The following is a 42,098-nucleotide window of genomic DNA, read 5'->3' on the forward strand; positions in this document are numbered from 1 at the left end:
ACTCCTGGAACGTCTGCTCCATGAGCGGGTCGAGGCCGGAGGTGGGCTCGTCCAGGACGAGCAGCTCCGCGTCGGACGCCAGCGCGGCGATCAGTGACACTTTCTGTCGATTGCCCTTGGAGTAGTCGCGCGTGCGCTTGGTGGGGTCCAGGCGGAAGCGGTCGATCAGTCCGTCGCGCCTGTCGGGGTCGAGTCCTCCGAGCGCCCGGCCCAGCAGGTCGATGCACTGGCCGCCCGTCAGCCGCGGCCACAGGGTCACCTCACCGGGGACGTAGGCCAGCCGGGCGTGCAGCTGGACCGCGTCTCGCCACGGGTCGCCGCCGAACACCGTCACCCGGCCGGAGTCGGCGCGCATGAGCCCGAGCAGGATCCGGATCGTGGTGGATTTTCCCGACCCGTTGGGGCCGAGGAACCCGTGGACCTCCCCCCGGCGCACGTCCAGGTCGAGCTCGTCCAGGGCCCGGGCCCGGCCGAAGGTCTTGACCAGGCTCTCGACCCGCACCACGCTCTCGTCTTCTGAACGCATGACCAGCTCCTTCGTCCGATTACCCTGATCATCCCAGGGATCCGCGTCACAATGTGGGCATGCGCTCTCCCATGTCCGGCCACCGTGCCTTCTCCCCGTCGATCGCGGATCGCGTCACCAAATCGGTCATGACCGCTGCGGGGTTCCTGCCCGGCCGGCTGCTCCGAGTAGTGGGTGGGACCCCGAGGCGGCTGGACGGCCAGGTTCTCGACCCGCACTTCCAGGCCGGGCTCCGGGTCATCTCGATGACGTCCGAGGGTGAATACGAGGACCTCACCGTCGACAGGGCACGTTCGGCTGTCGAGCGGTCGGCGTTCACGGTCTCGGGCAAGAAGATCGACCTCGCCGTCGTCTCCGACATCGTCCTCCCGCTCGGCGGCACCGGTCCGGACCGGGCCGACCTGCCCGCTCGCCTCTACTCGCCGGTCGAGGGGGACGAGCCGCTGCCGGTGCTGGTGTACTTCCACGGCGGCGGCTGGGTGCTCGGCAGCGTCGACTCGCACGACGCGACCTGCCGCTACATCGCACGGGCGGGCCGACTCAAGGTGATCAGCGTCGACTACCGGCTGGCACCGGAGTTCCGGTTCCCCACCGCCTCCGAGGACGCCCTCGCCGCGTTCCGGTACGTCCGCGACCACGCCGACGAATTCGGCGTGGACCCGACGCGCATCGCGGTGGGCGGTGACAGCGCCGGCGGCAACCTGGCGGCGGTGGTGTGCCAGCAGACGCGCGACGCCGGGGAGAAGATGCCGGACTTCCAACTGCTGTTCGTCCCCGCCACCAACATGTCCGCGCGGACCCGCTCGTACGAGCTGTTCGGCGACGGCTTCTTCCTCACCCGGGCCAACATGGACTGGTACGAGGAGACCTACATCCGGTCCGACGAGGACCGGTTCGACCCCCGCGCCTCCCCCCTGCTGGCGGAGGACTTCTCGGGACTGCCGCCCGCCCACGTGGCCACGGGCGGGTTCGACCCGCTGCGCGACGAGGGCGAGGCGTACGCCCGGAAGATGGCCGACGCCGGTGTCCCGGTCTCGCTGCGCCGCCACGATTCGCTGGTCCACCCGTTCGTCAACGCCGTCGGGGCCACCCCGCTCGCGCGCTCGGCACTGTCCGAGGCGGTGGGCGCGATGCGGATGGGGCTGGCGTACTGACCCTGGAGCGCGTGTTACCTTGTGATCGCCAGCGAGACCGATCGGTCGCGGGAATCCGGTGTGACTCCGGAACTGACGCGCAGCGGTGAGGGTGATGGCGGGGCACGATGCCACTGGGCCGCACGGTCTGGGAAGGCGCTCCGTCCAGGTGATCCCGAGTCCGAATACCGGCTGGCCCTCGCGGTGACAACCGCCAGGTCATCATCGGGCTTCGCGTTCCAGGCCCGCGACCTCGGAGCACACCCATGCGTTCTTCCGCCTTGTTCACCCTCGCCGGCGTCACCCTTCTCACCCTGGCCTCCTGCACCGCCCACGACCCGGCCGCGATCGCCGGCCCGCGCACCGATCCGATCGAGAACTGCGGGGAGCAGGTGCAGGTCGAGGCCCCGCCCGAGCGGGTCGTCTCACTCAACCAGGGCTCCACCGAGATCCTGTACGCCCTCGGCCTCGGCGACCGGATGGTCGGCACCGCCACCTGGACCGACCCGGTCCTGCCCGAGTTCGCCGAGGTGAACAGGTCAGTCCCCCGCCTGGCCGACAACGCGCCGTCGATGGAGGCCGTCCTCGACGTGGAGCCGGACTTCGTCACCGCCTCCTTCGGCAGCACCCTCGGGGAGGGCGGGGTCGCCGCCCGCGAGCAGTTCCACGAACTCGGCGTGGGCACGTACCTCTCCCCCACCGACTGTGTGGGCAAGGTCGCCGACTCCGGGGACGGCGTCCGGGAGACCCCGCTGACCCCGGACCTGCTCTACCGCGAGATCACCGAGCTCGCCCGGATCTTCGACGTGGAGCAGGCCGGTGACGAGCTGGTGGCGGACCTGCAGCGCCGGCTCGACGAGGCCGCCGAGAGCGTCGATGCCCGCGGGATCTCCGCGATGTACTGGTTCGCCAACTCCGAGTCCCCGTACCTGGCCGGCTGCTGCGGTGCCCCCGGCCTCATCTCGACCACCCTGGGCCTGGAGAACGCCTTCGACGACACCACCCAGGAGTGGCCGCAGATCAGCTGGGAGGTCGTGGCCGAGCGCGACCCGGACGTGATCGTCGTGGGCGACCTGACCCGCAAGAGCCAGACCGCCGAGACCGCGGAGGCCAAGATCGCCTACCTCGAGTCCAACCCCGTCACCCGGGAGATGGCCGCGGTCCGCGAGAAGCGATTCATCGACATCACCGGCGCCGAGATGAACCCGTCGCTGCGCACGATCTACGGGGTGGAGACCGTCGCGGCGGGGCTCACCGAGCTTGGACTCACCACGCCGGGTCTCGCCGAGCCGGACCCGGCGAACTGACCCGATGACCCTCGCACCCGAGAGGACCCCCGCCACGGTGGGCCCGGCGTCACCGCACCGGCGGCCGCCACTGCGGCGACCGTCCGCACTGGTCACCCTGTGGCTCGGCGGCCTGGGGCTGCTGGCGGTGTCGGCAGCGCTCGTCATCACCATCGGCCCGTCCGGACTCACCGCCGCCGACGTCGTCCAGTCCGCGCTGGCCCGCCTCACCGGAGCCGACTCCGGGCTCACGCGGATCCAGGAGGGGATCATCTGGAACCTGCGGCTGCCGCGCACCCTCATGGCCGCGCTGGCCGGGGCGGGGCTCGCACTGTGCGGCGTCATCCTGCAGTCGCTGCTTCGCAACCCGCTGGCAGACCCGTACATCCTCGGCATCTCCTCCGGGGCCTCGACCGGGGCGGTCCTCGTGGTGGTGCTCGGGGTCGGGGCGGGCGCGGTCGGGCTCACCACGGGGGCGTTCGTCGGGGCGCTCGCCGCGTTCGGCTTCGTCCTGGTCCTGGCCTTCGCGTCCGGCGGGACGCCCGACCGGGTGGTGCTGGCGGGGGTCGCGGCCACCCAGTTGTTCTCCGCGGTGACCTCGTTCGTCGTCTACATCGCCGCCGACGCCGAGCAGACCCGCGGCGTGCTGTTCTGGCTGCTCGGCTCGCTGGCCTCCGTCCGCTGGTCGGACGTGGCGGTGTGCGGCGTCGTGGTCCTGCTCGGGCTGGTGGCGTGCCTGCTGCACACCTCCAGCCTCGACGCGTTCACCTTCGGCCAGGACGCCGCGGCCGCCCTCGGCGTCAACGTGGCGCGCACCCGGCTGGTGCTCATGGTGGTGACGGCGCTCGTCACGGCCGTCATCGTGAGCACCTGCGGGGCGATCGGCTTCGTGGGCCTAGTGCTGCCACACGCCGCCCGTGCCCTGGTCGGCGGCCGGCACCGGGTCCTCGTCCCGACCGCGGCGCTGATGGGGGCCGTGTTCGTGGTGTGGATCGACGCGGTCTCCCGCACCGTGATCGCGCCCCAGGAGTTGCCGATCGGGGTGGCGACCGCGCTCATCGGCGTCCCGGCCTTCGTCGGGCTCCTCCTGCGACGGGGACGGGGCCGATGACCCCGGCCACAGGCGCCCCGTCGACGCTCGAGGCGCGCAGCGTCTCGTGGTCCGTGCGCGGCCGGACCATCCTCGACGACGTCAGCGTGGCCCCGGCCCACGGCACGATGGTCGGGGTGCTGGGGCCGAACGGATCCGGCAAGTCGACGCTCCTGCGCATCCTGACGGGCCTACTCCGCCCCGACACCGGATCGGTGCACCTCGACGGCACGGACATCCGATCACTCCCCCGCAAACGCCTGTCCCGGCGCCTGGCGCTGGTGGCGCAGGAGGCGACCACCGACCAGAACCCCACGGTCCGGGAGGTCATCGAACTCGGCCGCATCCCGCATCGCCCGGCCTGGTCGGGCCCCGCTCCCGGGGACGACGGGGTGGTGCGGCGCGCGGCGGCCACGACCGGCCTCGGCGACCGCCTGGACCAGCGGTACGCGACGCTGTCCGGCGGCGAGCGGCAGCGGGTGCAGATCGCGCGGGCCCTGGCCCAGGAGCCCGGGGTGCTGGTCCTCGACGAACCGACCAACCACCTCGACATCCGCCACCAGCTCGACCTGCTGGCCCTCGTCCGCGCCACGGACACCACGGTGATCGCGGCCCTGCACGATCTCACCCTGGCGGCCACGTTCTGCGACCATCTCATCGTGTTATCCGGTGGGCGACTGGTGATCGGCGGCGCGCCCCACGAGGTGCTCACCGCCGATCTGATCCGGGAGGTGTACGGAGTGGAGGCCGAGGTGACCCACGACGGGCGGGGGGCGCATGTCCGCTATCTCGCGCGCTGACGGGACCGCACTCGCGACCCGCGCGGCAGGCATCGCGGCCGGGTTCGCTCTCGACCGCCTCGTCGGCGACCCGGGGCGGTTCCACCCCGTCGCGGGCTTCGGCCGGGTGGCGCTCGCCGTGGAGTCGCGACTCCTCCGGCCCGGCCGGACGCCCAATACGCAGCGGGCGGCGGGCCTGCTGTTCACCGGCCTCCTCGTGGGGGGCACCGCCGCTGCGGTGACGGGCGTCGGACGTCTCGCCGGACGGAACCGCGTCGCGGCAGTGGCGTGGGACGCCGCCGTGGTGTGGTCGTGCCTGGGCGGGTCGTCGCTGCTCGCGGTCGCGCGGCGGCAGGGTGACCTGCTCGCCCGGGGCGACCACGCGGGTTCCCGGGACCTGTTGCCGTGGTTGTGCGGTCGCGATCCGGCCGCGCTCGGCCCGGAGGATCTCGCGCGGGCGGTCGTCGAGTCGGTCGCGGAGAACACCTCCGATGCGGCGGTGGCGACGCTGTTCTGGGCCGCGGTGGCGGGTTCGCCCGGTGCCGCCGTCCACCGCGCGGCCAACACGCTGGACGCGATGGTGGGTCACCGTTCGGATCGGTACCGCCACTTCGGCACCGCCGCGGCGCGGTTCGACGACGTGCTGGGGTTCCTGCCGGCCCGGGTGGCCGGCGCGCTCGGGGTGGTCTGTGCCCCGACCGTGGGCGGGAGTCCCGCCGGGGCCCTGCGGGTGTGGCTCCGTGATGCGCGGGCGCACCCGAGCCCGAACGCCGGGGTCGTCGAGGCCGTGTGCGCGGGCGCACTCGGGGTCCGGCTTGGCGGGCCCACGCCCTACCCCTACGGCGTGGAGGACCGAGCGGTCCTCGGTGACGGCCGGTCGGTCCGGGACGACGACATCCGCCGCGCGATCCTCCTGCACGACCGCGTCCAGGTGGGCACCGCTGCCCTGGCCGTGCTGGGTGTGGTCGTGCGTCGCGCCGTCCTCGGGCGGCGCCGGGCCACGAAGCGCGCGTGGTCGGCTCCGCCGAGCCGGGGTACCTGCAAAGCACGCGGACGCGGTGTGCCTATCCTGAGGGCGTACTGCTGACATCCGGAACGAGCAGGGGAAGACCGGTGGGAATCCGGCGCTGACCCGCAACGGTGTGTGGCCACTTTCGTGACCGCGAGCCCGATTACCTGCCCGGATGTTCGCGACTCCGAGTACATCGCCGTGGTCTGCGATCCGGGGTCCTGTCAGGTGACGTGGTGTCGTCGTCGACTCCTACCCTCCTGCGGGTCTCACGTGTCGTCGACCGCACGACACGATCCGAGGACTGATCATGTTCCGTCGCCACACCAGAATCACGCTCGCCACCCTCCTCGTCGCGGGGGTCGCACTCACCGGCTGCTCCCGCGGCGAGGCGCAGGAGGCCGCGGGCTCAACCGAACCCTTCGCCGACCCGGTGACCATCACCAACTGCGACCGCGAGGCCACCTACGACGCCCCACCCCAGCGCATCGTCTCGATGAACGACCACGTCACCGAGACCCTCATCCAGATGGGGGCCGGCGACCGGATCGTGGGAATGGGATACGGCGAGCAGGACGACGTCCTGCCGGAGGTCGCCGATCAGTTCCACACCATCCCCTCGCTGGCCGAGGAGTACCCGACCTGGGAGCAGATCGTGGACCTCGAGCCCGACCTCGTGGTGGCCGGGATGCGCAGCGCCTTCGACGACAAGGAGGGCCGCAGCCGCGACGCCCTCGAGGCCGCGGGGATCAACACCTTCCTGTTCTCGGAGTACTGCGGAGAGGGCTTCGGTGACCTGTCGATGCTCGAGACCGACTTCTCCCAGCTCGGCCGGATCCTCGACGTCGAGCAGGGGGCCCGGGACCTGACGGACCGGATCACCGGCGAGATGAGGGAGGTCCGAGAGACGCTCGATGCGTCGGGTGTCACCGGCACCCCCACGTTCTTCTACGACGGTGGCGAATCAGAACCGACGACGATCGGCGGCGTGGGCATCGGACAACTGATCGGCGAGTACGCGGGCGCGGACAACATCTTCTCCGAGGGCGACCGCCCCTATCTCACGTCCACATGGGAGCTCCTGGGCGAGCGTCAGCCCGAGGCGATCGTGGTACTCGACTACGGCGCCACCAGCGCGGAGGACAAGATCGCCTACCTGCGCGCGCAGCCCATCATGTCCACGACGCCGGCGATCCGGGAGGATCGCATCGTGGTGGTCCCGCTGTCCGACTTCTTCGAGAGCTCGCGGATGACGACCTCCACCGAGACCATCGCCCGTGAGCTGCACCCGCACGCGTTCGGGCAGTGACATGACGACCGTCGCCGAGAACACCGGCGGGCGCGTTGACCGCGCCGGCACGGGCGTCGATCCCCGCCACGGCTCCGGGCGCATCACGGATGCCCCGCCCACCGGGCGGCGGCCGCTGTGGCTCATCTGCCTGCCGCTCGTGGCGGTGCTGGCGATGACGATCGCGGCCGGGGTCTCACTGGGTTCGGTCTCGATCCCGATCGGGGACGTGTGGGCGATCGTCGCGCACCGCCTCGCCCCGGGCGCGTTCGATCCGTGGTGGACCGACGCCCGCGAGGCGATCGTCCTGGAGTCGCGACTGCCCCGGGCGCTCATGGCGGCGGCCGTGGGCGCGTCGCTGGCCGTGGCGGGTGGCGTCGCCCAGGCGGTCACCCGCAACCCGCTCGCCGACCCGTACCTGCTCGGGGTCTCCTCGGGCGCGGGCTTCGGCGTCGTGGTGCTGACGGTCCTCGGCGTGGGCGCCGGGATGTGGGGCGTGTTCACCCTGCCGATCGCGGCGTTCCTCGGCGCGCTGCTCCCGCTGGCCGGCGTCGTCCTGGTGGCCCGCCGCGCCCACGACACCACGGCCATCGTGCTGGTCGGCGCGGCCATGACCATGGTCTTCGGCGCGCTCAACACGTTCACGCTGCTGGTCCTCGGCGACGACCATCAGCTGGGCACGGTCATGCGCTGGCTGGCCGGCGGGTTCGGTGACGCCGGGTGGACGATGCTGTGGGCGCCGGTGATGATCCTCGCCGTTGCCGGCACGGTGGTGATGCTGTGCAGCCGTCACCTCGACCTGCTTCTCACCGGTGACGACGGCGCCACCGCGATGGGCGTCAACGTCCCGCGCTTCCGGGTGCTCATGCTGCTGCTCGTCTCGTTGCTCACCGCGGGCGCGGTGGCGGTCTCCGGGACGATCGGCTTCATCGGCCTGCTCATCCCCCACCTCGCGGGGTTCTTCACGGGCCGCACCGCGGCGCGCCTGCTTCCCGCGGCGGCGCTGCTCGGCGCGGTCGCATTGGTGCTGGCCGACCTCGCCGCCCGCGCGGTGAGCGAGGGCACCGAGCTGCCGGTGGGCGTGGTGACGGGCGTCGTGGGCGGCCCGGTGTTCCTGCTGATGTTGTGGCACCGCTACGGGAAGGCGTCCCGATGAGCAGCCTCACCGCGCGCGATGTCTCCGCCCACCTCGGCGGTCGGCGGATCCTCCACGGCGTGGACCTCACGGTGGCACCCGGCCGGGTCACCGCACTCATCGGCCCGAACGGCAGCGGCAAGACGACGCTGTTGCGCACCTGCTACCGCGCTCTGCCGGTGTCGGCGGGGATGGTCTCGGTGGACGGAGAGGACGTCTCCGCGCTGCGTCGCCGCACGCTGGCCCGCGCGGTGGGGGCCAGTACGCAGGAACCGGTCTCGTTGGGCGGCATCACGGTCCGCGAGTCGGTGCGCCTGGGCCGGACGGTCACCCGGGGACTTCTCGAGCCCTTCGGCACCGACGACTCGACCGTTGTGGAGCAAGTGCTCGCCCGGGTCGGGTTGACCGGGCTGGCCGAGCGGGACGTTCTGGCCCTGTCGGGCGGCGAGCGGCAACGCGTGTCGATCGCGCGCACCCTCGCCCAGCGGCCCGAGGTGCTCCTGTTGGACGAGCCGACCAATCACCTCGACCTGCACCAGCAGTTGTCGGTTCTCCTCCTGCTCCGCGAGTTGGCGGCCGACGGGCTGGCGGTGCTGCTCACGATCCACGATCTGCGGATGGCCATCGAGTACTGCGACGTCATCGCGGTCCTGCACCGCGGTCACCTCGTCGCGACCGGTGCGCCGGAGGAGGTCCTGGACGCGGCGGTGCTGCGGGAGGTGTTCGGGGTGCGTGGCGAGGTGCGGGCGGGGCCGGACGGCCGCCGCACGCTCGACGTGGCGGGGCTCGCCGATGACTAGAAACGGCGACGACGACGAGCTCCGCGCCCCCGAGACCGTGACAGCCGCGTACTCGGGCGTCTCGGACCTCCTCGGCGACTTCGTCCGCACCATCGAACACGGCCCGGAGGTCCTGCCCGGATCGGTGCTGACGGACCCGCGGTGGCTGGCCCGGCGGGTGGAGGACACCGGCCGGCGCTGGAACCATGGCGATCCGCGGGTGAATGGCACGTTGTGGTGGTACTCGGCCAGTTCGACGCTGGTGGCCGCGCCGCTGGCCATGTTGCTCGCGATCGGCCGCGCGCCCGATCCCCGACCGCAGCGGCTCTCCGTCTCGCTGCAGCCGAACGGCTATCTTCACTCGGCGCTGTCGGAACACCTCCTGCCGTCGACCGCCGCCTACGCCGACGCGCTGCTGGAGGCCCACGGTGAGGTGATCGCCGCCCTCGCGGAGGTCTCGGGCGCGGCACCGCGGGCGCTGTGGGCGATCGCGACCGACTCCATCGCGAACCGCGCGCTCGAGGCGGGCCGCGCGCTCGAGGCGGGCCGCGCGGCGGGCGACCCGGATCGCGGCGTCGAGCTCGCGCACGCCGTGTGCCGCCCGCCGTTGCTGCCGGCTCGGTACATCGATGTGGAGGGCCCCGAGCGGACGCGCCGGTTCGTCCGCCGCAGCTCCTGCTGCCTCATCTATCTGGCCACCGACGGCAGCACGTGCGCGAGCTGCCCGCGCCGTGCCCCGGAGGACCGCCGAGTCGAGCTCGTCCGTCGGACGTAGCCCGGCCCCTGTGCTCGCGGTGAAGAAGACGTCAGCAGAATTGTTACGGTGCCCGCCGTCGGCACCCGTGGCATCACGGGTGACATCACCACGTCGGAGCTCTATGACTCTCTCTACTTCTCACTCCGTTCTTCGGTCCGTTATTGCCCTGGGCACGGCGATGTCGCTTGTCTTCGCCGGCTCCACCGCGGTTGCGGTGCCGTCCGGCTCGGCGGGCGGTCAGTCATCGTCAACCCAGGTCGTGGAAGAGCAGGTTCCGGTGCCGACCACGGCTCAACTGGATTTTCTCTCGGATCAGCTCGGGCCTGCGGCCGGGGAGATCGAGCGCGCCCAGCAGGGTGACACCTCCGAGGGCGAAGTCCGGTCGGTCGCGCTACCGATCGCCGCCGCCGCGGTCGCCGCGGCGGCGTGGTGCGCCAGTGGCGCGCTGGGGAGCGTGCCGACCTCCGTGCTCGACGACCTCACGAACGGTGGCGCAGGCACCGACTATGCGCGCAACGCGATCATCGGGTGTCTCGCGGGTAACGTCGGTTCGTGGGCGTGGAAGGTGCTGCCCGGATGGGCGAAGGAGAAGGCGGTCGCCGCTGTCGCCGCCTTCATCATCAGGTACGTCCGCTGAGTCGAGAGAGGTACGGGTGGCCACCACAGTGCTGGCCGGGTTGTTTCTGCTCGGCGCGATCACGTCGGCTCTGGCGGCCTACACCGGTTTCAAAGGTTGGGTGACCGATCCCCGTCGCGGCTACCGCGTACCCGACCGGGTTCGGCGGGACCCCGACGCGTCCCGCCGCGCCAACTCGCTGGTGGCCACCTGGTGTCTCCTTGCCGCAGGCCTGGCTCTGGCTCCCGCTGTCGCGGTGGTTCCGCTGCTCGCCTCGAGTTTCCGCGTGGAGGTCTCCACGGGCTTCCTCGCCGCGACGGCCGCCTACGGGCTGATCGTGGCGATGATCGCCCGGTACCCGTTCGAGCGGATCAAGCGCATGTGACGTGGCTGCCGGATCCGGTCAGCCGCCGAACACCGGGCTATCCGGCCAACCCGGCGACCGCACCGATCACGGTGATCGCGGGAGGCTCGACCTCCGCCTCGGTCGCCTGCTGCGCGATCGTCGCTAGCGTCCCGCGCAGGACCCGCTGCGCCGGGGTCGATCCGTTCTCGATCATGACCGCGGGAGTATCCGCTGCAAGCCCTTCGGCGAGAAGCTCAGCGGCGATGGCGGCGAGGTTCGTCACCGCCATGAGCAGCACGAGGGTGGTTCCGGATCGGGCGAGCGCCCCATAGTCGAGGGTCGACTGCGGGTCGCCCGGCGGGACATGGCCGGAGATCACCGACACGCCCTGCGAGAGTCCGCGGTGGGTGGCCGGGACGCCGGCGAGGGCCGGAACCGACAGCGCCGAGGTGACGCCCGGGATCACGGTGACGGGCACCCCGGCCGCGGTGCACGCGAGGTGCTCCTCGGCGCCGCGGCCGAACAGGAAGCTGTCGCCGCCCTTGAGTCGGACGACGGTCCGCCCGCGCCGCGCGTGCTCCACGAGGATCCGGTTGATCTCCTCCTGCGGGGTCGCCGGACCGAAGGGCACCTTGCCCACGTCGATCACCTCGATGCCCGGGTCGAGCTCGTCGAGGATCGACACCGGTCCCAGGCGGTCGGTCACCACCACGTCGGCGGTGCGGACGGCGTCGAGGCCGGCCACGGTCATCAGCCCCGGGTCCCCCGGCCCGCCGCCGACCAGAACCACCCGGCCCGCGCTCTCCTTCTCAGCCGTCATCGGGCCGTCGTCCCTTCTCCGCGTCGCAGTAGATACACGTCCATCACCCAGCCGTGCTCGTCGCGCAGTCGCTCGCGGTGCGCGCGCAGCTCCTCCAGCACGTCGCCGACCCGGCCCGCAACGAGCGTCTCGCCGGCGTCGCCGAGGTTGCCTCCCCACCAGATCTGCCAGTCGGCCAGGTCATCGAGCGGCAGGTCGCCGTTGAGCATCACCACCACGTTGTCCGCGCCGGCAGCCACGACCTCGCGCAGTCTGCGGCCGGTGGTCACGGTGACCGTGCCGCCGATCTCGTGCAGGACCAGCCGGTGGCGAGCGGCCAGAACCTGGAGCGCGGAGATCCCGGGCACGACCTCCACCTCCAGGTCCAGCGCACCGCGCTCGGCGATCCGGTCGAGGATCCTCAGCGTTGAGTCGTAGAACGCCGGGTCGCCCCACACGGGGATCGCCACATCGCCGGGCCGGGTGGCCACGACGCGTTCCCAGGCCAGGGAGCGGGCCTCGTGCCAGTCCGTCACGACGCCGCGGTACCCGGCGTCGGAGGAGGTCGACGACGACGAGCGGTCCCTCTCCGGATCGGGCACACCCACCAGCTCGACGCCCGGCGCGTGGCGGGCGAGCACCTGCGCGCGGAGATCGATCAACGGGTCGGCCGGGCCTTTCACGGCCGCGAGGGCGTAGTCGCTGGCGCGCAGGGCCCGGGCGGCCTCGACCGTGATCTGGTCGAGCCCGCCCGAGCCGATGCCCACGACCCGCACCCGCCTGCGGCCGGTGGGGAACTCAGTCACCGTGGGACTCCTCGAGATCGCCCTCGACGTCGAGGTAGACCTGCCGCATCCGGTCCATGATGTCCGCGTCGGGCTCGGCCCACATCCCGCGGTCGGCGGCCTCGGAGAGCCGCTCGATCATCCCGCGCAGCGCCCACGGGTTGGACCGGCGCAGGAACTCCTGGTTTGTCTCGTCCAGGACGTACTCGCGGGCGAGCGAGTCGTACATCCAGTCGTGGACCACGCCGGCGGTCGCGTCGAACCCGAAGAGGTAGTCCACCGTGGCCGCCAGCTCGAACGCCCCCTTGTAGCCGTGACGTTGCATGGCCGCGATCCACCGCGGGTTCACCACGCGGGCCCGGAACACCCGCGTGGTCTCCTCCGCCAGCGACCGGGTGCGGACGGCGTCGGGCGTGGTCGAGTCGCCCACATAGGCGCGCGGCTCGGCGCCGGTGAGCGCGCGGACGGTGGCGATCATCCCGCCGTGGTACTGGAAGTAGTCGTCCGAGTCGGCGATGTCGTGCTCGCGGGTGTCGATGTTCTTGGCCGCCACCGCGATGCGCCGGTAGTTGGTGCGCATGTCGTCGGCCGCGGGGACTCCGTCGAGGTCGCGGCCGTAGGCGTACCCGCCCCAGCGGGTGTAGACCTCGGCCAGGTCTCCGTCGTCGCGCCAGTTGCCCGCCTCGATGGTCTGCAGGATCCCGGCGCCGTACGAGCCGGGTGGGGAGCCGAAGATGCGGGTGGTGGCCCGGCGGTGGTCGGAGTGCTCGGTCAGATCGGCCCGCGTGTGGGCGGCGACGAAGTTGTGTTCGTCGGGCTCGTCCAGCTCGGCGACCATCCGCACGGCGTCGTCGAGCATCCCGATGACATGCGGGAACGCATCGCGGAAGAAGCCCGAGATGCGCACGGTCACGTCGACGCGCGGGCGGCCCAGCTCCTCGGACGGGACCACCTCCAGACCCGTGACCCGGCGGGAGGCCTCATCCCACTCGGGGCGGACGCCCAGCAGGGCCAGGACCTCGGCGATGTCGTCGCCCGAGGTGCGCATGGCCGAGGTGCCCCAGATCGACAGCCCCACCGAGCTCGGGTACTCCCCGGTCTCGGCGACGTGCCGGTCCAGCAGCGAGTCCGCCATGGCCTGACCGGTCTCCCACGCCAGCCGCGACGGGACGGCGCGCGGGTCCACCGTGTAGAAGTTCCGGCCCGTGGGCAGCACATTGACCAGGCCCCGAAGGGGGGATCCCGAGGGCCCGGCCGGGATGAACCCGCCGTCCAGGGCGTGCATGACGGCGTCCAGCTCGTCGACAGTGGCGGCCAGGCGCGGCACCACCTCACGGGCGGCGAACTCGAGCACCTGCGCGACCTCGTCGTCGTCGTTGTCGTCATCGCCCTCGGACGCGCCGTCACCCGCCCCACCCGCGGTGAGGCCCGCGGCGGCGAGGACGTCGGGCACCGCGGCGACGTCCCACTCCCGCGCGTCCATCCCCTCGACCAGCGCCTTGGCCAGCGCCTCGACCCGGTCGACCTCCTCGGTCGGCGCGCCCTCGGCCAGCCCGAGTGCGCGGCGCAGGCCCGGAACCGCCCCGGACTCGCCGCCCCACACCTGCGAGGCCCGCAGGATCGCCAGCACCAGGTTGACGCGCGCCTCGCCCGCGGGCGCCTGCCCCAGGACGTGCAGGCCGTCGCGGATCTGGACGTCCTTGATCTCGCACAGCCAGCCGTCGACGTGGAGGAGGAAGTCGTCGAACTCCTCGTCGTCGGGCCGCTGCTCGAGGCCCAGGTCCTCGTGCATGTGCGCGGACTGCATGAGCGTCCAGATCTGCGCGCGGATGGCCGGGAGCTTGGCCGGGTCCATCGACGCGATGTTCCCGTACTCATCGAGCAGCTGCTCGAGGCGGGCGATGTCTCCGTACGACTCCGCGCGGGCCATCGGCGGGACCAGGTGGTCGACGATCGTCGCGTGCGCGCGGCGCTTGGCCTGGGCCCCCTCGCCGGGGTCGTTGACGAGGAAGGGGTAGATCAGCGGCAGGTCGGCGATCGCCGCGTCGGTGGCACAGTCCGCCGAGAGCGCGGCGTTCTTGCCCGGCAGCCACTCCAGCGAGCCGTGCTTGCCGATGTGCACCAGCGCATGCGCCCCGAAGCCGCGGGCGAGCCAGCGGTAGGCGGCCAGGTAGTGGTGGGAGGGCGCGAGCTCGGGGTCGTGATAGATAGCGACCGGGTTCTCGCCGAATCCGCGGGGCGGCTGGATGAGCAGGACGACGTTCCCTGCCTGGATGGTGGCCAGCACGATCTCGCCGGCGTCGTTGACGAACAGCTTCCCCGGCGCTGGCCCCCACGCCTCGACCATCTCCGCGCGCAGCGCCTCGGGCAGGTCCGCGGTCCAGCGCAGGTAGTCGTCGGTGGAGATCCGCACGTGACTGTCGGTGAGCTGGGCGCTGGTGAGCCACTCCTCGTCCTGCCCGCCCGCGGCGATGAGCGCGTGGATGAGTGCGTCGCCGGCGGCGGTGTCGTCGGCGAAACCGCCCTCCGCGACGGTGCCATCCGCCCCCGGCTCGGTGAGGTCGAGGCCCGGTCGATCGAGAAAGCGCGCGATGGGGCCGTCGTCCGGGCCCAGGTCGTAGCCCTCGTCGCGCATCCGGCGCAGCAGGCGGATGGTCGAGACCGGGGTGTCCAGACCGACGGCGTTGCCGATGCGGGAGTGCTTGGTCGGATAGGCCGAGAGGACCAGCGCGACCTTGCGGTCGGCGGGCGCCACATGGCGCAGCCGCGCGTGGGCCACGGCGATCCCGGCGACGCGAGCGCACCGCTCCGGATCGGCCACGTAGCGGGGTAGGCCGTCGGCGTCGATCTCCTTGAACGAGAACGGCGCAGTGATGATCCGGCCGTCGAACTCGGGGATCGCGATCTGGTTGGCGGAGTCCAGCGGGTTGACGCCGTCGTCTGAGGCAGCCCAGTCCTCGCGGCTCCACGTCAGACACAGGCCCTGCAGGACGGGAATGTCCAGCGCGGCGATGCGCTCGACGTCCCACGTCTCGTCCTCGCCGCCCGCACTCACCGCGCCGGGCGTGGTGCCGCCGGCAGCGAGAACCGTCACGACCAGCGCATCGAGAGTGCCGAGGGCGTCGAACAGCTCGTCGGGGGCCGAGCGCAGGGAGCCGGCGAAGACCGGCACTCCCACCGCGCCAGCGGCGTCGATCGCGTCGGCCAGCGCGTGGGCGAACCCGGAGTTCCCGCTCACCTCGTGGGCGCGGTAGTAGAGCACGCCCACGCGGGGCAGGCCGGGGGCTTCCGTCGTGCCCGGCCGCGGCGGCATCCCCCACACCGGCACGTTCTCCGGCGGCTCGAACCCGGCGCCGGTGAGCAACACGGTGTCGGCCAGGAACGCGTGCAGCTGCGCCAGGTTGCCCGGGCCGCCCTCGGCGAGATAGCGGTGTGCCTCGGCCGCGGTGCCGATCGGGACGGTGGACAGCTCCATAAGGTCGGCGTCGGGGGTCTGCTCGCCACCCAGGACCACCACCGGAACGCCCGCGCCGAGCACGGCGGCGAACCCGGCCTCCCACGATCGCCGCGAGCCGAGGATGCGGACCACCACCAGGTCGGCGCCGTCGAGCAGTTCGGGCAGATTCGCCTCGACGTCGAGTCGAGACGGGTTGCCGAGCGCCCATGCGGCGCCGGAGGCCCGGGCGCTGAGCAGGTCGGTGTCGGAGGTGGACAACAGGGTGATGCGGGGCACGTCTGAGCGTGCCGAGGCGTCATCAGGGGACGCCAAACGCCGGGTGGGGCGCATGTTCTTCTCCAAACCCTCGTGGAACATGTCGCCGTGGCCGGTCTCCTGGCTTCCGCATCAACGCCGCGCGACCGACCTTCCCGGACCGATGAGTCCAGTGGTCTCCGACCCGGGAGGGACGGACGAGGGTGCGCGACTCCGCGACTACAGTGGCGAGGGCCGCGCCGGCTTTTCCTCCGGCTTCCCGAACACCACGGCACCGGGGAGCCTATCCGCCGGCCGCGGCCCCCGGCCGCCCGGCCGCCGCGCGAGGGTCGCGGGAGCCCGGGACGGCCGCCCCGATCAGGGGAAGTCCACCACCGCGAGGTTGAGGGGCAGCTCGTTCATCCGCGGCTCCGGCGAGAGGGTCGCCTCGTCGACGAAGGTGCCGGACAGGAAGTCGTCGGCGTCGGCGATCCGCTGCGGCGGGACCTGCCCGGCGTAGTCGAACCCCTTCAGCTCGTACGGCAGCGAGTCGGCCTCGAGCAGGCTCGGCCCGTCCATGAGCTGGAAGTGCAGGTGCGAGGCGTTGGCGTTGCCGGTGTTCCCGAGCTTGCCGAGCACCTGGCCTTCGGTCACCGTGTCGCCGGGTTTCACCGTGACCGAGCCGGAGATCATGTGTGCGTACATCGCGTACACGCCGTCGCCGAGGTCGAGCACCACGTGGTTGCCGTCCACGTTCTCGACGGTGAGCTTGGAGGCCAGTTCCGGGTTGCTGGCGGGCAGGACCCCCGGCGCGTTGGCGTCCATGCCGTCGAGGACCGAGACCACGGTGGCGTCGGCGACGGCGAGGATCTCGGCGCCGTAGTCCACGTAGCTCTCGTTGTGGTTCTTGTCGCCGGTATAGAACTCGCCCTGGTCGTTGGTGCGCTTCCAGTCGATCGCGAAGCGCTGGCTGTTGTTGAGTTTGCCGTTGACCGACATCACCGAGCTGCGGTGCGGGAAGCCCGGTTCGCAACACCCGTTGAGGGCCACCCAGTTCTCGCCCCGCACGGGCGGCGCGATGACCGGCACGGTGCGGGTGGAGAAGGCGACCGGCGTCGTGAGGTAGTCGATGGGCCCCGGCTCGCCGAACGCCGGCGAGGCGGCGCCGGTCCCGTAGAGGTGGTGCAGCACCGCGTCCGGGGCCTGGTCGAGCGAGTCGAGGGTGAAGTCGATGAACATGACCCGGCTCTCCTGCGGCGGGATCTGCGCGGTGTCGACGTACCCGGCGGGCAGGTCGCGCAGGCGGTTGCAGTCACCGAAGACGCAGTCCGGGTCCACGAGAGCGGCGGCGGAGAAGCTGGCGATGACCTTGGTGGGATCAGTGCCGTCCACCACGTCGATCTTGTCCACGCTCGCCGGCACCTTGGTGGCGTTGGTGAGCTGCAGGTCGTAGGCCACGTGGTACTTGCCGTCGGTGCCCTTGAACGGCAGCGGCGAGTTGCCGATGGGAATCATCGTCAGCGCGGTGAACGCGTCCGGGACGGTCACCCCGGCGACGGACCCGGCGGCCGGTGATGCCGTGGTAGTGGCGGCCGCTTCGGCGGCGGCGGGTTCGGTGGCGGCGTCCGACGAGCACCCGGCCGCGACCAGTGCGACTGCGGTGAGGACGGAGGCGAGAAGGGTGGGTACGCGGCGAGGTGTCACGGTGGAGCTCCGTTTCTTCAGTTGTGAAGAAAAAACTTACCACCGGGGATCGGGAAATTGAACGCGCGCGTCGGGCTGCCACAATGGCCCCCGTGAGCATCGCCGAACCCACCCGCCGGACCCGTGGCGACCTGTGCCCGGGCGTCCTGCGGCCGTGGCCGGCCTCCGACGGCGCCCTGGTCCGACTGCGCGTGCCGGGTGGCCGCGTGTCACCGGCGGCCCTGTCCGCCCTGCACGGGGTCGCCGTGAGATATGGCGACGACGACAACGTGCACGTGACCACGCGTGCGAACCTGCAGCTTCGGGCTCTGCCGATCGGTCCGGACGGGCAGCTGCCCGGCGAGGTGGTGGCGGCGATCGCGGAGACGGGCCTGCTCCCCGCGCCCGGGCACGAGCTGGTGCGCAACGTCCTCGTCTCGCCGATGACGGGCCTGGGCGAGTCGTTCGGCGGGCAGGCCCGAGGCCGCGCGGACCTGCGGCCGGTGACCGAGGCGCTGGACGCCGGACTGTTGGCCGACCCCGCGCTCGGCGGCCTGCCGGGCCGGTTCTTGTTCGTCCTTGACGACGGCCGCGGGGACCTGCTCGATCGCTCCTGCGACCTGGGCCTGATCGCGCTGGATGCCGACACCGCGCAGTTGCGGGTGGGCGACCGCTGGTCCGAGGTGGTGCCGCTGGCCTACGCCTCCGACCGGCTGGTCGGGCTGGCCCGCGAGTTCGTCCGGGCCCGCGGCACCGGCCCGGACGCGCCGTGGCACGTGCGGGAACTACCAACCCCGCTCGTCGCGGCCCGCCCTGCGGACGGCCGGCTGCCGAGCCCGGCCCCGGTCCTGCCGTACGGGCCGGTCGCGGGGTCCGCGGGGCGGATCGAGCACGTCGAGGCGCCGGACGGGATGCTCGACCGCGCCCTCATCGCCCGACTCACCGGCGGCGACGTCGCCGAGCTCATCGTGACCCCGTGGCGCGGGGTGCTGGCCGTCCGCGAGTAGGCTGCGGGCTGTCCCACGGCGAGGAACCCGGTGCAAGTCCGGGGCGGTTCCGCCACTGTGAGGCCCGTCGAGCCGATGGGCCCAGCCAGATACTCACCGGGGATCAGCGCGCTCCCACCGCGTCGCTGCGACTTCTCACACCGGGGCGAGAACCCCGAGGAGGACCCCATGAGTGCTGCCCTGAGGCCGCCGCGTCGCTACGACTACGTCGACGACGGGCCCGCCATCTACGTCGACTCCTTCGCGACCATCCGCGGCGAGACCGACCTGTCCCGCGTTCCGGCCGACGCCGAGCGACTCGCCGTGCGGATGGTGCACGGCACCGGCCAGACCGACCTGACCCGTGACCTACAGGTGCACCCCGGGCTCGTGTCCGCAGCCCGGGGCGCCCTGGACGCCGGCGCGCCGATCCTCTGCGACGCCCACATGGTCGCCTCCGGGATCACCCGGGCCCGGCTCCCCCACGACAACGACGTGGTGTGCACCCTGTCCGATCCCGGCGTCCGCGACCTGGCCGCGCGGATGGGCACCACCCGCTCCGCCGCCGCGCTGGCGTTGTGGGGCGACCGCCTCGACGGCGCCGTCGTCGCGATCGGCAACGCCCCCACCGCCCTGTTCCACCTCCTGGAGATGCTGCTCGACGGTGCTCCCCGGCCCGCCGCGATCGTCGGCTGCCCGGTGGGGTTCATCGGCGCCGCCGAGTCCAAGGCCGCGCTCGCCGCGTTCGCGGACGATCACGGCATCGACGTCCCCTTCGTCACCGTCCACGGGCGGCGCGGCGGGTCCGCGATGACCGCCTCGGCCCTCAACGCCCTGGCCCAGGAGGCGGAGTGACCGGCCGTCTGTACGGCGTCGGCGTGGGACCGGGCGATCCCGAGTTGCTCACGCTCAAGGCCGCCCGGCTCATCGGCGCGGCCGACGTCGTGGCTTTTCACGCTGGGCGCGGCAAGGAATCCAACGCGCGTCGCATCGCCGCCGAGCTCATCCCTTCTGGCGCGATACAGGAGCGACTGGAATACCCCGTGACCACGGGTGTCACCGACCACCCGGGCGGGTACGCGGGCGCGATCGCGGACTTCTACAAACGCAGCGCGCAGCGACTGGCCGAGCACCTGGCCGCCGGCCGGGACGTGGTCCTGCTCTCGGAGGGAGACCCGCTGTTCTACGGCTCCTTCATGTACATGCACGACAAGCTCGCCGCTCGATTCAAGACCGAGATCGTGCCCGGCATCCCCGCGTTCGCCGCCGCCACCGCCGCGGCCGCCACTCCCCTGGTCCGGCAGACCGACGTCCTCACCGTCCTGCCGGGCACGCTCCCCGAGCCCGAGCTCGCGCGGCGACTTGCAGACACCGACGGTGCGATCATCATGAAGCTCGGCCGCAACTTCCCCGCCGTCCGGCGGGCCCTCGAGGCGGCCGGGCGGCTCGACGGCGCGGTCTATGTGGAGCGGGCCTCAACCGACGCGGAGGCACATCACCCGGTCAGCGAGGTCGACCCGGACTCCGTGCCGTACTTCTCGCTCATCGTCGTCCCCGGCGACTCTCAGCACTCCGACCCCACCGGCCGCCGGCCCGCGCCGCTCCCTGCACCCGGGGAGCCCTCCCCGGGGCGGACCGCCGGCTCGGCCGACTCTCTCGACTCCACGGACGGGCAGGCCCCGCCATCGCGCGGCGTCGTGCACGTCGTCGGCCTGGGCCCGGGGCCGCAGGACTGGCTCACCCCGGAGGCCTCGCGGATCCTGTCCGAGGTCGACCACGTGGTGGGGTACGCCCCGTACGTCGACAGGGTCCCCCAGCGGCCCGGGCTGCGTCGCCATTGCTCGGGCAACACCGTCGAGGTCGACCGCGCGGCACTCGCCCTGGAGTTGGCCGGCGCGGGCGAGCAAGTGGCCGTGGTCTCCGGCGGCGACGCGGGCGTGTTCGGCATGGCCTCGGCGGTCTTCGAGGCCGCCGAGGATCCGCACTTCGCCGGCATCGACATCCGAGTCGCTCCCGGGGTCTCCGCTGTACAGGCGGTGGCCGCGCGGGCGGGCGCTCCCATCGGTGCGGACTTTGCCGTGGTGAGCCTGTCGGACCGGCTCAAGCCGTGGGACGTCATCGAGCGGCGCCTCGACGCGATCGCCGCCGCCGACCTGATCCTGGCGGTCTACAACCCCGCCTCCCGCTCGCGCACCCACCAGGTCTCCGACGCCCGCGAGGTGATCCTGCGTCACCGTTGCCCGACCACGCCGGTGATCGTGGGCCGTGATGTTGGGCGAACCGAGGAATCCCTCACCGTGACGACTCTCGCCGACCTCGACTGCGACTCCGTCGACATGAAGTGCCTGCTCATCGTGGGCGCCTCTGGGACCCGGGTCACGGAGTCGGGACGCGTGTGGAGTCCGAGGTTTGTGACGTCGTGAACTCTGATCACTCGGGCATCGGCTAGACCCGAAGCCAGTATTGGCTCGCCAAAGCTCGGAAGTCATGGAGGCCTCCCGCGATCTGAGGCCGGTTTGGGCCGACTACTTGGGAGGGCGACATGACCGACATCTACTACGCGGACGATCTCGAACCCGGCCAACTAATCCCACTCGGGAGCTACACCATCACCGAGGAGGAGATCGTCACCTACGCACGACAGTGGGATCCGGTGTTCATCCACACCGACCCGACCGCGGCCGCGACAACCCCGCTCGGTGGCGTCATCGCCAGTGGACTACACACCTTGGCGATCTACCAGCGCTTGGCCGTGCCCGCCTTCTGGTCCCGTTTCACGGGAGGGGTGGGACGCAGTTTCGAGATTCAGTTCCGTCGGCCGGTGCGGCCGGACACCACATTGACCGGACACCTGACAATGCAAGAAACGACTCCACGACCCGAACGCGGCGATGCGAAAGTCACCATAACCGCAGAACTCGCCGACACCAGCGGCGAGACCGTTCTCGAGCTGACCAACCATTCCGTACTCCCGCTCCGCAGCGCCGCCGCAGGCTCAGCTTGATTGCTGCCACCACACCGGAGAATCGCTGTCCGCGGCCGCGAGACTGACACCCTGGGACTAGACCGACCACTCAAGCACTGACGTGCGCGGGGAGTGCAGCGGGGTTGGGCGGACAGATGACGGGGAGGTGCAAGTTTGCTAAAGCAGTTTCGTTCCTGGCGTTTCTGCCGTGCAGGGGAGTTCGAGGGTGAATTGTGCTCCGTGGCCTGTGCCGCGGCTGCTTACTCGGATTCGTCCTCCGTGTGCTTCGACCAGTGCTCGGGTGATCGCCAGGCCGATTCCGGTGCCGCCTGCGTTTCGGCCTCGGGCGGGATCGGCTCGGTAGAAGCGGTCGAAGAGATGATCTAGGTGCTGTGCGGCGATCCCTTCCCCGGTGTCGGAGACGGTGATCGCGGTTGTGTTCGTTCTCGAACGAACAGCGCTGAGGGTGACGGTCCCTCCGGTCGGTGTGTGTCGTAGGGCGTTGTCGAGGAGGTTTCCCAGTACCTGTCCTATTCGCTCGACGTCCACGGTGACGTCGGTTGGTTCGATCTCACCCATGTGCAGCTGGACACCTTTGTCCGAGTAGCGTTCGCGTGCTGCGTTGACTGCCGTTTCCACCAGGGCTTTAGTGGTGGTTCGGGCTGGTTGCAGTCGTGTGAGGTGTTCTTCTGCATCGGAGACGTCGACAATGTCCGACGCGAGGCGTTCGAGCCGCCGGGTGGCCGCCCACAACACCTGCCTTGTGGAGTCGTCGAAGGTACGGACTCCGTCGTCCACGGCCTCGAGGTAGGAGTCGATGGTGGCCAGCGGGGTGCGCAGCTCGTGGCCCAGATCCGCGAGCATCCTTCGCCTGGTGGCGTCTGTCGCATCGAGACGCCTGGCCAGTTCGTTGACGCTGGTCGCCAGATCGTCGAACTCCCGGCCAAGTTTCGGACTCGCCATCCGGGTCTCGTAGTGCCCACGCGCTATGTCTGCCGTCGAAGTGGTAACCATGGTGACCGAGCGCTGGACCCGGCGGGTGAGGTACCAACTGGTGAGCAAGGCCACCAGGACCGCGATGGCTACCGCCAGCCCCCAGGCCAGGACTATGGCGACCGTGAAGGCTTCTTCGACGTGGGCTGCTTCGTTCGAATCGTGGTCGATGCCGGCTTGACCGAGGTGGTCGTGGAAAATGCCCGGGGCCAGGGCGGAGGCGACGAGCCACGCGCTGACCGCGCACCCGACGACCACGCTGGACATGGCCAGGAGCAGGCGGGTACCGAAGCTGAATCCAGCGATGCGTCGGCTGGTGTGGGGCCGAGTTGTGGCCGCGTCCGGCGATGGTATGTCGTTCACTGGCCCGTTCCCATGCGGTAGCCAACTCCTCTGACCGTGCGTACGAAACGGCCTCGGGAGGCATCGTCGCCCAGCTTGCGGCGAAGGTGACCGATGTGGACGTCCACCAGGTGGTCGTCACCCACCCAGTTCGGGCCCCACACGGCGGCCATGAGCTGGGCTCGGCTGAAGACGACCCCAGGGTCGCGGGCGAGCGCGGCGAGGATGTCGAACTCGGTGCGGGTCAGCGCGACATCGGCGCCGCCGACGGTGACCTCTCGGCCCGCGGTGTCAATAGTCAGGTCGCCGACGGTTTGTACCTGTTCCGGCGACCTGCCGTGGTGGGTTTCGGTGGCGCCGGTTCGAGGTCTGCGCATCATCGCCTGGATCCTGGCCGAGAGCTCGCGTGGGCTGAACGGTTTGGTCATGTAGTCATCCGCGCCGACGGACAGGCCGATCAGCGTGTCGACCTCCTCGGTCCGGGCCGTGAGCATGACGATGTAGGCGTCGGAGTGCGTTCTGACCTGACGGCATACCTCGATCCCGTCCAGCCCGGGCAGCCCCAGGTCGAGAACGATGACATCGGGATCGATTCGGCGAGCCAGACCCACCGCCTCCTGTCCGTCCCCGGTGATCGTGACATCGAAACCGTCGCGCTCAAGATACGACCCGACCAGGTCCGCCAAAGGCTCCTCGTCATCGACCACCAGCGCCCGCGGACCGGCAGGCTGCTGGGCATGCGAACGGCGAACGCCAGAAACGGAAGGGGACATGCAGGCCATCATCGCCGCAACTCCTGGCAGTCCCTCACCCAGGTGGGCGCCTTGACCGAATCTTCACACGATCTCCATCGAGAACGCTCGGGTAGCCGGTCACCATGGGCGGTCGAGTCGGACACCGGAGGTACCTCATGCTCGGATGGGTGACATTCTCGGTCGGCGCTGTGGTCGTCACCGCACTGTGGGCGTCAACCTTGCTGCTGGTCACTGCCCTGTTCGGGCCGTCGCCCTCGGCGGGCGACCGGTGAAGGAGTTGTCGCGGCGGGCATTTCTCATCGGTTCGGTCCTGGCCGGCGCGGGTGCGGTGACCGCCTGCAGCGAGCCGGGGCCCTCGGGGGTGCCGGTATCGGCGTCGGATCCGGCGATCCGGGACCTGGAGGCCGAGCGGCAACGACCGGGACAGCAGGTGGTGAACGCTCGGCTGTCCCCGCGCCCGGTGGAGGTCGATCTCGGTGGTCTCGTGGTGTCGACCTGGGTATTTGCTGACACTGTTCCGGGTCCGGTCCTGCGGGCCCGGGCAGGAGATCTGCTGCAAGTCGAGGTGGATAACCAGCTCGACCAGGAGACGAGCGTGCACTGGCACGGCATCGCCCTGCGCAACGATATGGACGGAGTGCCCGGTCTGACCCAGGACCCGATCCGTCCGGGCGCCCGGTTCACCTACGACTTCACCGTCCCGCTCGCCGGCACACATTGGTACCACTCACACTCAGGGCTACAGCTCGACCGGGGCCTGTACGGTCCGCTGATCATCGACGATCCCGCCGACCCCGGGGACTATGACCACGAATGGATCGTCGTCCTCGACGACTGGCTCGACGGCATCGACGGCACTCCCGAGGACGCCGCCGGGCGAGTGGGCATGGATGCCCCCGGCACTCGGGGTCGGCCGATGGCCGGAATGGGGCACGGCCCGATGGGGGGCGCCCGGTCCAGCAACCCGATGATGACCTCCCGGTTGCTCGGTGTCGCCGGGGACGTCCACTATCCGCACTACTTGGTCAACGGCCGAGTCCCGGCCGATCCGATCTCATGGACTGCCAGCCCGGGCCAACGCGCGAAGATCCGGTTCATCAACGCCGGGGCGGACACGTTCTTCCGCGTCGCCCTCGGCGGACACACGATGACCGTCACCGACACCGACGGCTTTCCCACCGCGCCCCAGGAGACGGAGGCGATCCTGCTCGGAATGGGCGAGAGGGTCGACGTCGTGGTCACGCTGACAGACGGGGTGTTTCCCCTCTTCGTCGAAGCAGAAGGCAAGAACGGGTACGGGTACGCCCTTGTGCGCACCGGGGCCGGTGAGCTACCCGCCGACCCGCGCCCCGGCGAACTCGACGGACCGGTGCTGCTGGCCGCGGACCTGACCCCAGCGCCGGACTCACGACTGCCCGGCCGGGGGCACGACCGCTACCTCAGCGTCGACATGGGCGGCAGCATGATGCCGTATCGCTGGACACTCAACGGCCAAACCCACCCCGACACCACGCCGCTGGAGGTCTCCCGCGGCGACCGGGTCCGGATGCGGCTGCGCAACATGTCCGACATGGCCCACCCGATGCACCTTCACGGTCACACCTTCGCCCTCGCCGACAGCGGGCTGCGCAAAGACACCGTCACGATCCGCCCCATGCGGACTATCGAGATCGAGTTCGAGGCGAACAACCCCGGCCAATGGGCGTTCCACTGCCACAACGCCTACCACCAGGAAGCCGGAATGATGACCACCTTGTCCTACCTCGCCTGACCACCACCCGATCGACACACCACCCGATCTTGACGCCGACCCGAAAGGACATCGACCACGATGACCCGCACCACTCTGCTCCTGCCCGCAGCCCTGACCGCCGTTGCCCTGACGCTGTCCGCCTGCACCGACAGCACCGACAGCACCGAAGCCTCGCCCGCCGCGCCCACCACCGCGGCCGGCGCCACCACGTCCGTGACCGGCACCGCTGCCTCCGGCCAGGACGAGGAGCATTCGCAGGCCGACGTGATGTTCGCGCAGATGATGCTCCCGCACCACCAGCAAGCGATCGAGATGAGCGACATCATCCTGGCCAAGGACGACATCCCCGCCGACGTCACGGCGCTGGCCGAGGAGATCAAAGCCGCCCAGGGCCCCGAGATCGCGCAGCTGACCAACTGGCTCGAGCAGTGGGAAGAGCCCATCGAGGCGCAGGATGGTCACGGCGGTCACGACATGTCCATGATGGAAGGGATGCTCTCCGACGACGAACTTGAGCAGCTGTCCCAGGCCCAGGGAGTCGACGCCGCCCGGATGTTCATGGAGCAGATGATCGCCCATCACCAGGGCGCCATCGCCATGGCCGAGGACGAGGTCGAAAGTGGCCGCTACCAGCCCGCGGTCGAGTTGGCCCAGACCATCATCGACACCCAACAGCAGGAGATCGACACCATGCGCGACCTGCTCACCTCGCTCTAACCACCCCATCGCCATGGGCCACCCCGGCCCGGCACGACACCCGAGACACCACACCACGCGGAGAGGAAGATCCATGTTCTCCACAACGCGCTCTGCGCTCCCGCTCACGGCCGTCAAGGAAGCGTGTTCGTGCTGCTCCACGCCCACGGACCTAGAACGGATCGACGCCACCGGCCGTCCGCAAGCTGACGATGATGCCGCCCTGGCCGCCGGCGCTCACACGGAGACAGACAAATGAGTCAGCCACACGATCACCACCACCATGATCGGCGCGGCGAACCCGGTGACGGTTCGGACGGCCGCCCCGACGACATGGCCACATCGGTAGCCGAACATCATCACCCGGGCGCCGCTGACGACGCGGCCGGCCACGGCCACACCGGACAGCACCACACCGGTCATGAAGCCCACGGCGGTCATGCGGGCCACGCAGACCACGTCGGGCAGTTCCGACGGCTGTTCTGGATCATGCTCGTCTTGGCAGTGCCGGTGGTCGGCTTCAATGACACGTTCGCCGACCTCATCGGCTACCAGCTGCCGGAGGCCGACTGGGTGCGGTGGGTCTCCCCCGCCCTGGGCACAGTGATCTACCTCTGGGGCGGTCGGCCGTTCCTGACCGGCGCGCTGTCCGAGCTCCGCGCTCGCCAGCCCGGCATGATGCTCCTGATCGGCCTGGCCATCACCGTGGCGTTCATCGCCTCCTGGGGCGCTACCCTGCGCATCCTGGATCATGAGCTGAACTTCTGGTGGGAACTGGCCCTGCTGGTGGTGATCATGCTGCTGGGCCACTGGATCGAGATGCGCTCCCTGGCGCAGACCACCTCCGCGCTCGACTCCCTGGCGGCGCTGCTGCCGGATGAGGCCGAGAAGGTCGACGGCGACGACGTGGTGACAGTCGCTCCGGCCGACCTGGTGGTCGGCGACGTGGTGATCGTCCGCCCCGGTGCTTCTGTGCCCGCCGACGGCAAGATCATCGACGGCTCGGCCAGCATGGACGAATCCATGGTCACCGGCGAATCCAAGGCGGTCCGCCGCGGCATCGGCGAGCAGGTCGTCGCCGGCACGGTGGCCACTGATTCCGGCCTGCGCGTGAAGGTCTCGGCGACAGGGGACGACACCGCGCTGGCCGGGATCCAGAAGCTGGTGGCCGACGCACAGGCGTCCTCCTCGCGGGCCCAGCGCATCGCCGACACCGCCGCCGGCTGGTTGTTCTGGTTCGCCCTCGCGTCGGCCGTGATCACCGCGGTCATCTGGAGCGCTCTCGGGTTGCCGGACGCGGGTGTGGTGCGCACGATCACCGTGCTGGTCATCGCCTGCCCACACGCGCTGGGATTGGCGATCCCGCTCGTGGTCTCCATCGCCACCGAACGCGCCGCCCGCGGCGGCGTACTGATCAAGGACCGCCTCGCGCTCGAGTCGATGCGCACCGTCGACGCCGTCCTGTTCGACAAGACCGGCACCCTGACCAAGGGCGAACCCACCGTCACCGGAATCGAATCAATAGACGGACACACCGCCAACGAGGTGCTTGCCCTGGCTGCCGCGGCCGAGTCCGACAGTGAGCACCCGCTGGCCAGAGCCGTCGTCGGGGCCGCACGGGCCCGCGAACTGACCGTGTCGACGGCGATTGACTTCTCCTCCTCCCCGGCCGTGGGCGTCAAGGCCACGGTGGACGGCACCGTCGTCGAGGTCGGCGGCCCCTACCTGCTCGATCAGCACGGACGCGATGAACTGCCCGTCGCCGACCAGTGGCGCGACGAGGGCGCGATCATCCTGCACATCCTCGCCGAGGGCCGGGTGATCGGCGCGCTGCGGCTGGCCGACGAGATCCGGCCCGAGTCCCGCGCGGCCGTCGACGCCCTGCATGCTGCCGGTGCGCAGGTCGTCATGATCACCGGCGATGCCCGCGCCGTGGCCGACACCGTCGCCGCCGAGCTGGGCATCGACCGGGTCTTCGCCGGGGTCCGGCCAGAAGACAAGGCCGCCAAAGTCGCCGAACTGCAGTCCGAAGGCAAGAAGGTCGCCATGGTCGGCGACGGGGTCAACGACGCGCCCGCACTGGCCCAAGCCGATGTGGGCATCGCCATCGGCGCCGGGACCGACGTGGCGATCGGCTCCGCGGGGGTCATCCTGGCCTCATCGGATCCCCGCTCGGTGCTCTCGGTCATCGAACTGTCCCGGGCGAGCTACCGCAAGATGAAGCAGAACCTGTGGTGGGCGGCCGGCTACAACCTCGCCGCCGTGCCCCTGGCCGCAGGTGTCCTCGCCCCGATCGGATTCGTACTGCCCATGGGCGTCGGCGCCATCCTCATGTCCGCCTCCACGGTCGTCGTTGCTCTCAACGCTCAGCTGCTGCGTCGTCTCGACCTGCGCCCGGACACCGTCACCACAGCGATGCAACGAGGATGAATCCGATGAACGCCACCCACTCCACTCGGAGACGAGCCGCGACCGCGCTCGTTGCCGCCGCTGCCCTGACCCTCACCGGCTGCTCGATCGGCACCTCCGACAGTTCAGTGCCGGAATCTCACCCTGCGTCGTTGGAGCACTACGACCTCGCCGGCCTCGAGGCACCCCAAATCATCAACACGCTCGACACCATGCCGGTGGCCGACAGGCCAGACGATCTGATCGCCTCGGTGCAGCCGACAGAGGTGGTCTTGACCAGTGGCGATGAGAGCCTCGAGACGATTCCTATTCCAGAGGACCAGTTCTATCTGTCAGTGGCTCCGTACTACACGAGCACCCACCCCTGCCGATTCCATAGCCTGACCACTTGCCGCGGTGAGATCGCCAACGAACAGGTGCACGTCACAGCCACCGATAACGCCTCCGGTGACACCTTCATCGACGAACCGCGCACCACCTACGACAACGGCTTCCTCGGGCTCTGGCTACCGCGAGGCATCACGGCCACGCTCACCATCGACCACGACGGCAGAACGGCCACCGCTCCGATCTCCACGGGCGACAACGACCTCACCTGCCTGACCACTATGCAACTCGCCTGACATCCCCACTCGCGCCGACATCGCCACCGACGCGGCCACCCACTGGCAGGAAGGTAGTGCGGTCAGCATGGACCACAGCACACAGTCCCAAGACAAGCTCACTCTCACCGGATCCGTCGCACTGGGAACCGGGGTAATGATCGGAGCCGGCATCTTCGCCCTCGTGGGCCAGGTCGCCGAACTGGCCGGCGGCTGGGTGCCGTGGGCGTTCCTCGCCGGCGCGGTAGTGGTGGCATTCAGTTCCTACTCCTACATCCGGTACTCGGCCACCAACCCGTCCTCGGGCGGGATCGCGATGTTGCTCAAGGCCGCCTACGGGCCCGGGGTGGCGGCCGGCACGTTCTCCCTGTTCATGTACGTGTCGATGATCCTCGCCGAGTCCCTGCTGGGGCGGACCTTCGGCACCTAGGTGCTGCGGCCATTCGGCATGCAGGACTCGTCCCTGTGGGTGCCCGTGCTGGCAGTTCTCGCCATCTCCGCCGCCGCGCTGGTCAACCTGGTGGGCAACCAGTGGGTCGAGCGCTCAGCCACCGCTACCGCGGCGCTCAAGATCGTGGGCATCGCGGTGCTGGCGATCGGTGGCATCCTGGCCGCGGGCGTGTCCTCGCTGGGCCGGCTGGTCACCGTCGCCGACCGCACCCCACCGGACCACGGCTGGATGGGATTCCTGGCCGGGGTGACCCTGTGCATCCTGGCCTACAAGGGCTTCACCACGATCACCAACCAGGGTGCGGACCTGCGGGACCCGGAGCGCAATATCGGCCGCTCCATCATGATCTCGATCGCCCTGTGCACCGTCCTCTACTTGCTGATCACCGTCGCAGTGACCGCCAGCCTGACCGTGCCGCAGATCATCGGGGCCCGCGACTATGCCCTCGCCGAGGCGGCCGAGCCGATGTTCGGATCCTGGGGCGTCACGCTGACCGTGATCATCGCGGTGGTGGCGACGCTGTCAGGACTCATCGCGAGCTTGTTCTCGGTCTCCAAGCTCTACGACATGCTCCGCGACATGGGGCAGGTGCCGGGCCTGCCCGGGGCCGGCGGACACCAGTCGCTCTACATCACAGCTGGCCTGGCGATCCTCATGGCGGCCTTCTTCGACCTGTCACAAATCGCCTCCCTCGGGGCGATCCTGTACCTGGCAATGGACATCGCCATCCACTACGGGATCATCCGACGCCTCAGAGACGACGTCAACGCCAAGGCGTGGATCCCGTGGGTCGCGATCGTCCTCGACGTCGCAGTGCTCGTGCCCTTCCTCCTCCTCAAGGCGCAATCAGACCCGCTCACGCTGGGCATCACCGCCATCGTGGCCCTAGTCATCATCGCAGCGCAGTGGCTCACCGTGCGTCACCGCTCGGAACAATGATCCGCCCCCCTGCCAAAAGCAGCTACAACGGGTACTGGACGCTTGCTATTACAAAGATTCTGCGAAGGTCGGCCCGAGGGACTGTAGCCAGCACTGCGCATCAGTAGCGTCGGCGTCAGCTGGGCGCCTCCAGCGACGACTCGGAGAAGAAGGGAGCACATCGATGTCTCACATCACTTCAATGATCGAAACCCACCCCAACGACGCTTCCGGCATAGACGTGCAGAAGCTTGCCGACTGCATCGCTGCGTGTTTCGAATGCGCACAGACTTGCACCTCGTGCGCTGATGCCTGCCTGGCCGAAGAGATGGTCGCAGACCTACGGAACTGCATTCGCCTCAACCTTGACTGCGCCGATCTCTGCGCAACCACCGGCAATATCCTCAGCCGTCGCACTGGGCAGAACCTCGCCACGGTCAAGACCGCGCTCGAGGCATGCCGGACAGCATGCGCAGAATGTGCTACCGAGTGTAGGAAGCACGAGGACATGCATGAGCATTGTCGAGTCTGCGCCGAAGCCTGCCGCAAATGCGAACAGGCCTGCACCGAACTCCTGTCCGCGATCAGCTAACGATCATTGCCCGGCCTGGTCGGTCGCACGACAATCGACCAGGCTGGGCCACCCGCCGATATCCAGGTTTTATGTCAACCCGACCAGGCTGAGTCACGTCTGGAAGGTCGCCACTCCTCTCGTCCGCGAACCGGCACGAATTTCGTTCGGCCCGCTCCGGACGGCGGCTACAGCACGTAGCTGTAGGAGTACCACGGCCCTCCGAGGTGCTCTACCTGCAGATCTTTTACTCCAGGTTCGAACGTGGGAGGCCCCTATAGGGAATGTGCCCACCCGCGCATGTGAAATCCGAAGACGAAGTCGGCATCGCTGACCACGACCACCCCGTCCTCTCGGTGGCTGAGCTTCCAGACCTCCACGTGCCCTACTTGCCGTGGGGTGTCGAAGCCGTAGTGCTCCGACCAACCCGGCGGATGGGAGCGAGCCTGCGCAACAGCATTCTCCATCTCTGAGCGAGAGGAATCGAACCCTTTTGGGACCGCTGCTCCAATCGCCAGCACCACGGCCACACCAGCCACGAAAAGGGCCGGAGGGGCCCCGAGCCACCACGTTCGTAGCTGCCGGAATCGCCACGCCACCAGCACCGCGATCAGCCACGCCAGGCCCGCGATCATCAGCGCCCAGCCGACCTTCTTGCCCCACACGGGTATATCGTCGTCTGGCGGGTTCGCCTGCGACAGATAGTCAACGGCGTGCCACAGGATCTCGTTTTCTTGCCCCTAAAAGTGGAGTCCACTGTGGCCGTCACGCGGCAACGATTCTCGGCGGCTCGCGGCATCGTCCGGCCTCGAAACCAGCGACTTTCCATGACCAAGGTCATTGCGGCGTTCCTTGCGGTGCCAATGTCTCGGTGACGCGAACACTCAGTTCCGGCTTGTCGTGGCCTTCGGTGTGGGTGTATGTCCCGAGATGGGACCACATCGAGTCCACGAGCGGCTGGAGGAACAAACGGCCCAGCTGAGTGACGATGACGTCGACCACCTGAACAGCATCGGCGCGGACCCTAGACGCCGCGCCAGATTCCCGCATAGCCGCCACTTCCCGGTGTGTCAGCTCGGTGAGTCGCTCGAGTAACTCACCTCGCTGACCGCCGGGATCTAGCAACGCGCGGCGCAGGTAGTTCACCACCTCGGGACGCCTGACCAGCATGTCGGCAACCGCGTCGTTGCGGATCCGGGCGATGTCGGCGCCTGGGATGTCCACGGGCGCCGAGGCAAGTGCGGTAGCGAAATGCTCTACGACCAGTCGCTCGACCGCCTCGCGAAGGCCGTCCTTCGTGCCGTAGTGATGGACCACGAGACCCACCGTCACTCCGGCCGCGGTTGCCACGGTTCGCAACGAAGTGCCGTCCTCGCCGTTGGCGGCGTAGAGATCCAGTGCGGCGTTGCGGATGCGCGCCTTGGCAGTGAGATCCTGGCCCGCGGCGCCTGGTGCGGAACGATTCACGCGGTTCCCCTTCAGTTGCGGTCGAGCCTACGGACCCCAAACTAGACTATACGTCGGTACCGCTTACTGTATGTTCGTACAGTACAAGGTGTCCCGGCTCAGTCGGCCTTGTCGACCTGACTATCGTGCCGTCGACAGCCAGTTGCTCAGGCCACCCGCATCGGGCCTCAGGGCCCCTTGGACGTCCCGGTCAAAGGTTGGGTCACGGGTCGGACGTGCGGGTGTCGGCGATATCTCCGTCGCCACAAGCCGAGGTATCGCACCCAGTACAACTTCATCGACAGGAAGGTCTGGACATGGACACATTTCGCGACAAGGCCGGCGAGCCGATAGGTACCGATATCGACAACTGGGTGGCCTCGTTCACGCGCATGGAATCCGGTTCCTCCGAGCTTCCTCCCCACCACCCCAACTGCCTTGGCTGTGGACCAGAGAACCCGAATGGTCACTTCCTCTCGGTACGGCGTGACGGAGACGGCGTCGTCGCACACCACCAGTTCGACCAGCGCCACGTCGGGGCACCGGGCATTGCACACGGCGGCGCGGTAGCGACCGTGATTGACGACCTATTCGGCTTCTTGCTGTATTCGGTCGGCGAGCTCGCCGTGACGCGCCGTCTCGAGCTCGACTATCTTGCGCCAGCACTACTCGACACCCCCTACATCCTGCGCGCTGCAGTTCGGTCTCGCGATGGCCGGAAATTGGACCTCAAGTCCACGATGGAGGATGCAGAGGGCCGCACTGTTATTACTGCCACTGCCCTGTTCATCGTGGTCGAGGTTGAACACTTTTTGCAGTCACAGAGAAACTCGAGGACTTAGGCCAAACTCACCGCCGCGAGCACCAGGCCCGAATACGTCGAGGGTGTCGGCGGAGCCTGAAGCTATTGAACGCCACGCCCAAAGAAAGGGCGAAGCTGAAGGCACCGTGCATTGCCAGTTGCCCTGTACGAGTCAACCAAGTGGCAGCGCTACCTACGACGGAACCCCGTCGGCGGGTGGCCGGTCCAGTGCTTGAAAGCGTGTGAAAAGCTGGCGAGGTCGCTATATCCGAGGTCCGTGGCGATCTCGCTCGCGGACACAGATCCGTCCAGTAAACGAAGAATCGCGTACTCACGAATGACCGACTGGCGCAGTCCGCGATAGGTCATCCCTTCCTCAGAGAGGCGCCGCTTAAGTGTGCTCGTAGAGATGGAGAGTTCGTCTGCAATCCACTGACTTCCACAATCTGCGGGACGCTTCTCTATCAGACGTCTCACCTTGTCCGAATACGAGGCGATTTTACTCCGCTCGTCGAGCCTTCGCTGCAAGTCACTGATAGCGAGTCGATACGCCACGGGGTCAGAGAACCGGCAGACGTGATTGACCGCGTCAACGGGAAAATGCAGAATGGACAGTGAAGCGTCAAATACCAGGCGACCAGCTAACCGATCCTGATCCACGGGCAGACCTTCCGGAGCGGGCCAACCCAGTGAGAGTGTGATGTCTGGTGCATCGCCAACGAGTATATTCAGCAGCCTCAGCAGGACCGCACCACAGTAGGTGACCACTAGGGAGTCTAGGACTCGATCGCCCGTCTGCCCATTGAGCGCGACAGACACTCCGTGTCCACCTGCGTAGAACTGCGCACTCAGGGCTGGGGTTATTAGCGGCAGGTAGACAAGCAATTCCAATATCTCGCCTGCGGAACCTGCGCTTACTAGTGGGACGCTTAATGGTCCGAAGGACGTCAGATGAGCATGCTGGGCGAACGCCAAACCGAGGGTCGTTGCTTGGTCAACGTCGAGGTCGGGCAAGGCTTCCCTGATCCACCGCAGGGGAACTTGGGCGTTGATGGCGAGAAGTGACTCGACGTCGCTTCGCTCACGATCCATGATCTCGCGAAACCGTGCAACGGCGTCTTGCTCCAGAACTGGGCTCTCAAGTAACTGCGCGAACACGAGCGGTGGCACGCCCTCGCGATCAAGATTCATCGCCCCCGCCTTCTGAGCCAAATTAACAAGCTTCTGCCCTCAATCAACCTAGCCGCAGTCGTCGTTGTTAGCAATGCTGTGAGCAGCTATTACCCGAACAACCATGCAGGAGCCAGCGATGACAGTCGTAACCTTCGTCTCACATGAGGGAGAGAAGCACGTGGTGCCCTTAGAGGAGGGGCAGTCACTCATGCGGATCGCCGTCAACAACGCGGTGCCCGGGATTGACGCTGACTGCGGAGGCGAAGCCGCGTGCGGCACGTGTCATGTCATCGTTGATCCGCAGTGGTCCGAACAGGTCGGCCTCTCGGGAGCAAGTGAAGAGGAAATGCTCGCAATGAACCCGGAAAGGCTGCCGACCTCTCGACTGTCGTGCCAGATGACCGCGTCCGCGGATTGGGACGGCCTGGTCGTCCAGGTGCCAGAGTTCCAGATGTAACGACGAAGGGATCAAGAGTCGTGTCAAGCAATCATGTAGAAGTCGGGGACAGAATCCGGTCGGCCATCCCGATGGATCTTCAGATCCGGGGCGCCCATCTGTACGACAGGACTCGGCGCTGGGTGACAAGGACGAATGGGAAGAAGCTCTTCGTAGAAAGTCCCATTCCTCCCGTCGAGGATGTCGAGCTCGCCGACATCGACCTCAGTAATCCCTTTCTCTATCGCCAAGGCCGCTGGCAGTCCTACTATGAGCGCCTGCGAAACGAGGCTCCGGTCCACTTTCAGCCCAACAGTGCGTTCGGGCCGTTCTGGTCAGTGACCCGACATGAAGACATCATCGCGGTCGATAAGAACCATGAGGTCTTCTCCGCCGAGCCGATGATAGTGATCGGGGCCCCGCCTCGTTTTCTCGATATTGAGATGTTCATCGCGATGGACCCACCGCGCCACGACGTGCAGCGAGCAGCTGTGCAGGGGGTGGTGGCGCCGAAGAACCTGCGCGAGATGGAGACGCTCATTCGGTCTCGGGTTCGCGAGGTACTAGACGACTTGCCGGTGAATCAGCCGTTCGATTGGGTCCAGGCTGTCTCGATCGAACTGACAGCTCGAATGCTCGCGACGCTCTTGGACTTCCCATACGAGGAACGTCACAAACTCGTGTACTGGTCAGATATTGCAACTTCGTTCGAGGAAGCGAACGGTGGTCCTGCGGACCTCGACGAGACGTTCGACGGAATGCGCGAGATGGCGAGCGGTCTGAGTTCTCTGTGGTACGACAAGAAGGCTCGGTTAGCAGAGGGGGAGGAACCCGGTTTCGACCTGGTCACCATGCTGCAGAGCAACGAGAACACCAAGGATCTGATCGACCGCCCGATGGAATTCATGGGCAACTTTGTGCTGTTGATCGTCGGAGGGAACGACACGACCCGGAACTCGATGAGTGGTGGCGTTCTGGCGCTGAACCGGTTCCCAGACCAGTTCGAAAAGCTCAAGTCCAACCCTGACCTGATCCCCAACATGGTCTCCGAGATAATCCGGTGGCAAACGCCGCTGGCCTACATGCGCCGAATCGCCAAGACTGACACTATCTTGAACGGTCAGTTCATCCGTAAGGGTGACAAGGTCGTGATGTGGTACGCCTCAGGCAACCGCGACGAGCGTGTGTTCGAGCGGCCCGAAGACTTCATCATCGACCGGGCCAACGTCCGCAACCACATCTCCTTCGGGTTCGGCGTACACCGGTGCATGGGCAACCGACTGGCCGAAATGCAGCTGCGGATCCTCTGGGAAGAGCTGCTCCCCCGCTTCGAGAACATCGAGGTCGTCGGCGAACCCGAGTACGTGCAGTCCAACTTCGTGCGGGGTATCAGCAAGATGATGGTGCGCCTCACCCCGAAATCCGGCACATGACATCGCAGCGAGCCCTCATCATCGGTGCCAGCCATGCCGGAGCCCAACTCGCGGCGAGCCTACGGCAGGACGGGTGGAGCGGTGAGATCGTCCTCATCGGCGAGGAGCCCACGGTGCCCTACCAGCGCCCGCCACTGTCGAAGGCGTATCTCGCCGGGAAAACCACCCTCGACGAGATCACCATCCGCAGTTCGGACTTCTACTCCAAGCAGCGAATCCAGCTTCTCAACGCGCACGTGGAGGCGATCGACCGCTCGGCTGGGCACATCGTTATGAGCACCGGCGACACACTGACATACGACAAGCTCGCGCTGTGCACGGGAGCCCGCCCTCGTCAGCTCCGCGTTCCTGGGGCCGATCTCGCCGGGGTCCATTACCTTCGTACCGCCGCAGACGTCGAGTTGATCCGCACGTCCGCCGCCCCCGGGCGGCGGGTGGTGATCGTCGGGGGCGGCTACATCGGACTTGAGACGGCCGCCTCACTAGGGGCACTGGGCCTGGAAGTCACCGTGCTCGAGGCGACCACTCGCGTCCTCGAGCGGGTCACTGCTCCCGACGTATCAACGTTCTTCGAGCGGATCCACCGAGAGGAGGGCATCGATATCCGAACGGGCGCCAAAGTCGCAGCATTAGTCGGAGACGATTGCGTCCGGGAGGTCACACTATCTACTGGCGAGTCGATTCCGACTGATCTGGTCATCGTGGGTATCGGTGTTGAACCGAGAACAGAACTCGCCGAGGCGGCGGGCTTGACCCTGAACGATGGTGTGGTGATCGACGAGCACGCCCGAACCAGTGACCCAGCCATCGTTGCCGCCGGAGACTGTGCCAGCAAGTACATCTCTCGATACGGTCGCCGAGTCCGGCTGGAGTGCGTACCCGGAGCAACCGATCAGGCGAAACTCGCCGCGGCTACCCTTTGCGGGAAGTCCAAGAGCGCAGTGTCGCTGCCCTGGTTCTGGTCAGATCAATACGATCTCAAGCTGCAGATCGCCGGTCTCAACACCGGTTACGACGAAGTCGTCCTCAGCGGTGACCCCACGCGGGACCGCGACTTCAGCTGCTTCTACCTCCGTGATGGCGAACTCCTTGCTGCAGACTGCATCAATCGTCCCCGTGATTTCATGCTCAGCAAACAGGTCATCACACAGCAGCGTCCTTTCGTCCGGACCGATTTCGCCCATACGGGTTCTCCCGATTCCTTGCGCAATGGGTAAGCCAGTCCCGAGCGAGACTCGCACGGTCAGCGGCGGAGCCTCGACGAACGGCGCTGACATCCCACTGGCGCAGCAAGAGAGCCCGGTTCGTGCCCGCCTGCCGTTCAGAAAGGAACTCTGATGACTCGCCAGACGCTCATCGAGAACTATCCACATCGGGTCGGGGGGCACTGCGGCTCAGCCGCGATGCGAGACCTCCTGCACTGGCAAGGCCTCGGCTGGGAAGAACCGCCCGATGAAGGTCTCGTCTTCACCCTCGGGGGGTCACTTGGCCTGTCCTACTTGCGCTCGAGCGACCTCTTCCCGCCGCTTTATCTGGTAGGGAGAGACTCCGATTTCGAAGTAAATCTCCCCCATCTACTGGGCGCACAGGTCCAAGTGCTCACGACCGACGATCCCCGAGAAGGATGGTCGTGGATTAGCCAGGAGGTCGATGCCGGAAGGCCAGCCCTGATATGGGGCGACATCGCGGAGTTGCCCTACCTGCGGGTTCGGCTCCAAATGAGTCGCCACGATATCGTGGTAATTGGTTACGACGAGGCGGAGAGGATCGCCTTCGTTGTTGACAACGACCGTGCCGAGGTCCAAAAGGTTCCGTTCGACGCTCTCGCTCGAGCACGGTCGTCGATGTCATTCCCACAACCGACACGTCACACCACGTACCGCATCGCCTGGCCGCATGAGTTACCAGACCTTGCGCAGGTTGCCGCAGCGGCTTTCCGTCAATCGGCAGCGAACATGCGCCACCCAACTCCGCCAGGAGTCGTTGATCTCACGACCGCGGTGAGCGGTTCCGAAGGCTTAGCAGCGGTCGCCCAGCTCGCCGCTGATGTCCGGACTTGGTCCCATCTACCGGCTGACGAACTCGAGATCCTCTTATTCAGCTTGAGCGCTTTCATCGAGAAGGCCGGCACCGGTGGCGGCCTGTTCCGAAAGCTGCTCGCTGACGGCTGCGCGGACGTGGCACGTTTGACCGGTGACCTCGCGACCGAAGATCTCGCCGTAGCCGCCAGACACTGTGCACAGACATGGACGGAGGCCGGCCGAGCCGGGATCGAGCACGAGGTCGATGTGCGTACTCGGCTGGAACGTGTGGCTTCGGCGGTTAGCCTCCTGCCCACGCTCGAGCTTCAACTGGCTGAAGCTCTGGAGTCAGCTTCGCGATCGCTTGCAGCAGCCTGACTAATCGGGAAGTCAAAACTGGACGGTAGAAGTTCCGGCCGCACTCAGACTGCAGCGGATGGCTCGCCGCCGCTCGCACCGAAACGACCGGGCTCTAGGGTTGCCTCGCCACCTCCCCGGCGACCTCGGCGATCGAGCGGTCACACCCATCCGACAAGAAGAAGCCCCGATTTAGCGAGATCCGACGGCGCCAGGGCGGTTCAGATCGTGGCCGAACTCGGCCTGGATGGGTTCGCCTCCCTGCTTGCGGGCAGCAAGAAAATCATCAACGAGTTGCACGCATCCGTCGTGGTCGACCGTGCAGAGCCCAGTAAGGCGAGCGAACACGACGGGACCCAGGAGTTGAACGATCGCGAAGGTGGTGTCGACGTTGCCGAGCTGTGCTCGAACGTCAGGATGTGTGAGGATGCGGTCAAAGGGCTGCCGGTACTCCTCGATGACTCGACTACGCAGTGAGGTGATCGCGGCCGAATCGGCAGGATCGCCGCCGACTGATCCGATTGACAGCCAAGCCAGAGTCGTAATGTTCAGCGGCGCCTGGTCAATCAGGTCGGCTTGGGCCGTGAGAAGCGCGATGAGTTGGTCGCGTACCGACCCACTGTCGGCAGAGACCTCGACGCGAGGCAACAGCCGCTCGAAGGTCGCCGCAAGCAACTGGGCGGTCCCGCCGAAATGCCGATAGAGCGTGGCCCGCGCAACCTTTGACATTCGAGTGACCGCCTCGACGGTAACCGCCTCTACACCGCCAGTGCTCAGGAGATGCGTGGCAGCGTCGAGCAATCGTTTTCGTGAGCGCAGCAGTCGCGGATCGAGCTGATCGTCGTCCGTAGCGGGCCGGTCAGCACTCCAGTCGTTCACGCTCTCCCCTTCGGCCGACGGTCACTTCTCGTCCAAGCTAACCTGTCCAGCCAGCCGGATACTGTGATACTACTTGTCTCAGACCAAGACCGACCATCTCACAGCAAGGGGCCGGCGATGCACTCACCCCAACAGACCATCACCGAGTCATCCCGGTGGACCCGAGCCGAATGGTGGATGCTCACGGTGTCGTGCCTAGCCGTGGCGTTGGTGGTCGCGGCCATGGCCGCGCTGTATTCGGCATTACCGGAGATTGCGGTAGAGACTGGAGCGACGCAAGCCCAGCTGACCTGGATCGTCGACGGCTACACGCTGGTACTGGCGTGCCTGGTCCTGCCCGCTGGAGCGATCGGTGACCGCTATGGCAGACGCGCAGTTCTCGTAATAGGCCTGGCGATATTCACCATGGCATCCGCACTTCCCCTGCTGCTGTCTGACCCGGCCTGGTTGATCGCTGCGCGAGCGATTGCCGGGGCGGGCGCTGCACTGGTAATGCCCTCGACGCTATCGATTCTGACTGCTGGTTTCGCCGCCGTTCATCGCGGCCGAGCAGTAGGTGTGTGGGCTGGAGTCGCCGGCTCCGGAGCAGTGTTAGGCATCCTCGGCGCCGGGGTGCTGCTTGAGCGCTGGTCGTGGGTGTCGGTATTTGTCGGACTGACCGCAGCGGGAGCCCTACTGGCCGCGCTGGCATGCACGATCGCTGAGTCCAGCCAGCATGATCACCCTCCCGTGGACTGGGTGGGCGCGGCGGCAGCTGCAGTCGCGGTTGCGGGAATCGTATTCGCCACGATCGAGTTTCCCGCGCGGGGCTGGGCCGACTCGATCGTTCTCGCCAGCGCCGGGGCCGGCATATTGGCGACAGCCTTTTTTATCCTGATTGAGCTGCGATCCTCGGCCCCCTTGTTGGATGTTCGGTTGTTCGCCAAGCGCGGCTTCAGCGCCGGCTCGTTGTCGGTGGCCATCCAATTCTTGGTCACTTTCGGGGTATTCCTACTCCTGGTGCAGTACCTGCAACTGATCCTGGGATACGGACCGCTGGCCTCGGCGTTGGGATTGGTGCCGATGACGGTCCCCCTGATCGTGATCTCGGTGATCGCCCCCCGACTGTCACAGCGATTTGGACTACGAGTGATGACCGTCGCCGGTCTGGCGACCATCGCAGTTGGCCTGATGCTGGTCAGCCGGATGACCGTCGATGCACGTTACCTCGACCTGCTATGGCCGCTGTTGATCATGAGCGCAGGGCTCGGACTATGCACAGCCCCAGCGACCTACGCGATCATCGCCGAAACTCCGGAGAGCAAACACGGGGTCGCCGCCGCAGTCAACGATGCGGCCCGCGAGATCGGCGCTGCGATGGGGATCGCAGTGGCCGGCAGTGTGCTGGCCGCCGGATACACCCGCCACATCCAACCCGCCCTGCCTCAGTTACCCGAACCTGCCCGCGGTCCGGTCTCCGACTCCCTGGCCGCCGCCCTAGAGATCGCCGCACAAGCCGGACCAATGGCGCAACCATTGGTCGACTACGCCAAAGAGGCATTTGTCAACGGCAGCAGTCAGGCCACACTTACGTTGGCAATCCTCACCGCCGCAGCCGCAGTCTTGCTAGCGATCCTTGCCCCGGGCACTGCTGCGCGTGACCACAAGACCACGGCCAGTTCCACAGCACCGGCACACCGGGACAGCGTCGGATAGGTGGCCCGTCCGGCTTCCGGCTGCACTGACTCGTGCCTGGAGAAACTGCGCAAGGTCAGCAAGAACCGCGGTCACTTCCCGAGTGCAGAATCTCGGCGGTCGCGCTGCTGTGGCTAGCGATACCCACCATCTTCAGGGCGGGGGTCAGTGGCTGATGCGTCCACGCTGTGACTGCAGGGTGGGCGGTAGCAGCCGTTCGGCGACCGCGCCGGTGATGGCGGCGAAGACGGCTTTGTGAAGGATGTCCACGGCCTGCTCACTCGCGGGCCAGGTCGACGGCGGCGCTCCGACTCCGGTGGCGTTTTCCACGGTTTGGTCAAATCCCAGCCGGACGGCGGTGTGCCACACGGTCGCATGAACTCCTCGGATCCCGGTGGCCGCCCACACGCCGCGAATAGCACCCAGCGCCGCGCCGGTGCTGAAGTGCATGAGGTGGTTCCACCCGTCCGGGCGGTCGTCGTCGCCAGGCTTTTGGCCCAACAGCGTGAGCAGGGCGCGCGCCGGGACGTACGAGTTCGGCCTGCCCGTGATCGCCTGTTCGGCTTTCTCGCCGATGACCATCAATCCGGCCCCTACTAAGCCGGCCACCGCTCCGGTTCCGGCCGCTCGGGCAACATGGACTGCTCGGTTCTGGGTCATACTGCTCACTCCTTCGATGCTGTGGATATGCGGGCCTGTGGGAAGGGATAACTACGAGAAGGATTGCGGGACAG

The 42,098-nt window shown here is 68.2% G+C and carries 40 protein-coding genes, 1 pseudogene and 4 riboswitches (1 of these 45 cut by a window edge); of the genes and pseudogenes, 28 read left to right on the plus strand and 13 right to left on the minus strand.

Annotated features, from left to right (window positions below; translation table 11 throughout):
• Nucleotides 1-526 carry the 5' portion of an ABC transporter ATP-binding protein gene (locus L8M95_RS17250; RefSeq protein ID WP_260487288.1) on the minus strand. It extends 398 nt beyond the left edge of the window, so the window shows 526 of its 924 coding nt (coding positions 1-526); it begins with the start codon at nucleotides 524-526; the stop codon falls past the left edge of the window.
• Nucleotides 527-585: 59 nt separating this feature from the next.
• Between L8M95_RS17250 and L8M95_RS17255 the strand changes: the two genes are divergently transcribed.
• From L8M95_RS17255 to L8M95_RS17305, 11 genes and pseudogenes are all read left to right on the plus strand, one after another.
• On the plus strand, nucleotides 586-1,680 hold the full coding sequence (locus L8M95_RS17255; protein WP_260487289.1) for an alpha/beta hydrolase: 1,095 nt from the start codon (nucleotides 586-588) through the stop codon (nucleotides 1,678-1,680).
• Between the two features lie 12 nt (nucleotides 1,681-1,692).
• Nucleotides 1,693-1,871: riboswitch (cobalamin riboswitch) on the plus strand.
• 54 nt (nucleotides 1,872-1,925) lie between these two features.
• Nucleotides 1,926-2,966, plus strand: a complete 1,041-nt coding sequence (locus tag L8M95_RS17260) for an ABC transporter substrate-binding protein (protein WP_260487290.1) — start codon at nucleotides 1,926-1,928, stop codon at nucleotides 2,964-2,966.
• Nucleotides 2,967-2,970: 4 nt separating this feature from the next.
• A complete protein-coding gene (locus L8M95_RS17265) occupies nucleotides 2,971-4,056 on the plus strand; it encodes an iron ABC transporter permease (protein ID WP_260487291.1) in 1,086 nt (361 codons plus the stop codon).
• Nucleotides 4,053-4,835, plus strand: coding sequence for an ABC transporter ATP-binding protein (locus L8M95_RS17270; protein ID WP_260487292.1), 783 nt, complete (start codon nucleotides 4,053-4,055; stop codon nucleotides 4,833-4,835). Before L8M95_RS17265 ends, L8M95_RS17270 begins: the two co-directional genes overlap by 4 nt.
• A pseudogene (locus tag L8M95_RS17275) lies at nucleotides 4,813-5,784 on the plus strand (cobalamin biosynthesis protein); the annotation flags it as partial. The gene L8M95_RS17270 and the pseudogene L8M95_RS17275, both read left to right, overlap by 23 nt.
• 69 nt (nucleotides 5,785-5,853) lie before the next feature.
• Nucleotides 5,854-6,013, plus strand: a riboswitch (cobalamin riboswitch).
• A gap of 120 nt (nucleotides 6,014-6,133) precedes the next feature.
• Nucleotides 6,134-7,132, plus strand: a complete 999-nt coding sequence (locus tag L8M95_RS17280; RefSeq protein WP_260487293.1) for an ABC transporter substrate-binding protein — start codon at nucleotides 6,134-6,136, stop codon at nucleotides 7,130-7,132.
• Nucleotide 7,133: 1 nt separating this feature from the next.
• Nucleotides 7,134-8,267: a FecCD family ABC transporter permease gene (locus L8M95_RS17285; protein ID WP_396119140.1), complete on the plus strand. Its 1,134-nt coding sequence runs from the start codon at nucleotides 7,134-7,136 to the stop codon at nucleotides 8,265-8,267.
• Nucleotides 8,264-9,046 (plus strand): ABC transporter ATP-binding protein, encoded by a 783-nt coding sequence (locus L8M95_RS17290; RefSeq protein ID WP_260487294.1) that lies wholly within the window; start codon nucleotides 8,264-8,266, stop codon nucleotides 9,044-9,046. The genes L8M95_RS17285 and L8M95_RS17290 overlap by 4 nt, the downstream gene beginning before the upstream one ends.
• On the plus strand, nucleotides 9,039-9,800 hold the full coding sequence (locus tag L8M95_RS17295) for a (2Fe-2S)-binding protein (RefSeq protein WP_260487295.1): 762 nt from the start codon (nucleotides 9,039-9,041) through the stop codon (nucleotides 9,798-9,800). Before L8M95_RS17290 ends, L8M95_RS17295 begins: the two co-directional genes overlap by 8 nt.
• A gap of 160 nt (nucleotides 9,801-9,960) precedes the next feature.
• A complete protein-coding gene (locus L8M95_RS17300; protein ID WP_260487296.1) occupies nucleotides 9,961-10,419 on the plus strand; it encodes a hypothetical protein in 459 nt (152 codons plus the stop codon).
• 16 nt (nucleotides 10,420-10,435) lie between these two features.
• Nucleotides 10,436-10,783 carry a hypothetical protein gene (locus L8M95_RS17305; RefSeq protein WP_260487297.1) on the plus strand — a complete coding sequence of 116 codons (348 nt, stop codon included), beginning with the start codon at nucleotides 10,436-10,438 and terminating at the stop codon, nucleotides 10,781-10,783.
• Between the two features lie 37 nt (nucleotides 10,784-10,820).
• Here the strand turns inward: L8M95_RS17305 and cobA are convergent, their stop codons facing one another.
• The 4 genes from cobA to L8M95_RS17325 form a co-directional block, all read right to left on the minus strand.
• The gene (cobA, locus tag L8M95_RS17310; RefSeq protein WP_260487298.1) at nucleotides 10,821-11,564 is read right to left on the minus strand and encodes a uroporphyrinogen-III C-methyltransferase; all 744 of its coding nucleotides are present in this window, start codon (nucleotides 11,562-11,564) and stop codon (nucleotides 10,821-10,823) included.
• Nucleotides 11,561-12,349, minus strand: coding sequence for a precorrin-6A synthase (deacetylating) (gene cobF / locus L8M95_RS17315; RefSeq protein ID WP_260487299.1), 789 nt, complete (start codon nucleotides 12,347-12,349; stop codon nucleotides 11,561-11,563). The genes cobA and cobF overlap by 4 nt, the downstream gene beginning before the upstream one ends.
• Nucleotides 12,342-16,115, minus strand: a complete 3,774-nt coding sequence (gene cobN / locus L8M95_RS17320) for a cobaltochelatase subunit CobN (RefSeq protein ID WP_396119818.1) — start codon at nucleotides 16,113-16,115, stop codon at nucleotides 12,342-12,344. Before cobN ends, cobF begins: the two co-directional genes overlap by 8 nt.
• Nucleotides 16,116-16,132: 17 nt before the next feature.
• Nucleotides 16,133-16,326: riboswitch (cobalamin riboswitch) on the minus strand.
• Between the two features lie 71 nt (nucleotides 16,327-16,397).
• Nucleotides 16,398-17,723 (minus strand): M23 family metallopeptidase, encoded by a 1,326-nt coding sequence (locus L8M95_RS17325; protein WP_260487300.1) that lies wholly within the window; start codon nucleotides 17,721-17,723, stop codon nucleotides 16,398-16,400.
• Nucleotides 17,724-17,815: 92 nt separating this feature from the next.
• Here L8M95_RS17325 and L8M95_RS17330 point away from each other — a divergent pair, with 92 nt between their 5' ends.
• From L8M95_RS17330 to L8M95_RS17345, 4 genes are all read left to right on the plus strand, one after another.
• Complete coding sequence (locus L8M95_RS17330; RefSeq protein ID WP_260487301.1) at nucleotides 17,816-18,709, plus strand: nitrite reductase; 894 nt, start codon at nucleotides 17,816-17,818, stop codon at nucleotides 18,707-18,709.
• A gap of 20 nt (nucleotides 18,710-18,729) precedes the next feature.
• Nucleotides 18,730-18,804: riboswitch (cobalamin riboswitch) on the plus strand.
• 73 nt (nucleotides 18,805-18,877) lie between these two features.
• Nucleotides 18,878-19,543 (plus strand): precorrin-8X methylmutase, encoded by a 666-nt coding sequence (locus L8M95_RS17335; RefSeq protein WP_260487302.1) that lies wholly within the window; start codon nucleotides 18,878-18,880, stop codon nucleotides 19,541-19,543.
• On the plus strand, nucleotides 19,540-21,111 hold the full coding sequence (locus L8M95_RS17340) for a precorrin-2 C(20)-methyltransferase (RefSeq protein WP_260487303.1): 1,572 nt from the start codon (nucleotides 19,540-19,542) through the stop codon (nucleotides 21,109-21,111). Before L8M95_RS17335 ends, L8M95_RS17340 begins: the two co-directional genes overlap by 4 nt.
• A gap of 119 nt (nucleotides 21,112-21,230) precedes the next feature.
• On the plus strand, nucleotides 21,231-21,692 hold the full coding sequence (locus tag L8M95_RS17345) for a MaoC/PaaZ C-terminal domain-containing protein (protein ID WP_260487304.1): 462 nt from the start codon (nucleotides 21,231-21,233) through the stop codon (nucleotides 21,690-21,692).
• A 138-nt stretch (nucleotides 21,693-21,830) separates the two neighbouring features.
• On the opposite strand, the gene L8M95_RS17350 is transcribed toward L8M95_RS17345, so the two are convergent.
• Both L8M95_RS17350 and L8M95_RS17355 read right to left on the minus strand, forming a co-directional pair.
• On the minus strand, nucleotides 21,831-22,913 hold the full coding sequence (locus L8M95_RS17350) for a cell wall metabolism sensor histidine kinase WalK (RefSeq protein ID WP_096905713.1): 1,083 nt from the start codon (nucleotides 22,911-22,913) through the stop codon (nucleotides 21,831-21,833).
• Between the two features lie 92 nt (nucleotides 22,914-23,005).
• Nucleotides 23,006-23,698 (minus strand): response regulator transcription factor, encoded by a 693-nt coding sequence (locus L8M95_RS17355; RefSeq protein ID WP_260489303.1) that lies wholly within the window; start codon nucleotides 23,696-23,698, stop codon nucleotides 23,006-23,008.
• A gap of 313 nt (nucleotides 23,699-24,011) precedes the next feature.
• Between L8M95_RS17355 and L8M95_RS17360 the strand changes: the two genes are divergently transcribed.
• On the plus strand, nucleotides 24,012-25,514 hold the full coding sequence (locus L8M95_RS17360; protein WP_260487305.1) for a multicopper oxidase family protein: 1,503 nt from the start codon (nucleotides 24,012-24,014) through the stop codon (nucleotides 25,512-25,514).
• A 60-nt stretch (nucleotides 25,515-25,574) separates the two neighbouring features.
• Nucleotides 25,575-26,213, plus strand: a complete 639-nt coding sequence (locus L8M95_RS17365) for a DUF305 domain-containing protein (protein WP_260487306.1) — start codon at nucleotides 25,575-25,577, stop codon at nucleotides 26,211-26,213.
• A 216-nt stretch (nucleotides 26,214-26,429) separates the two neighbouring features.
• Here the strand turns inward: L8M95_RS17365 and L8M95_RS17555 are convergent, their stop codons facing one another.
• Complete coding sequence (locus tag L8M95_RS17555; RefSeq protein WP_312027428.1) at nucleotides 26,430-26,642, minus strand: hypothetical protein; 213 nt, start codon at nucleotides 26,640-26,642, stop codon at nucleotides 26,430-26,432.
• A 39-nt stretch (nucleotides 26,643-26,681) separates the two neighbouring features.
• Here L8M95_RS17555 and L8M95_RS17370 point away from each other — a divergent pair, with 39 nt between their 5' ends.
• The 5 genes from L8M95_RS17370 (at nucleotide 26,682) to L8M95_RS17390 (ending at nucleotide 31,164) form a co-directional block, all read left to right on the plus strand.
• On the plus strand, nucleotides 26,682-28,622 hold the full coding sequence (locus tag L8M95_RS17370) for a heavy metal translocating P-type ATPase (protein WP_312027429.1): 1,941 nt from the start codon (nucleotides 26,682-26,684) through the stop codon (nucleotides 28,620-28,622).
• 5 nt (nucleotides 28,623-28,627) lie between these two features.
• Nucleotides 28,628-29,224 (plus strand): CueP family metal-binding protein, encoded by a 597-nt coding sequence (locus L8M95_RS17375; RefSeq protein ID WP_260487307.1) that lies wholly within the window; start codon nucleotides 28,628-28,630, stop codon nucleotides 29,222-29,224.
• Between the two features lie 67 nt (nucleotides 29,225-29,291).
• A complete protein-coding gene (locus L8M95_RS17380; protein WP_260487308.1) occupies nucleotides 29,292-29,633 on the plus strand; it encodes a hypothetical protein in 342 nt (113 codons plus the stop codon).
• Between the two features lie 18 nt (nucleotides 29,634-29,651).
• Nucleotides 29,652-30,593: an APC family permease gene (locus L8M95_RS17385; RefSeq protein ID WP_260487309.1), complete on the plus strand. Its 942-nt coding sequence runs from the start codon at nucleotides 29,652-29,654 to the stop codon at nucleotides 30,591-30,593.
• A gap of 181 nt (nucleotides 30,594-30,774) precedes the next feature.
• Nucleotides 30,775-31,164, plus strand: a complete 390-nt coding sequence (locus L8M95_RS17390; protein ID WP_243699844.1) for a four-helix bundle copper-binding protein — start codon at nucleotides 30,775-30,777, stop codon at nucleotides 31,162-31,164.
• Between the two features lie 254 nt (nucleotides 31,165-31,418).
• Here L8M95_RS17390 and L8M95_RS17395 read toward each other — a convergent pair whose 3' ends face one another.
• Nucleotides 31,419-31,808 carry a hypothetical protein gene (locus tag L8M95_RS17395; RefSeq protein ID WP_120283045.1) on the minus strand — a complete coding sequence of 130 codons (390 nt, stop codon included), beginning with the start codon at nucleotides 31,806-31,808 and terminating at the stop codon, nucleotides 31,419-31,421.
• A gap of 172 nt (nucleotides 31,809-31,980) precedes the next feature.
• Nucleotides 31,981-32,610, minus strand: coding sequence for a TetR/AcrR family transcriptional regulator (locus L8M95_RS17400; RefSeq protein WP_120283047.1), 630 nt, complete (start codon nucleotides 32,608-32,610; stop codon nucleotides 31,981-31,983).
• A gap of 296 nt (nucleotides 32,611-32,906) precedes the next feature.
• Here L8M95_RS17400 and L8M95_RS17405 point away from each other — a divergent pair, with 296 nt between their 5' ends.
• Nucleotides 32,907-33,431 carry a PaaI family thioesterase gene (locus L8M95_RS17405; protein WP_120283049.1) on the plus strand — a complete coding sequence of 175 codons (525 nt, stop codon included), beginning with the start codon at nucleotides 32,907-32,909 and terminating at the stop codon, nucleotides 33,429-33,431.
• A gap of 149 nt (nucleotides 33,432-33,580) precedes the next feature.
• Here the strand turns inward: L8M95_RS17405 and L8M95_RS17410 are convergent, their stop codons facing one another.
• The gene (locus L8M95_RS17410; RefSeq protein WP_120283061.1) at nucleotides 33,581-34,582 is read right to left on the minus strand and encodes an AraC family transcriptional regulator; all 1,002 of its coding nucleotides are present in this window, start codon (nucleotides 34,580-34,582) and stop codon (nucleotides 33,581-33,583) included.
• 118 nt (nucleotides 34,583-34,700) lie between these two features.
• On the opposite strand from L8M95_RS17410, the gene L8M95_RS17415 reads away from it, so the two are divergent.
• The 4 genes from L8M95_RS17415 (at nucleotide 34,701) to L8M95_RS17430 (ending at nucleotide 38,832) form a co-directional block, all read left to right on the plus strand.
• Nucleotides 34,701-35,021 carry a 2Fe-2S iron-sulfur cluster-binding protein gene (locus L8M95_RS17415; RefSeq protein ID WP_067718080.1) on the plus strand — a complete coding sequence of 107 codons (321 nt, stop codon included), beginning with the start codon at nucleotides 34,701-34,703 and terminating at the stop codon, nucleotides 35,019-35,021.
• Between the two features lie 71 nt (nucleotides 35,022-35,092).
• The gene (locus tag L8M95_RS17420) at nucleotides 35,093-36,433 is read left to right on the plus strand and encodes a cytochrome P450 (RefSeq protein WP_260487310.1); all 1,341 of its coding nucleotides are present in this window, start codon (nucleotides 35,093-35,095) and stop codon (nucleotides 36,431-36,433) included.
• Complete coding sequence (locus L8M95_RS17425) at nucleotides 36,430-37,650, plus strand: NAD(P)/FAD-dependent oxidoreductase (protein ID WP_154830974.1); 1,221 nt, start codon at nucleotides 36,430-36,432, stop codon at nucleotides 37,648-37,650. Before L8M95_RS17420 ends, L8M95_RS17425 begins: the two co-directional genes overlap by 4 nt.
• 120 nt (nucleotides 37,651-37,770) lie before the next feature.
• The gene (locus tag L8M95_RS17430) at nucleotides 37,771-38,832 is read left to right on the plus strand and encodes a BtrH N-terminal domain-containing protein (protein ID WP_063972865.1); all 1,062 of its coding nucleotides are present in this window, start codon (nucleotides 37,771-37,773) and stop codon (nucleotides 38,830-38,832) included.
• Nucleotides 38,833-39,003: 171 nt separating this feature from the next.
• Here L8M95_RS17430 and L8M95_RS17435 read toward each other — a convergent pair whose 3' ends face one another.
• On the minus strand, nucleotides 39,004-39,690 hold the full coding sequence (locus tag L8M95_RS17435; RefSeq protein ID WP_120283053.1) for a TetR/AcrR family transcriptional regulator: 687 nt from the start codon (nucleotides 39,688-39,690) through the stop codon (nucleotides 39,004-39,006).
• 117 nt (nucleotides 39,691-39,807) lie between these two features.
• Here L8M95_RS17435 and L8M95_RS17440 point away from each other — a divergent pair, with 117 nt between their 5' ends.
• Nucleotides 39,808-41,385 carry an MFS transporter gene (locus L8M95_RS17440; RefSeq protein WP_154830975.1) on the plus strand — a complete coding sequence of 526 codons (1,578 nt, stop codon included), beginning with the start codon at nucleotides 39,808-39,810 and terminating at the stop codon, nucleotides 41,383-41,385.
• Between the two features lie 144 nt (nucleotides 41,386-41,529).
• On the opposite strand, the gene L8M95_RS17445 is transcribed toward L8M95_RS17440, so the two are convergent.
• Complete coding sequence (locus L8M95_RS17445; RefSeq protein ID WP_120283057.1) at nucleotides 41,530-42,024, minus strand: hypothetical protein; 495 nt, start codon at nucleotides 42,022-42,024, stop codon at nucleotides 41,530-41,532.
• Nucleotides 42,025-42,098: the final 74 nt, after the last annotated feature.

It is taken from the genome of Dietzia sp. B32 (assembly GCF_024732245.1).
Lineage (GTDB): Bacteria > Actinomycetota > Actinomycetes > Mycobacteriales > Mycobacteriaceae > Dietzia.

Coding starts and splice junctions, on each gene's coding strand:
- L8M95_RS17255 (WP_260487289.1), top strand. CDS start 586: ATGCGCTCTCCCATGTCCGGCCACCGTGCCTTCTCCCCGTCGATCGCG.
- L8M95_RS17260 (WP_260487290.1), top strand. CDS start 1,926: ATGCGTTCTTCCGCCTTGTTCACCCTCGCCGGCGTCACCCTTCTCACC.
- L8M95_RS17265 (WP_260487291.1), top strand. CDS start 2,971: ATGACCCTCGCACCCGAGAGGACCCCCGCCACGGTGGGCCCGGCGTCA.
- L8M95_RS17270 (WP_260487292.1), top strand. CDS start 4,053: ATGACCCCGGCCACAGGCGCCCCGTCGACGCTCGAGGCGCGCAGCGTC.
- L8M95_RS17280 (WP_260487293.1), top strand. CDS start 6,134: ATGTTCCGTCGCCACACCAGAATCACGCTCGCCACCCTCCTCGTCGCG.
- L8M95_RS17285 (WP_396119140.1), top strand. CDS start 7,134: ATGACGACCGTCGCCGAGAACACCGGCGGGCGCGTTGACCGCGCCGGC.
- L8M95_RS17290 (WP_260487294.1), top strand. CDS start 8,264: ATGAGCAGCCTCACCGCGCGCGATGTCTCCGCCCACCTCGGCGGTCGG.
- L8M95_RS17295 (WP_260487295.1), top strand. CDS start 9,039: ATGACTAGAAACGGCGACGACGACGAGCTCCGCGCCCCCGAGACCGTG.
- L8M95_RS17300 (WP_260487296.1), top strand. CDS start 9,961: ATGTCGCTTGTCTTCGCCGGCTCCACCGCGGTTGCGGTGCCGTCCGGC.
- cobA (WP_260487298.1), bottom strand. CDS start 11,564: ATGACGGCTGAGAAGGAGAGCGCGGGCCGGGTGGTTCTGGTCGGCGGC.
- cobN (WP_396119818.1), bottom strand. CDS start 16,115: ATGCGCCCCACCCGGCGTTTGGCGTCCCCTGATGACGCCTCGGCACGC.
- L8M95_RS17335 (WP_260487302.1), top strand. CDS start 18,878: ATGAGTGCTGCCCTGAGGCCGCCGCGTCGCTACGACTACGTCGACGAC.
- L8M95_RS17345 (WP_260487304.1), top strand. CDS start 21,231: ATGACCGACATCTACTACGCGGACGATCTCGAACCCGGCCAACTAATC.
- L8M95_RS17350 (WP_096905713.1), bottom strand. CDS start 22,913: ATGTCCAGCGTGGTCGTCGGGTGCGCGGTCAGCGCGTGGCTCGTCGCC.
- L8M95_RS17365 (WP_260487306.1), top strand. CDS start 25,575: ATGACCCGCACCACTCTGCTCCTGCCCGCAGCCCTGACCGCCGTTGCC.
- L8M95_RS17370 (WP_312027429.1), top strand. CDS start 26,682: ATGCTCGTCTTGGCAGTGCCGGTGGTCGGCTTCAATGACACGTTCGCC.
- L8M95_RS17375 (WP_260487307.1), top strand. CDS start 28,628: ATGAACGCCACCCACTCCACTCGGAGACGAGCCGCGACCGCGCTCGTT.
- L8M95_RS17380 (WP_260487308.1), top strand. CDS start 29,292: ATGGACCACAGCACACAGTCCCAAGACAAGCTCACTCTCACCGGATCC.
- L8M95_RS17385 (WP_260487309.1), top strand. CDS start 29,652: ATGCAGGACTCGTCCCTGTGGGTGCCCGTGCTGGCAGTTCTCGCCATC.
- L8M95_RS17390 (WP_243699844.1), top strand. CDS start 30,775: ATGATCGAAACCCACCCCAACGACGCTTCCGGCATAGACGTGCAGAAG.
- L8M95_RS17405 (WP_120283049.1), top strand. CDS start 32,907: ATGGACACATTTCGCGACAAGGCCGGCGAGCCGATAGGTACCGATATC.
- L8M95_RS17410 (WP_120283061.1), bottom strand. CDS start 34,582: ATGAATCTTGATCGCGAGGGCGTGCCACCGCTCGTGTTCGCGCAGTTA.
- L8M95_RS17415 (WP_067718080.1), top strand. CDS start 34,701: ATGACAGTCGTAACCTTCGTCTCACATGAGGGAGAGAAGCACGTGGTG.
- L8M95_RS17420 (WP_260487310.1), top strand. CDS start 35,093: ATGGATCTTCAGATCCGGGGCGCCCATCTGTACGACAGGACTCGGCGC.
- L8M95_RS17425 (WP_154830974.1), top strand. CDS start 36,430: ATGACATCGCAGCGAGCCCTCATCATCGGTGCCAGCCATGCCGGAGCC.
- L8M95_RS17430 (WP_063972865.1), top strand. CDS start 37,771: ATGACTCGCCAGACGCTCATCGAGAACTATCCACATCGGGTCGGGGGG.
- L8M95_RS17440 (WP_154830975.1), top strand. CDS start 39,808: ATGCACTCACCCCAACAGACCATCACCGAGTCATCCCGGTGGACCCGA.
- L8M95_RS17445 (WP_120283057.1), bottom strand. CDS start 42,024: ATGACCCAGAACCGAGCAGTCCATGTTGCCCGAGCGGCCGGAACCGGA.